40 protein-coding genes are annotated in these 49,004 nt (G+C 37.9%); 25 read left to right on the top strand and 15 right to left on the bottom strand.

Annotation, left to right across the window (positions count from 1 at the left end; genetic code table 11):
• The 5 genes from IEV15_RS13620 to IEV15_RS13605 form a co-directional block, all read left to right on the top strand.
• A partial coding sequence (locus IEV15_RS13620) for a T9SS type A sorting domain-containing protein (RefSeq protein ID WP_188363091.1) occupies positions 1–361 on the top strand: 361 nt, incomplete at its 5' end.
• 278 nt (positions 362–639) lie between these two features.
• Positions 640–768, top strand: a complete 129-nt coding sequence (locus IEV15_RS14680; RefSeq protein ID WP_262891226.1) for a hypothetical protein — start codon at positions 640–642, stop codon at positions 766–768.
• A gap of 823 nt (positions 769–1,591) precedes the next feature.
• Complete coding sequence (locus IEV15_RS13615) at positions 1,592–2,350, top strand: hypothetical protein (RefSeq protein ID WP_188363090.1); 759 nt, start codon at positions 1,592–1,594, stop codon at positions 2,348–2,350.
• A gap of 49 nt (positions 2,351–2,399) precedes the next feature.
• Positions 2,400–2,795, top strand: a complete 396-nt coding sequence (locus tag IEV15_RS13610) for a DUF5675 family protein (protein WP_188363089.1) — start codon at positions 2,400–2,402, stop codon at positions 2,793–2,795.
• A gap of 10 nt (positions 2,796–2,805) precedes the next feature.
• Complete coding sequence (locus IEV15_RS13605; RefSeq protein ID WP_188363088.1) at positions 2,806–3,039, top strand: hypothetical protein; 234 nt, start codon at positions 2,806–2,808, stop codon at positions 3,037–3,039.
• Positions 3,040–3,322: 283 nt separating this feature from the next.
• Here the strand turns inward: IEV15_RS13605 and IEV15_RS13600 are convergent, their stop codons facing one another.
• From IEV15_RS13600 to IEV15_RS13575, 6 genes are all read right to left on the bottom strand, one after another.
• Complete coding sequence (locus IEV15_RS13600) at positions 3,323–4,003, bottom strand: hypothetical protein (protein ID WP_188363087.1); 681 nt, start codon at positions 4,001–4,003, stop codon at positions 3,323–3,325.
• 11 nt (positions 4,004–4,014) lie between these two features.
• Positions 4,015–4,641 (bottom strand): P-loop NTPase family protein, encoded by a 627-nt coding sequence (locus IEV15_RS13595; protein ID WP_188363086.1) that lies wholly within the window; start codon positions 4,639–4,641, stop codon positions 4,015–4,017.
• Between the two features lie 391 nt (positions 4,642–5,032).
• Positions 5,033–5,860 carry a transcriptional regulator gene (locus IEV15_RS13590; protein ID WP_188363085.1) on the bottom strand — a complete coding sequence of 276 codons (828 nt, stop codon included), beginning with the start codon at positions 5,858–5,860 and terminating at the stop codon, positions 5,033–5,035.
• Between the two features lie 170 nt (positions 5,861–6,030).
• Positions 6,031–6,321, bottom strand: coding sequence for a helix-turn-helix domain-containing protein (locus tag IEV15_RS13585; RefSeq protein WP_188363084.1), 291 nt, complete (start codon positions 6,319–6,321; stop codon positions 6,031–6,033).
• Positions 6,322–6,604: 283 nt separating this feature from the next.
• The gene (locus tag IEV15_RS13580; RefSeq protein WP_308418852.1) at positions 6,605–7,441 is read right to left on the bottom strand and encodes an RteC domain-containing protein; all 837 of its coding nucleotides are present in this window, start codon (positions 7,439–7,441) and stop codon (positions 6,605–6,607) included.
• 31 nt (positions 7,442–7,472) lie between these two features.
• Complete coding sequence (locus tag IEV15_RS13575; protein ID WP_188363083.1) at positions 7,473–9,899, bottom strand: aminotransferase class I/II-fold pyridoxal phosphate-dependent enzyme; 2,427 nt, start codon at positions 9,897–9,899, stop codon at positions 7,473–7,475.
• A gap of 305 nt (positions 9,900–10,204) precedes the next feature.
• On the opposite strand from IEV15_RS13575, the gene IEV15_RS13570 reads away from it, so the two are divergent.
• From IEV15_RS13570 to IEV15_RS13555, 4 genes are all read left to right on the top strand, one after another.
• Entirely contained in the window at positions 10,205–10,588 is a 384-nt protein-coding gene (locus tag IEV15_RS13570; RefSeq protein ID WP_188363082.1) for a DUF7793 family protein, read from the top strand.
• Positions 10,589–10,607: 19 nt separating this feature from the next.
• Complete coding sequence (locus tag IEV15_RS13565) at positions 10,608–11,543, top strand: helix-turn-helix domain-containing protein (protein WP_188363081.1); 936 nt, start codon at positions 10,608–10,610, stop codon at positions 11,541–11,543.
• Positions 11,544–11,644: 101 nt separating this feature from the next.
• A complete protein-coding gene (locus IEV15_RS13560) occupies positions 11,645–13,138 on the top strand; it encodes a MauE/DoxX family redox-associated membrane protein (protein WP_188363080.1) in 1,494 nt (497 codons plus the stop codon).
• 85 nt (positions 13,139–13,223) lie between these two features.
• Positions 13,224–13,496, top strand: coding sequence for a DUF6520 family protein (locus IEV15_RS13555; protein ID WP_188363079.1), 273 nt, complete (start codon positions 13,224–13,226; stop codon positions 13,494–13,496).
• Between the two features lie 45 nt (positions 13,497–13,541).
• On the opposite strand, the gene IEV15_RS13550 is transcribed toward IEV15_RS13555, so the two are convergent.
• The 3 genes from IEV15_RS13550 to IEV15_RS13540 are packed head-to-tail and all read right to left on the bottom strand — an operon-like array spanning position 13,542 to position 20,524.
• Positions 13,542–16,121 carry an alpha/beta hydrolase family protein gene (locus IEV15_RS13550; protein ID WP_188363078.1) on the bottom strand — a complete coding sequence of 860 codons (2,580 nt, stop codon included), beginning with the start codon at positions 16,119–16,121 and terminating at the stop codon, positions 13,542–13,544.
• An 11-nt stretch (positions 16,122–16,132) separates the two neighbouring features.
• The gene (locus IEV15_RS13545; protein ID WP_188363077.1) at positions 16,133–17,512 is read right to left on the bottom strand and encodes a RagB/SusD family nutrient uptake outer membrane protein; all 1,380 of its coding nucleotides are present in this window, start codon (positions 17,510–17,512) and stop codon (positions 16,133–16,135) included.
• 12 nt (positions 17,513–17,524) lie between these two features.
• The gene (locus IEV15_RS13540; protein ID WP_188363076.1) at positions 17,525–20,524 is read right to left on the bottom strand and encodes a SusC/RagA family TonB-linked outer membrane protein; all 3,000 of its coding nucleotides are present in this window, start codon (positions 20,522–20,524) and stop codon (positions 17,525–17,527) included.
• A gap of 626 nt (positions 20,525–21,150) precedes the next feature.
• Here IEV15_RS13540 and IEV15_RS13535 point away from each other — a divergent pair.
• Positions 21,151–21,411 (top strand): hypothetical protein, encoded by a 261-nt coding sequence (locus IEV15_RS13535; protein WP_188363075.1) that lies wholly within the window; start codon positions 21,151–21,153, stop codon positions 21,409–21,411.
• A gap of 4 nt (positions 21,412–21,415) precedes the next feature.
• Here IEV15_RS13535 and IEV15_RS13530 read toward each other — a convergent pair whose 3' ends face one another.
• Together IEV15_RS13530 and IEV15_RS13525 are read right to left on the bottom strand one after the other, a co-directional pair.
• Positions 21,416–21,700, bottom strand: a complete 285-nt coding sequence (locus tag IEV15_RS13530; protein WP_188363074.1) for a hypothetical protein — start codon at positions 21,698–21,700, stop codon at positions 21,416–21,418.
• A 5-nt stretch (positions 21,701–21,705) separates the two neighbouring features.
• Positions 21,706–22,584 (bottom strand): hypothetical protein, encoded by an 879-nt coding sequence (locus IEV15_RS13525; protein WP_188363073.1) that lies wholly within the window; start codon positions 22,582–22,584, stop codon positions 21,706–21,708.
• 185 nt (positions 22,585–22,769) lie between these two features.
• On the opposite strand from IEV15_RS13525, the gene IEV15_RS13520 reads away from it, so the two are divergent.
• From IEV15_RS13520 to IEV15_RS13510, 3 genes are all read left to right on the top strand, one after another.
• Complete coding sequence (locus tag IEV15_RS13520) at positions 22,770–23,450, top strand: S24 family peptidase (RefSeq protein ID WP_188363072.1); 681 nt, start codon at positions 22,770–22,772, stop codon at positions 23,448–23,450.
• Positions 23,451–23,622: 172 nt separating this feature from the next.
• Positions 23,623–24,198: a hypothetical protein gene (locus IEV15_RS13515; RefSeq protein ID WP_188363071.1), complete on the top strand. Its 576-nt coding sequence runs from the start codon at positions 23,623–23,625 to the stop codon at positions 24,196–24,198.
• Between the two features lies 1 nt (position 24,199).
• Positions 24,200–25,150, top strand: coding sequence for a nucleotidyl transferase AbiEii/AbiGii toxin family protein (locus IEV15_RS13510; RefSeq protein WP_188363070.1), 951 nt, complete (start codon positions 24,200–24,202; stop codon positions 25,148–25,150).
• Between the two features lie 550 nt (positions 25,151–25,700).
• Here the strand turns inward: IEV15_RS13510 and IEV15_RS13505 are convergent.
• Positions 25,701–26,093: a hypothetical protein gene (locus IEV15_RS13505; RefSeq protein ID WP_188363069.1), complete on the bottom strand. Its 393-nt coding sequence runs from the start codon at positions 26,091–26,093 to the stop codon at positions 25,701–25,703.
• Between the two features lie 124 nt (positions 26,094–26,217).
• On the opposite strand from IEV15_RS13505, the gene IEV15_RS13500 reads away from it, so the two are divergent.
• The 4 genes from IEV15_RS13500 to IEV15_RS13485 all read left to right on the top strand — a co-directional run bounded on the left by IEV15_RS13500 (position 26,218) and on the right by IEV15_RS13485 (position 30,996).
• Entirely contained in the window at positions 26,218–27,141 is a 924-nt protein-coding gene (locus IEV15_RS13500; protein ID WP_188363068.1) for a toxin-antitoxin system YwqK family antitoxin, read from the top strand.
• Positions 27,142–27,312: 171 nt separating this feature from the next.
• The gene (locus IEV15_RS13495) at positions 27,313–27,702 is read left to right on the top strand and encodes a hypothetical protein (RefSeq protein ID WP_188363067.1); all 390 of its coding nucleotides are present in this window, start codon (positions 27,313–27,315) and stop codon (positions 27,700–27,702) included.
• A 10-nt stretch (positions 27,703–27,712) separates the two neighbouring features.
• A complete protein-coding gene (locus IEV15_RS13490; protein ID WP_188363066.1) occupies positions 27,713–30,292 on the top strand; it encodes a DUF4132 domain-containing protein in 2,580 nt (859 codons plus the stop codon).
• The gene (locus tag IEV15_RS13485) at positions 30,292–30,996 is read left to right on the top strand and encodes a HesA/MoeB/ThiF family protein (RefSeq protein WP_188363065.1); all 705 of its coding nucleotides are present in this window, start codon (positions 30,292–30,294) and stop codon (positions 30,994–30,996) included. The genes IEV15_RS13490 and IEV15_RS13485 overlap by 1 nt, the downstream gene beginning before the upstream one ends.
• Positions 30,997–31,065: 69 nt before the next feature.
• Here the strand turns inward: IEV15_RS13485 and IEV15_RS13480 are convergent, their stop codons facing one another.
• Together IEV15_RS13480 and IEV15_RS13475 are read right to left on the bottom strand one after the other, a co-directional pair.
• On the bottom strand, positions 31,066–31,395 hold the full coding sequence (locus IEV15_RS13480) for a helix-turn-helix domain-containing protein (RefSeq protein WP_188363064.1): 330 nt from the start codon (positions 31,393–31,395) through the stop codon (positions 31,066–31,068).
• A 121-nt stretch (positions 31,396–31,516) separates the two neighbouring features.
• Positions 31,517–32,140, bottom strand: coding sequence for an SOS response-associated peptidase (locus IEV15_RS13475; protein WP_188363063.1), 624 nt, complete (start codon positions 32,138–32,140; stop codon positions 31,517–31,519).
• Between the two features lie 32 nt (positions 32,141–32,172).
• On the opposite strand from IEV15_RS13475, the gene IEV15_RS13470 reads away from it, so the two are divergent.
• Complete coding sequence (locus IEV15_RS13470) at positions 32,173–32,922, top strand: hypothetical protein (protein ID WP_188363062.1); 750 nt, start codon at positions 32,173–32,175, stop codon at positions 32,920–32,922.
• 75 nt (positions 32,923–32,997) lie between these two features.
• On the opposite strand, the gene IEV15_RS13465 is transcribed toward IEV15_RS13470, so the two are convergent.
• Entirely contained in the window at positions 32,998–33,771 is a 774-nt protein-coding gene (locus IEV15_RS13465) for an XRE family transcriptional regulator (RefSeq protein ID WP_188363061.1), read from the bottom strand.
• Between the two features lie 98 nt (positions 33,772–33,869).
• On the opposite strand from IEV15_RS13465, the gene dinB reads away from it, so the two are divergent.
• The 7 genes from dinB to IEV15_RS13430 all read left to right on the top strand — a co-directional run.
• Positions 33,870–35,084 carry a DNA polymerase IV gene (gene dinB, locus IEV15_RS13460; RefSeq protein WP_188363060.1) on the top strand — a complete coding sequence of 405 codons (1,215 nt, stop codon included), beginning with the start codon at positions 33,870–33,872 and terminating at the stop codon, positions 35,082–35,084.
• Complete coding sequence (locus IEV15_RS13455) at positions 35,084–38,143, top strand: DNA polymerase III subunit alpha (protein ID WP_188363059.1); 3,060 nt, start codon at positions 35,084–35,086, stop codon at positions 38,141–38,143. The genes dinB and IEV15_RS13455 overlap by 1 nt, the downstream gene beginning before the upstream one ends.
• Positions 38,144–39,517 (top strand): exonuclease domain-containing protein, encoded by a 1,374-nt coding sequence (locus tag IEV15_RS13450; protein ID WP_188363058.1) that lies wholly within the window; start codon positions 38,144–38,146, stop codon positions 39,515–39,517.
• Positions 39,518–39,964: 447 nt separating this feature from the next.
• Positions 39,965–40,585, top strand: coding sequence for an SET domain-containing protein (locus tag IEV15_RS13445; RefSeq protein WP_188363057.1), 621 nt, complete (start codon positions 39,965–39,967; stop codon positions 40,583–40,585).
• A gap of 397 nt (positions 40,586–40,982) precedes the next feature.
• The gene (locus IEV15_RS13440) at positions 40,983–41,657 is read left to right on the top strand and encodes an SRPBCC family protein (RefSeq protein ID WP_188363056.1); all 675 of its coding nucleotides are present in this window, start codon (positions 40,983–40,985) and stop codon (positions 41,655–41,657) included.
• A 556-nt stretch (positions 41,658–42,213) separates the two neighbouring features.
• A complete protein-coding gene (locus IEV15_RS13435; RefSeq protein ID WP_188363055.1) occupies positions 42,214–42,855 on the top strand; it encodes an outer membrane beta-barrel protein in 642 nt (213 codons plus the stop codon).
• Between the two features lie 502 nt (positions 42,856–43,357).
• The coding region (locus IEV15_RS13430) for an MBG domain-containing protein (protein ID WP_188363054.1) at positions 43,358–49,004 on the top strand (5,647 nt) is incomplete at its 3' end.

Genomic DNA, 49,004 nt, shown 5'->3' with positions numbered 1-49,004 from the left:
GTATGGTTACTACTACGGAGGCAAAACATGTGCAATCACAGTTCCTGGAGGAACACCTGAGCCAACGCCTGTTGATTTCACACGTGATGCTGTTTCGGACAGTCCACTTGCTAATGAATTTACGGCAATAGCCTATCCGAATCCGTTCAACGACAGTTTCAATTTGGATATCAAAGGTAATCATACAGCACCGGTTCAAGTAACGGTTTACGATATGATGGGTCGTTTGTTGGAGAACAACACGATTACCGTTGACCAAGCGAATAACATGAACATTGGAGCGAACTACCCAACAGGTGTTTACAACGTGGTTGTGACGCAAGGGGAGGAAGTGAAGATGATTCGCGTTGTGAAACAGTAACTGAGTTGCTGAGTGACTGAGATGCTGAAACGAGTTCAGCATGACAATAATGTACAGAAATATAGAAGAGACCTTCGAGAGATCGGGGGTCTTTTTTTTTGGGGTAACCAATTACCCATTACCCATTACCGATTACCCATATTGCAAGATAGACCTTCGAGAAATCGAGGGTCTTTTCTTTTTGAGGTACTTAGTTGGTCAAGTAGGTAAAAATGGCAACTATTGAATTAAAATCAAATAGTGAAAAAATAAGAAAAAAGTAAGTTTAAATGAGCTGAATGTTTAATGAACCGGTTACTGAACGGGTTGTGAGGGGAAATGCTGTTGTCGTTGTGGATTTTACCTTTCTTGGGGTTAGTTACCCAATGATGAACGGAAGTACGGCTTCTTCTTTTAGTCCCGTGTAACTACAAAACTCTTCGATGGACACCAATTGGTAGTCCGGTTTGTGGAAGTGTCTTTTGACTTCCAATAGCAGCAGTCTTGAGCCTCGGTAACTTTTACCAGTAATTCTTTGAACATCTTTTGGGTATATGCAGACTCTCTTTTGTTCTGTTTTCATATACGTCAACCATTTTTAGGCTGCTTTTGGTTGGTTTGTAAAAGAGACACAACTTGTTGCAACTAGTAATGGAATTGGAGTTAAATATAGTAATATTTTTGAAATAAGCAAAAGACAAATGGTATAGGTAATAGGGAAAAGTAGGAGACATTACAGGTGATTAAAGAGGAGTGTTCAATAGATTGTGTCATTTAATTTTAAAAACTGTAAACTTCCGTATAATTTGTCTACCGGGAAGTTGGTAGAATAAAATAGTAATGAATAGGTCGTTTAGTCAGCTCCGGAGGAGCGTACTGTTTGTAGAACAAATAAAGTGCTACCCGAAGCCCCAACGGGGCGACCTGTTACATGATGTGAAAGGAAGTGGAAAACAAGAAATAAATTTAGAAAACCGGAACCCCAATTTTTTTTACTATCGGACTGTTTCAGTTTTTTTATGTCTTTAGGTAGACTGATTTAGTACAAAAGCGATAGGCAAAAATGGTCAAAAAAGGTCTTTTTAGTCAATTATAGTCAAACAAGGTCAAGGTGATTTTTAGGATAAAAAAGAAAGGTAAATATTTGCCCTGTTATTCATTTGAAGATGCATCAAAAATTGGTTTAACAGGGCTACCGGAATGGGTCCAATAGGCATTCCGATACGTACAATTTTTTAAATCTTAGAAATTATGGCAAAACAAAAAGGCATAATTAAGTTGAAAGGTACACTTGGTGATATTACCTTTTATAAATCCAAAGACGGGTATGTAGCCCGCGAAAAAGGAGGCGTGGACTCCAATCGAATGGCAAACGACCCGGCCTTCCAGCGTACACGTGAAAACAATGCGGAATTTGGCAGGGCCGGAAAAGCCGGTCGTATGTTGCGAAACGCACTTCGTGGTTTGTTAATCAATGCAACCGATAATAGAATGGTCGGACGATTGACACAACGAATGATGAAAGTCATTCAAGCTGATGCGGTAAATGAAAGAGGCCTACGCAATGTCATTGACGGCGAAGCCGAATTGTTAAGTGGTTTTGAGTTTAACATCCGTGGTAAATTAAGCACCAGTTTGTATGCTCCATTTGAAACCGCTATCGATCGTACTGCCGGAACCTTATCGGTTACACTTCCTTCATTTGTTCCTTTGAATATGTTGGTGGCTCCCGGTGGAACTACCCATTTCAGAATCATTTCCGGTGGAGCCGAAGTTGATTTTGAGCAGGAGTCATACGTGATGGAAAGAACGGAAACGGCCATTTTACCTTGGAATGCTGCTGCCACTGCGGTTCTTTCGCTCGAAAATACGGTACCGGCTAACAGCACCAAGCCTTTGTTCTTGGTGTTGGGCTTGGACTTTTTTCAAGAAGTAAATGGCGAAATGTACCCTTTGAAAAATGGTGCTTTTAATCCGTTGTCACTTGTGGCCGTGGATGGAGGCGTGTAATTCAAATTTTAAATTTTGATTTTTAAAATCTGAAGGTAAAAGTTAGAACATGATTTTGACTTTAAAAAGAACTTATTTCCCCAAAGGAGTGAATGGAAAATTGACGTGCGACGGACAGTTGGTTTGTTACACTATAGAATTGCCTTGGAACGACAATGCAAGGCAGGTTTCCTGCATTCCGGAGGGGGAATATTTTATCGAGAAACGGTACAGCTCAAAGTACCGATGGCATATGGAAGTAAAAGGCGTTCCCAATCGGGATTACATATTATTTCATGCGGCCAATCATGCTTTGACAGAGCTTAAAGGGTGTATCGCACCTGTCTTGACACTATCCGGACCCGGTGAGGGCTTGTATTCCCGACGGGCTTTTAATCAGCTAAAAGCCTTGGTGTATGCAGCCATTGAGCGTGGCGAACGGGTAGTAGTAACAATAACCTCTTAATTTTTATAAGATGAATTTAGTAGATCGAGCTAAGGCTCCCACACCCAAATTTTTTAAAGTGCTTCGTAGCTTGGGTTTGGTGATAGCGGGAGTAGGTGGTACACTGGTAGCCGCTCCTATTGTTTTACCGGCAGTGGTAGTAACTGTGGGTGGTTATATGGCGGTAGCCGGCAGTGTATTGTCAGCAGTTAGCCAAATCACCACAGCGGACTGCACAACCGAACCGGAAGATGAACGGGCCTAATTCGGTGACTGTCGGCACGGCAGGAGGTACACTTTTAAGTATGGTACCCATCATCAACTCGACGGATATTGCCAGAACAATTGTTTTGGCTGCTCTTGGAGCAACGGTGAGTTGTTTAGTGTCCCTATTTTTAAGGTATCTCTTTAGGAAGCATAAAAAGTAATTTTTTACCCCAACCGAAAGGTTGGGGTTTTTTGTGGGAACAAAGTATGCAGGTCAATTTGATTATAATTTAAATAGATCTTAAATAAAAAATTTTCCCTAGTTATGTCTCACTGTCATTTTATTCCCATTCAAACGTATCAATAAACAACCCCAAAAGATACAATTGAAGAACACAACTGTCCTCTAAATCAGCGTTGGTTAATTGAGCCAGTTCAACAAAAGCCAGGTCCTTGGCAAAGGACTTCTCTCCAATCAATTGCTCAATTTGTATTGCCATGGCTTCTTCAAGATTGGGATGGTCTTCCAAGATAAGGTAGTTTTTAAGTAGCACTTTGATTCCTAATTGAAAAGGTTGTTCAGGAACAACGAAAGCTTGAAAATACATGTCGCTGATTCGCAAACTCATTCCTTCGAATTCCATTGGTGTATCAGTACCATTATCGTACGCTTCAAGATTCTTGGCAGGCTGTATAAAGGCAGTAATTTTCCACCGCTCCAATTTTGGTGCATGATAAACCAACAATTCCACTTCTTGAAAGAAGTTGGGATTGCCGCTTGCGGTGATAATAAATTCCGATTGATAGGGTCTGGGTATAATTTGATATCCCAAATTTTTATGATACGCACTAAGAGCAGTGGTTACTGTTGCTATTTTTTCAAGTGCAACTTCCTCAGGTAAGTCATAGAGCAAATGGAGGGCTAGATTTACTTTTTCAAATTGGTGCCAAAAGTTTTGAATAGCAGTCATGTTTTTTGAGTTGCTGAGTTGTTGTGTTACTGCGTTTTTAGGAGATTTCATAAGGAGATATTTTATTTTCGTTTGTCGGTTGCGGAATGATCAAAGGCGATTAGATTGCATAATTCGCGGAGGCGGCTTCGAACGCGGTTGCCGTATTGGGTTTCAATCTCGGAGGCGGAGAGGTTGGTGGTGATGTGGGTTTTAATGTTTTTTGCGATATAGAGGTCATAACGGCTCAGCAGGATTTCTGCCATGACGTTGCATTCGTTACCAAAGTATTTGAGGTTGCTTTCCGTACCTAAGTCGTCAAAGCAAATGGCTCTTGGGTTAGATTCGTAGAGCTTCCCTTTGCTGTATTTGTGAATGATTTGGTAACCGTCTTGAATGAATTCGAAACCAATGTCTCGGCAAGGTTTAATGTTGAACTTGTGTTCCGTTGCCGTGAGGTGTTTCATGAGGTGCATCAACGTTGTTTTGCCGCAGCCGATTGGACCGGTAAGTAGTATTCCTTTATTTAAATCCATATTGTGCTGAAAACACGTTGGCTCGTCGTTTAGAAAATAGGCGATGAGCTTGTATAGTATTGGGTAATCGGCTTCTACGATTTTGAAATGATTGCCGTATAGGTTGATGCCTTTGGCTTCGAGCCAATTGATTACTTCGGGGTAGGAGTAGTGGGATTTTATTTCGTTTTGCATTGGAAAGGGTTTCAAGTTTAGCTTCGTTCTGTTCGGCTTCGCCTCGGGTTTGGTTTCAAGTTCAAGCACAAATACGCTTCGCTTTTTTATTGGAACACGGATGACACAGATTAAACAGATTTACACGGATTTGATAGCTTCGCTATAATAGATTTACACGGATTTCATTTGTGCTATTTATAGCGTTTTATATTTAACCGCAAAGACCACAAAGGTTAACGCAATCCCGAAAGTTTTCGGGACGCAAAGGATGAGATACTGAAACAAGTTCAGTATGACAGGGCCTACTGCGTAGGAGGTTTGCTTCGCTAGTTTGGCTAAAGCTTTGGGCCACGGATTTTCACGGATTCGCCACCCCGCCCTTCGGGCACCCCTCCAGAGGAGGGGAATTTTAGAGCGGTTCGTCATAGTTTTTTGAGGTGGTTGCGTTGAGTTGGTTGGGTTTTAGGGTTTGTGGGGTGGTGTTGAAGTTTTGGCTGTTGAGCATCCAGTTTTCGGCAGCAGCTTGCCAGTTGAGCATGGGAGTTTTGCCTCCCACGAGCCAGCCAATGCTCGAAAAGTAGTTGTGAAACTTTTGGGCTTCAAGCTGGGGGTACTGCCGGCTTTGAAAATAAGTGACTATTTCGGTAAGTTCGGGTGGTGGGCATCCTTTCTTTTTTTGCGGCAACTTTTTTTCTTTGGTTGCAGGATCTTCTTCTTGAGCAATGGAATTGATTTTTTCAATTTTTTGTACCGGCCCGTTTTCCTTTGTTTCCTTTGTGCTGTTTTTTGAGTTTGTACTGTTTGTATTGTTTATTGAAGATACCACTGCTTGTTCGCTACCCGTTGTAGCAGTTGTACGGTTCTTGTTTACTACCGGTTCAGCAACCGATTCACGAAGGGGTTCATTTTGTGTTGTGCTTTCTACGTACTCCTCCGGATTTGCTACCGCTGAAAGCGGGTATACTGTGACATGGCTTCCTTTGAACGGGTTAAAAGAGGGTTCATATTTAATGTAACCCGAGTTGTGTAGGTTTTTCAAACATTTGTGATACGTAGCTTTGGAACTGATTTTACTGATTTGCATGATTTCATCCCGGCTGATGCTAATGGGGTTGCGAAATCGGTTGCAATTCCAACACTGGAATAAAGCCATGTAGATGCTGATGTGGGTTGGGTTTAAGGTGCTGTCTTGGATGATTTTATCAAAGAAGGCGGCGAGGTGTTTAATGTAGTTCATTTTGCTAGTGATTGGTGAAGAGAAATTAGTGATTAGTGAAGAGTAATTAGTGATTAGTCTTGCTTGAACTGCGTTCAAGAGTTGACCTGCTTTGCAGGAGATACTTCGACACTTCGACAAGCTCAGTGCAGGCAAGCTCGGTATGACAAACCACCTCCAGAGGAGGGGAATTATTTGAAGAGGGTGGGTAGGGCATTCGTTTTGTTGGTGTTTAGGAGTTTTTCGATGTCGGCATTGTCGTAGTAGAGGGTGCCACCGATTTTAGTGTAGGTTAGGGTTCCGTTGATGCGGAGGTTTTGAAGGGTTCCGGGGGAGATGTTTAATAGTTTAATGACTTCTTTTGATTTCAACCACTTTTTTGAAGTTGCATTATCTTCAGATTTAACAATTTTTTTTAGATCAACCAAAAGTTCAGTTTTGAATTGATGAAGGTCTTCTTTTGTTAGGATTGCTAGTGTCATATGATTTGATTTTTATTAGTATCTATTGTTTTATGATTACAAAATACCCTCTATTTTATTTGATTTTATCCCAATACGTTTCGTAGTACGATGAAATTTAACATCAAAATGTAAATAAGCTCCGTAGATATTGACAGATTTTTTTTGATTTGATACAATTTGGCTTTATCGTAGAAATTGAAAAGAAAGGAATTAGTATTTTCAAGTAATTGGGATAATGAAAAAAGCAGTAAACCTTATTATAATATAGAGTTTACTGCTTTGTGTTTTCGTAGTAACGTGTTTAGTCTATATCGTCTCTAGCCATTTTTTGTTGCAGATTAAGTGTTAACTCTTCCAAGAATTTGGTTTTACTGCTTTTGCGGGCTTTGATCTCGGAATATGTTTTGTAGATATTATCGAGTTTAATATTGAAAAAATCTTCAAATGATGCCGTAATCAAATTGATGTCGGCTGCACCATGATTGATTGCACCATTTGAGAATAATGCATAGATCAATTCGGTTAATGCTGTTTTTGGACCGGTCCAAACAATTACCTTGTGTTTTTTTTCTTCAAAGATTTCTGCATCATCTACTTTTAAGCGTTTTAATGCTTGGCGGATATAATGTATAAAGCGATACATTGCTTTTACTTTAGCCCAAAGCATGTCCTGTGCAGTGGAAAATTCGGGAAACTGGTAATAATCTGTCATTGGCGTAAATGGAAAATTATTACGATGGTTGCGAGTAAAAAACTGATGATCCAAATAACTGTAGCCCTGTTCCATATAATGTACAAAGTCGGCATTTTTATAAAAGAACTTATTTATTTTGCGAAGCTCTTTTTGTAAAAATTGTACTTTATAGGTTGTTCCGGCCTTTGGCATTCTCAATTCACATGACCGAACTTCCGTAAAGAAAATCAGCAAACTCATTGGGATCGGTTTATTGTTTTTAAAAAAGTCAATTTCTTCAGGAACGGTATTAAAATCTCGTTTGTCCACAATTTCTTTTAAATTGGATAAGGTTTGATTACACAATATGATTCCTTTACTAGCCTTATTAAGCATTGAATCGTTTGATTCTAAAATTTCGTTACAATTTGTATTGAATGATTCGATTGTCTTTTTAACCATCATAATAAAATTAGTTGCACAAATGTTTACAATACTACGATATTGACTTGTAGTCGTTTTGAATGGTATTCATTACTTCCATAGTGTAATTATCACGAGCTTGTACATAGGCAACTTTGGGGATTATTTTGGCACCTACTTTTCTTTTTTCAAAAGAAGCTGAAACTCCAAAATCGATTTGAGGAAAGTTTAGTTCATTGGCTCTTTTTATGGTTTGAAATAAAAGCTGTCTATAAAGATTGAATTCTTTTGCCCATTTATAATCCATCCCAATTAGTTCAGGCACATAGGTATGGTTTTGGTTTTTGTAGCAAAACATAACTCCTACTAAAGGACTATTTTCTACTGAATTGAGGTGTAGTAAAATGAATTCCCAATTTGGACATGAATTCATCTTTTCAAAAACCGATTTGGCGTATTGAAATGTATTAATCGCATAATTATTGTCTTTTACATTTTCATACAGTTTATATGCCACGTCCATTTCTTCATCGCTCAAGCTTTCTTTAATTTTTATGTTATAGTATTTTTCAAAAGGTATAATCTCTTTATTAAAATGCTTGCGGGATCTAGAAGATAGTACCTTTGAAAAATCCTCATAATTTTGCCATTTCTCTGCTTTATAGACACAGGATTCCGGCATGTTGATTTTGAAATATCCTTGTTCTTGTATTACTTTATCCCAAGTATTTTTCTCTTCAAAATCTCTTAAAACCAGCATATCTGCTTTTAAATCATTATATTTTTCTTCTAATTTATCCAATAGTAGTTTCATTGCTTTTTCAGCCAATTCTTCTTCTTGATTGATATAACAATGTCTTCCTTCCGTGAAAAGACAGCCCAAGCTAATTACTTTAGAAGTTAGGTGCAATGGGTTTATTTTTCTGATTTCTTCGAGCTGTTTGGAAACGGATTCTGTGGCCAACATATCATCTTTCCATAACCCATATGTGCCAAATGTTATTAGTAGTATTTTACCCTTTTTATCTTTAATTGTATAGTAGAAGAATTCCCAATTATTATATTTGTCTACGCTGTTTTTGAAAGCCTTTTCAAGATATACCAAACCTTCCCAATCGAAAATATTGTTTTTACCCATAAATTTATTCCACTCATTTTTGTCAATATCTTCAATCGTATTTTTTTCTTCAATTGTGACCTCATCATAAGTTTGCTTTTCGATATGAAGTGCATCATCGAGACTTAGACCGAAAGCCTTTCTCACTTTTTCATCACTATTATTTGTTTCTTCTAAAGCTTTTGGGTAGTGGTATTTCATAGCCTCTGCCAATTCGTGAATGTCTTGCTTTTGATTATGACTTGACAAAGTGATTCTGATTCCAGTATTCTTGATTGGCACAGCTGGGTAAATCCCTAGATTGAGAAAAAATCCCTCATTAAATAAACGATGGACAAAATTGTAAGATGAAATAGGAGTTCCCATCCCGAGGAAAAACACTGGAGAATCGTTTTTAGAAATGATTGGTAGATTGCCTTGTGATAATAATTGGTTGAAATATCCAATCTTATCAGCCAGTTCTTTTTGTCGGATTGTAATTTCCGACGATAAGTGAATGCTTGCCGATGCAATAGCCGCAGCGACAGAAGCAGGTTCTAATTGAGCAGAAAAGGTTAACGGACCTCCAAAGTTTTTAATTTTATCGCGAAGTTTTTGGTTTTTGCATAGCAATGTTGCCCCACTAGCTCCAAAGGTTTTGCTTAATGTTCCAACCACCACAATATTTTCAGGAAGTTCTTTGATGCTATCGAAAACGAATCCCGTGCCGTTTTTGCCTATCCAACTCATGCCGTGGACGTCATCAAAATAGAGGTGCAATTGACTGTATTTTTTAGTCAATTCAATTAATTCAGAAATAGGAGCATAATCTCCAAACATAGAATATACCCCATCTGCCATGTACCAAATTTTTTCACATTTTGAAGAAAGTTGTTTTATTTTTTCTTCCAACATGTTTAAATTGTTGTGTCTAATCATTTCTACTGGAATACCTCTTAGTTTTAATAATTGGCATGCATTCTGCACACTCCAATGTACTTGATGGTCCATAATTACGCCATCTTCATCTCTTAATAATGTTGGAATAATAGCTAAATGACCTAATGTGCTATTTTTAGTAATGATTGGTGGAATACCATACATTTCCTCGATTTTGGATTCTAATTCGCTATAAAGTGGGTGAGAGATGTACGATTTTGATAATGGAAACTGAGTTCCATAATCTCTTATAGCTTGAATGGCTGCTTCTTTAATTCTATCATCTTGTTCCAATCCTAGGTATCCGGTTGTTCCGAAATGATACATTTCTTTTCCTTTAATTTGAATTGTTCTACCTGTTAAGAATTTATCTTCTGCGTACAGATGTAAGACACCTACATTTTTTGCACCCGATAATACTTCATCAACAGTGTCGATAAAGTTGTTGTGTTTGATTTTTGCCATTTTGTTGATTTTGGTTAGACCTCACCCTAAATCCCTCACCACCCGCCTTCGGACGGGACAAGAAGGAGAGGGACTTTGAATTTGATTGGCCTACTTGGTTAGTTATTTATTAAAGTTTGGGGTTAAATTTCATTATAAAATTTGATATGATTTGTATTACATATTTCATTACTCCTTTTATGACAAGTATAATTCCCAAATAGACAAGTGATTACTGAATTTTCAACAAATTATCCCAAATTGACAATTTGAAAAATTAAAAATGTTGCTATTTTTGTTAAATTCTAACCAATACTACATAAATCATGATTGCAGCTCATGGCATTTATGAGAATGAGTACGCCCTTTTTTGGGTTGAAGACGGCATTCTCTTTTTTGAATATAAACCCGAGGTGATTCTAACACTGGATGTTGCCCAACGCGTTGTTGCCGACCGCATCCAATTTCAAAATGAAAAATCCTATCCCGTACTTTGTGATATCAGGGGTATTGTTGATACAGATAAATCAGGGAGGGATTATTTGGCACAATCCGGCTCATTATTGACCAAAGCTGTAGGTTTACTTGTTCATCAAAAAGTTTCCCTTACCATTAGTAATTTTTATTTACATATTAGTAAGCCTACTATACCCACTCAGGTGTTTACTAGTAAGGAAGCCGGTATTATTTATTTAAAACAATTTCTATAAACATTTATAGCATCTCGCAATGGAAGATCAACACAAAGAGGAACGTATTGTCGCCATGCATCAAATGTTATTTGAAATGGCAAGAGGTAATTTCAGTAATCGTATTCCTTTGAGTTCGTGTGATGATGAGTTAGAAACCTTGGTTGTTTTAATTAACATGGTGGCCGAGGAAATGAAGGAGTCTATATTTCATGCCGGATATATTAACCCGCACAGTTCGTTTCGATTTATTACCCAGACTAACCTGGTGTTGGATTATTCCTTCTGTATACAAAGTTTTAATCCCGCTGTGCTTACCATTTTAGGATATGAGAGTTTTGACTTAGTAGGTTATTCCATAGCCACTTTTGTAACTCCGGATTCTTATCAAAAATTGAATTTAGTAAAAGAAGCTTTTCAGGACGCACTTTACAACCAAACCATGCTGCCCTTGCAATTTTTGACTAAAGAGCTACTGCTTTTTTCCGTTGATTGTGCCATCACTAAATTATATAATCGTGATGAAGTTATTTTAAGTTTTGTAGTCTCCATTCCGCAAATATCAAATGTAGCTCTAGAGCAAAAAAACAGTGATGACTCAGCAAAACATCCAAATTCGAGAAAATCAGACGCTTTATTAATTCAAAAGGTTTATGATTATATTCTTGCTCATTTGCAAGAACCTTTACCTTCTTTAAAAGAATTGGCCAGGTATTTTGGCACCAATGAATATAAATTAAAAGATGGTTTTAAACACTTCTTTAAAACGAGTATCTATAAATTTTACACTGTTGAACGATTGAAAAGAGCTTTTTTGATGATTCAACAAACTACCTTACCGTTAAAAAATATTGCTACAATGAATGGTTTTACAGATTATCCCAATTTTTCAAAAGCGTTTAAAAGACAATTTGGCGTTTCTCCAAATGAAGTTGTGCGTAATTCTACTATTGATTCCTCTATTACAATTGACTAGTTGCATAATTATCCTTTTTTGATAAGTAAACCTCCCGATATAACAAGTGTTTTAAAATTTTAATTGTGAATTTTACTCTATAGAATTAAAACTATTGAGTGATGCGAATATCAGTTAAAATACGGAGTTTACTTTTAGAGGCTATTTGTTACTTGTATATCTTACTTTTTATATATACTTCAATTAGTAAATTAATTGATTTTGAAAACTTTCAAGTCCAATTAGGACAATCACCTATGCTGGGATCCTATGCAGAATGGATAGCTTGGATAATTCCACTTTCGGAGATTTTGATTGCTGTAGCACTTTCCTTTAGTAAATTCCGTAAAGCTACCCTTTTTGCCTCCTATGCCCTTATGGTGATGTTTACTACCTACATCTACATAATTCTGAACTACAGTGATTTCATTCCCTGTTCTTGCGGTGGTGTACTAGAAAAAATGACTTGGAACGAACACCTGATATTTAATGTGTTTTTTATCTTTTTAGCGATGATAGCCATTTTTATCGAAAGCCAGCCACACACAAATAATCGAAAAATTAGTATATACTTGCTACTTGTAACTGTGGTCAGCAGTATCTCGGTAATTGTACTTTTCCTGGCATCAGAAAACAAAATACACTACAACAATGCCTTTACTAGGCGTATTCCGCATAGCCCTGTAAAAATGTTGCGAGGTATCTCATTAGAGTACAATTCCTATTACATTGCCGGTTATGCCAATGGAAAAATCTACTTAGGCAATAATTCTGCTCCTAAACATATTTTACAAATTGACACAAGTTTAACCCACCAAAAGGCTTTTCGATTGAATCAAGACAATCATCATTTCAATTTCAATACGGCTCAAGTCCGAATAAAAGACAAACACTACTACTTTGCAGACGGTACCATTCCTGTAATTTATAGAGGAAGTATACAGGATTGGAAAGGTCAACCTATATACAACGGCACTACCAAATTTTCAACATATGAAGTAGTCGATACGGCAAAGTTTGTGGTGAGGGCAACTGAACCTAAAACCGGTGAAAACGTAATGGCTTTTATTGATAGCTATAAAGATGCAACAGTAGTTTCAGAGACCGACATTTTGGAAAAAAGACTGGATGGTATTTTTGACACTGACGGTTTATTAAACTATAATACGCATAACAACACGTCCATATACACGTATTACTACCGAAACCAATACGTTATAATGAAACCAACATTGGACAGCTTTGTACGCGGTAAAACGATTGACACCTTACATCAAGTAGATTTACAATTTGCATATACAAGACAAGGCCGCGAAAAGAAGTTTGCTACACAACCGGAAAAAATCAATACCTATGCTGCAACATCTGGCAAGTACCTCTATATAAAATCCAAACGTCTGGGAAAATATGACCGTTCAGAAATGCTCCAACAAGCCTCCTTAATTGATGTTTACCTAGTAGAAGACAACAGCTATCAATTTAGTTTCTATTTCTATCATCACAAAGGAGAAGAAATCAAAAGTTTCAAAATATATGATGACATAATTGTTGGCATGACTAACAAATATTTAGTGGTTGGTCGTTTTAGAAAAGAACGATTCAACCCGTTAAATTAATAAAATATGGATATCGGCCGGTATCACAGGGGAAGATCGAAAACCTGTACAATAGAGTAGATCATCAATTTTAATTTTTTTAATTATGAAAACTATTAATTTAAAATCAATTTTGCCAGTGCTACTAATGGTCGTGGCAATTACTAGTGCTTTTGCTTTTCAAAATGACGGAAAGGCTGAAACAATTTCTGTAATAGGATGGATTGACCATCCTAGTCCATGTACCATCCAATTTTCCTGCGATAACACAGGAACTGATGTGTGTACTGCCATGTATCTTGGCGTAGAATACGAGGTGAAAGGAAAAGTTACTCCTTCTAGCAACACTTGTACAAGAGTTTTAACAAGAGCCAATTAAAATCTGGAAACAATAAGGTGTCAGCTTACTGACACCTTATTTATGCTAATCAATCCAATTGGGTTTATCTGCACCCTTTAAATAATAATTAAACCATTCCAACGTTTTCAAATTAAGATCGATTCTATTTTTCTTATCAACCATAAAATGTTGTTCATTGGGGTAGACTAAAAATGTACTTTTCTTTCTCAATCGCCATAATGCCATTTGCATTTTAGAACTATTTTCCCAATTTATCCTAGAATCGCTTGTTCCTGCCCATAATAGCAATGGAGTTTCAACTGACTTAGCGTGCATAATAGGCGAATTATTAAAAAAATCATCAGAATAGTAGGGTGCTGTTATCCGCAATTGCTGAGTGTCGAAACGCCACATACTTGAAATATCAAAATCATCTGTTCCTAAAAAAGTACTTACCAAGTCATGCCAACCTGCTCCTGCAATAGCAGTTTTAAATCGATGAGTTTGAGTGATGATATAACTCACCTCAAAACCGCCAAATGAATGACCAAATAATCCAATATTATCCTCATCTACACTTGCTGCCATAATTGCTTTATCGACGGCAACCTGAACACATTTTAAAGCTGACTCTCCGGTTTTATTGATAGTATATGTGATATCAGGATATAGCACAAAGTAGCCATTCAAAGTTAAATTGGTTTTGTTAAAACCAGTTGAGTTTGTTAAACTCGGAGCAACATAATTACGCAAATCAGAAGAAAGTTTTTGATAAACTTTCACTATCATTGGATAGCTCTTTTCGGGAAAATAATCAGCAGGATAAAATAAAGCTGCTTTTAAAGCAACACCATCAACCGTATAAGAAATTAAATCCGATTTTCCCCAATAATAGTCTTTTTGATGTTCATTAGAACGTTGTATCACATTTCCTTTTTCTTGGTTTGTCTTCTGTATAACAAGCTGAGGTGATTTGTCAAAATCACTCAACACATACATATAATTGTCTCCCGCATGACGTATTGAGGTAATTTTGTCATCAGTAAACAATACTTTTTTTAGTTCTCGATTTGATTGATACAAGCTGAATCCTTCTTTTAAATTTTCCGTATTAACTTCCTTTAGAACTATTCCGTTTAATGGGTCTAAAGCACTTGTAGTATACTCCATAAAATGATCTCTCAAACTCGAATAAAAACCTTCGTCATAAATAGAAAATTTACTCTTAATATATTTCCCATTCGTTATTTTCTTTTTTGATTTCCCATTAGGACTAATCAACCAAATGTCATGCGAATCAGTCAATAAAACAAACTTATCACCTTGTGTCCAGTAAGGTTTATCGACCGGAAACTTCTCCCCAGGATAATCATGTCCATCCTCTTCAAAACTTGTAGTAATCGAGCACGTCAAACAATTAATTCTATCTTGATCAAAATGATAGATATACCAATTTTTATCTGCATACCAAGTAATATATTTTCCCGCAGGCGACACTTGAATATGATTTTTTTGATGATAGATTTTTTTAGCTAATAGCTTTTTACGTCCCGTATGCAAATTTTTCACGTAGAGGTCAACATAAATGCCATTGTACTCAAAATAAGGCAAATATTCCGATGGATTTATAATCAATGCATGCTCGCCGTTACTCGTCGGTATGCCAATTGGATGGTCGGCATCATTAACTAGCATAAACTCATTGGTTTTGATATGCCAACACATCAAATAATGATTCAATAGATTTTCTTCGTTCTGGGGCGGAAGTACATCAGATGCCCATGACCAAACGACCACATGTTTAGCTGCTAGATTGTCTGTTTTCGGATGTTGAACATCAAAAAACAACTGTTTATCATCTTGTGAAAAAAACAACCGTGACTCTGGTACAATAAACCCGTCATCAGATAAATTTTTCACCTTGCTTGTTCGCAAAAACGTTGGCTTTTTTCTGTTCTGAAAATGCACATAACACAATTCAAAATTGGGGATATCTTCATCGTTTTTCGGCAAGCTTTCAAAAAAAGCCAACCCATTACAATTCCAATTCCACGTCAAATTTGATAAATCTTCCGCTGATTTTACAATTTCATATTTAGCCAAGCGTTCACCTAATTTTATTGTCGTAATCAAATCCATATCAGGTGTTTTCTGAAGGACCGCCACTTCAGTGCCATCAGGAGAAAGCATGTATTCTAGAACATTTGGAACTATTGTCACTTCTTTAGTGGAGAGATGAATTAATTGCAATTCATTTTCTCGGCGACTATTTTCGGCCAATAAATAAGTTCCATCCTTTGAAAACTTGTAATGTGTAAGCCCCTGAAGAAAATCTAATTTCCCAGAAATCAAATCCTGATAATATAAACCCTCGTTATCAAGATAGAAAAACCGATCCTCTAAGGGTGAAAAGCGTGCTTGCCTTCCACCCAAAAAGGTACGTTTTAAATCAGTATCTGTTTTTTGCAAAACCAAAGTGTCGCTTCCAATTGGGTTTTGAATCATGTAGCTCACCCATTCTCCACTAGTAGATAAGTGATAGTCATAAAAATGATACCAACTCTCATAATCATCAACATCCAAATGTTTCTTAGTCTGAGTAAATCCATTCTCAAGATTCGAAAACAGCAGGATTAATAATAGCAATTTTGATAAATTATCCATTTCCTTTATTATTAATATCCTGGGTTCTGTGGAAGTAAATTTGAATTTAACAACAATTCATTTTCGGGCAAAGGAAACAAGACATCAGTGGAATTCCAACCTGGCTTTACGTTACTCAATGTGGTATCCAATAATCCACGTCGCTTTAAATCAAAAAAACGATGACCTAATTCACAAAAAAATTCAAATTTGCGTTCTTTTAAAATCGCAGTAATCAGCTCGTTTTTAGTTTGTGCAGCAGTAGTGCCCAATCCTGCTCGATTTCTTATTTTGTTTATGTCCATTTTACTCAAGTCAAAAAAACCTAATTCAGCATAAGCTTCCGCACGGATTAAATACATTTCTTCCAATCTAAATTGAATCGGATATTCCATAGAAGTACTCGTGTCTACATTCAGTTTATATTTAAAAGGGTGATAATAAGTCTCCATGCCGTTAGTAACACTTTTTACCCAATCAATAGCTCTCAAATCGCCGGTTTCAAACTGAGTGATAAAATCCTGAGCTAATGCCCGGTTAGGTGGCGGAACCAACGTAAAAACAAAGCTTTTAGCCTCCAAGGTATTTTTCCCTTCCGGTGACGACATTAACTGCCAAATCGTACCCGTACTGTTTCGCAGAAATACCGAATTCAAATCTTCAACCCACTGATAAAGTCCAGTGTTTTCAATAACTGCAGTAGCTTTCTGTCTAGCTAATTCCCACTCTCCGTGATAAAGATAAAGTCGAGCTTGCATAGCCACCACTGCACTTCGATTCGGTCGCACGCGATAGTCACCGGTATAGGTATCAACAAGCAAACTCTCCGCACTAATTAAATCCTGCTCTATGAAACTATATATAGTAGAGGATGATTCCTTGCTTATCGTAGTATTCAATCTATAATCGGTTGACTTAACATAGGGCACCTCGCCAAAAAGTTGATTTAAATAAAAGTGCAGATAGGCTCTCACAAACAAAGCTTCACCTATCAAACGGTCGCGGTCTGCCTCAACGATTGTAGTCGAATTGCCAACGCCTTCTATCACCGTGTTTAATACATAAATTAAGTGATAAGTATCTCGCCAAAAATTATGAATCGTGGTAGTACTTTCAAGCAATTGATTCTCATTAAAAACTAATTCTGGCAAATTGGCATTATAACAGGTTAGTTCATCGGCATAATTACCCAGTAAAACAGTAATGCCGCCGGAATCCCCAGTCACAACAACACTATTATGAAGTTTAGTATACACATGTGTCAGAACTGATTCTGCTGTTCTGACGTCATTAAACACTTGTTCACCGGACAACTGAGTATCTGGAACATCGATACTCACAAATTCCTCGCACGAAAAAGCAAAAAAGAGGAGTATTAAATTAGTTATCTTGATTATTTTATTTGTTTTCATAAGGAAGTGGAATTAAAAAGTTAGTTGCGTGCCAAGAGTAAAAACCCGTAACGGTGGAATTTTAGAACCTGAATAATTTTCAGGATCTAATCCTTTATAATTTGTAAAAGTCAAAACATTCTGTCCTTGCATATAAACTTTGCATCCCCAACCATTGCGAGTTTGAAAAGCATAACTCAATGCAATATTCTTCAATCGAATAAACGATGCGTCTGTAAAAGCCGCATCACTTGTTCTATAAAAAGTATAGGCACTTGTTGCTTGACTATTGAATCCTGCACTATAAGGTTGTGTTCCTGTCATAACATCTACTGATTGATTAACAGCTAAACCCGGCATAGATTTATAGGTATTGAAATTCGGTGCAAGCTGTTTAGTAAATTGAAACAAAAAATCAAAATGCCATTTTTTATAGCGAAGGCTGTTTTGTAAACCACCAAAGTAAGATGGAGTCAAATCAATATGCTTTTTCCGATCGTCGCCAGGGCGAATAAAACCATCATTATTGTAATCTTCAAATTCATAAAATCCTGTTTCAGGATTCATTCCGGTGTAATGATACACCAACCTAATATTCAAAGGTTCACCTACTACATATTGATTGGCATATGTCGAACGTTCCAAGTCCGGAAAGGAGATTAACTCATTTTTTGGAAAGGTAACATTAAACGAACTGCTCCAAGAAAAATTTATCGTTTCAATATTTTTTGAATGCCATTCTAATTCAATTCCACTATTTTCCACTTCAGCAGGAAAATTTGATAAAATGGATGTAAATCCGGTGGTGCCTGGTAAAGGAATTCCAACTAATTGATTCGATGAACGGTTTCTAAAATAAGCGGTTGTTATAAAAATTCGGTCATTCCATAAACCCAAATCGATGGCTGTTTCAAATTTTTTATTGATTTCCCAACTGAAATCTGGGTTGAAAAGTCGCGTTGGCTCTAATCCTATGCTGCCTTGATAAGGTATACCGGTGGAGCTAAAAGTATCTAAAAATTGATAATTGCCAATTTGATCACTACCGGTCGATCCATAACTGGCCCGCAATTTTCCAAAACTCACTACTGACAGTCGCTCTCGAATCAAACGCTCTTTTCCAAAAAGCCATGCCGCACCAATTGCACCAAAATTAGCAAACTGCTTGCCTGGTCCAAATCGACTCGAACCATCTCTTCTACCCGTCAAATTAATGATATATTTTTCATGTAGATTATAATTCACCCGTCCAAAAACTGCGTTATAACGATAAATGCTGTTATCGTTATTGTAAATCGCTATGTTAGCAGCTGCAGCCATATTATAAATTAGGCTATTGCTGGTAAAACCCATCGCTTCAATTGCCCTTGAACCAAAATTTCTCTCCTGAAAAGTGCTACCAACCAAAACTGAGAGTGCACTTTTGCCAAAATCTTTCTTCCAATGCATTTGAGGTTCCAAACTCCACGATTGCTGATAGCCTTCATTCTGCAACAATATAGAAACAGAGCTGTCCAAGCCAAAAGCGGGATTGTAAATTGTAGAGGGTGAAATTTTGGTCTCGTTCAACCGTGTAGATGAAAAACCCGCCATGGTTTTCAACTCCAAATTAGGTAGCAACGCATAAGAAATAGTACCGCCTGCATTAAAAAAATTACTCTTCGCTAAATATTCTTCCTTAATTTTACGCAACGGATTTACAAAAGTCGAATTCTCCCAGTTCAAATTACCCTCCGCATCATACAAAGCAGGAGCATTAGGAGCTAAATTAATAGCATCCAAAGTTAAATCAGTGCCTGGCAAGTCATTCTTATCTATCACATATTGTATAGACAAACCCATGTTTAGTTTTTTATTGGACGATTGATGATTTCCCGAAAACTGAAAAGCGGTTTTTCCATATTCAAAATCACCGTGAAACACCGAAGTTTCATTATAATTAGTCACTTTAAGCAATAAATTAGTAAACTCATTTCCAACCGATAAGGAAGCATCAACTTGCCGATGCAACGAAGTATTCCCAATCAGTTCCTTTTGCCAATCTGTATAACGATTTTCATCCCAATTCCCATTAATGTCATGGGCACTTGCAGGATATGTCGTTATCCCATCATTAGCAAAAGCCTGCCGTCGCATGTTCAAGTACTGCTCCGTATTCATCAAATCCAAACGTCTCGAAATCGACCCAACGCCCGAAAATGAATTCAATATCAACGTGGTCTTGCCCGATTTTGCTTTTTTGGTCGTAATTAGCACCACCCCATTGGCTCCTCTAGAACCATAGATGGCCGTTGCATCAGCATCCTTTAATACTTCAATGCTTTCAATATCGGCTGGGTTCAAAATACTTAAACTATTTACACCGGAACCCGGTAAAATCAATCCTGACAAAAAAGAGCTATTCCCCAAACTCTCTGTGCCCAATGGCATACCATCTACAATATACAATGGATTATTTCCATCGGCACGCAAACTATTCCGCCCACGAATCTGTATATCAAAGCCACTACCCGGCACACCACTGGTTTGCGTGATACTCACACCCGCCATACGGCCTTGCATAGTAGCCAACACATTCGTAACCGGCTGCGTTTCTATATCTTTCGCAGTAATCCTCGAGATACTGCCCGTTCGCTCCCTATCCTTCACCGAATAATACCCCGCATTCAACACCACTTCTTTCAGTTGAGTAGTGTCTTCCTCCAATTGTAAATAAATTGCTGTTTGGTTCGCAACAGTAATTTCAACGGTTTTATAACCCATATAAGAAAAGACCAACACATCGTTGGCAGTAGCAACAATAGAAAACTTACCGTTTTCATCAGTGAGCGTTCCTGAAGCTTTGTCTTTAACAAGCACCGTGACACCGGGCACAACGCCCTGGGCATCAGTAACCGTTCCGGTAATGGGTTGTTGGGTTTGTTGTAGTTCTAGTGGAGAACTGGCATAAGAAGTTACACAAAATGAAGTAAAGGCCAGAAGGCATCCATACAATAAACGGGTACTCCTTTGGTTAATTAATTTTTTTTTCATAAAATTGGTTAGTTAAATAAGACATAAGTTTTGTTTGCGTTGGTCCTCTATCTAGTTTGGCGACGGGTTAGGGGACCTTTTTTTGTGTTACTGAGTGGCTGAGCCACTGATTAGCTGAGACTTGTTTTCTTTTTTTATAACATAGGCGACTGGTTTAAAAGTTTAAATGTTTAAAATTGTTTAAGAGCTTAATTTTTAGAATTAGGAAAGTATGCCGCTCGTGCTTGTTGCAGCCAAGGTTGAGCGACATATTTCCAACTAACTGAAAAAAATTAACTAATAAGACCGTGACGCGAAACGTTCCGAATAAAAAGCAGTGCTAAGAATTAAGTGAGAACCAAAGGGAAATAAAAAAGCGTGGAACTCAACTTACTGCGTTAGAGGTACTGGTATACCGTTGCAACAATAAGAGAGCCCACGCCAGTATTGACGTGAGCATCATACTTATCATCTCGTTGCAAAAATTACCAGTTTTCTAACGCGAGATTCAAAGCGAATGCTTCAAATGATTTCTTGAAGAATCGCAAAATTAATTAATTTTTAAACCAAAAATGATTTAAAATGTGTCAAATATATACAAATTATTTAATCAATGTCATATTTGACAATTATTTTTTTATAAATCAATGCAATTTCACGCTGTGAAAGAGCATAATAAAAAATATTTACTTGCATTCGGGCAAAATTTAGAACGTTTACTTCAAGAACTAGACACTGATGTAATGACGGTAGCTTCTCTGGGTAATATTGAGCCTAAACAGGTGTATCGAGTATTACGAGGCGAACATGCAGCATCTTTAGGAACAATTTTGGCAATTTCAAGAGGGCTTGCTGTTCCTCCCAAAAAACTTTTTGATTTTGACTTTACTGTTGACCAAGAGCCCTAAAAAATCAACTAGAATTATTTTCTTTCTTCTCCAAAAGGATTTCATCTAAAATAGCAGCTTCCTGAAAGGGAATCATCTGTATAGCAATCTCTAATAAGGCTTTTATATTTGAACGGGAATCAACGATGAATCTCGAAGTATTCTCTTCAGAATCTAAAGCTAACACGGCTACTTTTAGTAAATCAGAAAGCGTGAAAAATAGATCTTTATAATCGGAAACTTGTATCTTGACTTCATGCTGCAACGATTTCTCCTTTCTTTTTTTTAATAAATAGGTTGTCTTCTCCATAATTTTTATTGGTTTATTTTTATTTGACTTTCTACATCATTTTTTAATTTTTGAGCCACTAATTTGTTGCTTTCATTCAGAAAATTTTCCAAAGTGTTTTCGAGAAAATATAGTCCTTCATTTGTCAAGACCAGTGGCTTTTCTTTTCTTATGTAGGATACATTTTGAGTTAACATCCCTATTAGGTTCTTCTTGTTTTCCGGAATGCAAATAAATAAATCGGAAACTAAGTCAGTAAAATGAGCACAGATACTGAATAAGTAGGGCAAATGATAATAGTTAGGGTAGTAATTCAAAAATACTGCAATTAAACCCAAACAAAGTTGTTCTGCTGCCTGATGGAGATTAAAAATTATGACACTACCACTTGCACTTGATTTTGTTATAGGCTTTACAGCAGCAATAAAAGACCTAGCTGTTTCAACTCTTGTTTTCCAAACCTCAGTCAAATTGTTTATCGGTATTTTGGGGTTGGAAAAAGGTAACGGTTTAAAGTAATAATTGGATTGTTCGAATACTAAATTTTCAGGTTTCATGATGCTGTAAAAAAAATATTGTTGCTCGTCTCTTAACTGTTGCAAATGAATTTCTCGATGTAAAAAAAGTGTGGCGGTACTAACTACGTTCGATGTTGTGGCTATTTCATCTTGCAAGCCGGCGATGCCACTTGGGTAGCTTTTTATGGTGAACACTAATAAATCATAATGAATTGCTAACGTTACTTCCTTGTCTTCCTTGAAAATAGCACTATTTTGTTGCTTAGTAAACTGTCGTTTTCCGAAACAATAAATACGACTTACATCCAGATAATTTGTAATTCTAGTAATAATTGGAAGTAAAGCTTCCGGTATTTGAAGACTTTCTTTTGGTATGGCGTGTAGCATAATTGTATGGTTTAAAGGTTAGTAGCAATTGAATCTTTTGTATCCGTTATTTCTCGACTTTATGAATTACAAATTGATGGAACATTTTTTAATAATTTTTTACTAGTTTTGTTTACGAGATAAAATTCGTAATTAATTACGACATAAACAAACTTTTTCGAATTTATTTTCGATATTTTTTTACCATGGGAAATATTAATAGCAAAATAGACCAAATTGCTGAGCAATTTTTTGGAGGTAATAATTCTGCCTTCGCTAAAGCAATGCATACCAGTGAAGCCAATATCCGAAATTATAGAAACAATACTATTCCAAGACTTGACTTTATAATTACCGTTAAGGAAAAACTCGGTATTAGTTTCGAAGCCCTTCTAGAAAGTACTACCGGAAATGAGTTAATGCAAGTAAATGAATCAGCTCCGACCAACGAGTATGCAAAACAAGAAATTATTCCCGTGTTTGATATAGAAAAATCAGGTGGTCTAAAAAAACTATTGACGTCTACTAAAAAAAGCCGTCATAAAATTGGCTACCTCTCTTTCCCAAATGCCCCTACCTGCGATGGTGCTGTAATAGCTACCGGAGAAGGTATGTACCCGCTTATCAAAAGTGGTGATTTTTTAGCTTATAAAAAGGTGGAGGCAAATAGTAATCAGATTTTTTATGGTGAAATGTATCTTATTAGTCTCACTATTGATCATGAAGAATATGTTACTTTTAAATACCTTCAAAAATCCGAAACTGACCCGGATAATGTGCTATTAGTTTCTTATAATCAAAATTTCCAAACTAAAGAAATTCCCTTTGCAAGTATAACGGCAGTGGCTCTTATCAAAGCAACGGTTACCAGTGCTTCTATGATGTAACCTTTTCCATCCGTAGTCGGTGTCAGGTTAAGATACAGGAGTGGCAAGCAGGGGGCTTAAAGTAGGGTTGAAGTACAGGCTATCTATAGTGTCCGGTGTGAATACTATATAAATTTGCATGAATTTTCAATGAAACTCTATGCGTTTCATTTATATTTTGTAGTTTTGTTTTATGAACAAGCTACAAGAATTAAAAAAACATTTACGAAGAGGTAAGGTTTACCGCCGGGCAGATTTGTCGAAGTGGTCTAAATCTGTAGACCGTCACCTTGATGAACTGGTGAGTGAAGGGACATTGCAAAAGCTTTCGCAGGGTCTTTACTTTTATCCGGAGGTTACTGCCTTTGGCGAAGCACCGCCAGAGGAAGAAGTTTTGGTGCGTTCGTTTTTGAAGGACTCTCGTTTTTTGCTTACTTCGTTTAATGCTTATAATGCTCTTGGTGTTGGCACCACACAACTGTATAACCAAAAAATGGTTTACAATCATAAACGTCATGGTGATTTTGTTTTGGGTGGGAAAACCTTTTCTTTTAGAGTGAAACCCCATTTTCCGAATAAAGTTACTAAGGAGTTTTTGTTGGTTGACTTATTGAATAACTTGGAGCAACTTGCCGAAGACCCCAAAGAAGTGGTTTCTAACGTTCGCTTTAGAGCCAAGACAATGGATCAAAAAAAGTTGAAAAAAGTGTTACTGGATTATGGGAGTAGTAAAACCAAACGTATTTTGGAACCTATTTTGAGTAGTTGATATGGCTGATTATTTGCATAACCATCCGGATTTCGCTGCTCTTTTGCGTATTGTGGGTAATGAATTGCGTATTGAGCCTATTCTAGTTGAAAAAGACTATTGGATTATGCATGTTTTGTATGGCTTGAAGCAACTGAACTTTGATTTTGAGCTCAAAGGCGGTACATCACTATCTAAAGGGTATCACATTATCGACCGCTTTTCGGAAGATATTGATATACATATTAAACCTCCCGCTGTATTTGAAATAAATGAAAACCCGAAGAACAACAAGCCAAGAAATATTGGGGCAAGAAAAGAGTTCTATGATTGGCTTGCCGACAGTATAAAAATAAATGGTATTGTTTCGGCAACCCGAGATACTGATTTTGATGATACGAAATCGTATCGTAGTGGCGGTGTCCGATTGCATTATCAATCGCATACTGAAGCTAAAGACGGAATAAAAAACGGAATACTTTTGGAAGCCGGTTTTGATCAGGTGACACCCAACACTGTTATAAATATTTCATCGTGGGCTTATGAAAAAGCCATTCAGCAAAGTGTCGCAATCCATGATAATAGAGCACTCGCTGTTGCTTGCTATCATCCCGGTTATACTTTTGTGGAAAAATTGCAGACGGTAGCTACCAAATTTAGACAGGAACAAGAAACTAAGGAAGAGCGTCAAAATTTGATGCGTCAGTATTATGACATTTATAGTTTGTTGAAAAATCAAGAGGTTCAAGCATTTATTGGTACGGAAGCGTACTTTGCTCACAAAAGGGAACGATTTCCAACGGTGGATTATGACCGGGCTATTGCCGAAAATGAAGCTTTTTTATTGGGTAATGCGGCAATCAGAACTCGGTTTATTGAACGTTATAAATCAACTGCTCCATTGTATTATAAAGGACAACCTGATTTTGAAGAAATGTTACTTGAAATAGGGAAGTGGGTTGGGAGGCTTTGATTTCCTCCCCCCAGCCCCCTCCGAAGGAGGGGGAGACTTTGTGGATGCGGAGGGCGTGGTATTCTAGTGTAGCAATGAAATCCTTTTTAATTACTATATTTTGTTTGCTATCTACTACACAATGCGTAGTGTTATGCGAAAAAAATATTTACGTTTTGAAAGTTAAACGATACTAACGAGAATAGATCATGTACTTTCGCTAGATTTACTTTTATAAGTTACCCTATAATAGATTGTTCACTTTTATTTACTGTTCGCGGAAACGTGAACAAGCACAATTTGTGAACATTGTGGAATGGGTTGGATTTGGGGAATTTTTTGAAAATTGAGGTTAGGATGTTTGCAAACGAATTTGCTAGGCTTGTTACTGGGAGGTTTTGTGAATAGGCGAAGTGGATGGGGTAAATTTATGTTATTATATTGGAAGGTTCCTGGATTTACATTATGTTGATGGTGCAATTTGCCAATTTGATTTGTGTTAGGAAGCGATTTGTTTTTTGAGGAGTTTGGGTCGTATTAGGGGCGAAAAATTGGCTTACTCGAATTCTACTTAAAAAACATCCTGATATAACAACTCAATCGTAACTTCTTTTTTGGTAGCTCCTTCTTCCACAATAATAGTACTCCAAAAGGGTTTGTAGTTTTCAACTAAATAGGCGAATGCTTTTTTTATTTCTTCGTGAGAACTATCGAAATTAACCCCTAAATTTTTCTCGTAGCCAATAATGCGATAAAAAATACCAGTAGTCAATAATTCGTCTTGTGCATCGGCTGTGTTATCGGGAGCATAGCCGAAATGTACTACTTCGGTAGATGGATCGTTTAATTTATTTAAAACATCTTGCCTAACTTGCAAAAATAAGAGTTCATCCAAACTGCCGTAAGGTACTTCTAAAGTACTTGCTGAAATTGTCAATGCAAATTCATTAAAATGGAGTTCCATAGATTGCGAAGATTAAAATGTAAGTTAAAATAGTACCAGCGTTGGTGAAAACCAAATTTATGAATTTTAGGATACCACCACAAAATTTTCCCTATTTTTACCTTCAACTCCTATAAAATATAAAATGAAAAAAACATTACTTTTCGTTCTCCTCTTGCATTGCATCATAACCTGGTCTCAAAATGACTTACGTTTACCCTTTGAACCCAGACCGGAAGAGTTACTGCCCGAAGTAAAAAAAATGAAAGAAATTAAGTCTATCGAAATAAGTCATTTCACGACCGACCTATCGGATGATTTCGTGGCATTCACCAACAATAAAACGATACTCCTTTTTAATAGATACCCTCAAATTGTGGTCTTCACCGTCGATCCTATGACAAAAGATACAACGCAAAACAAAATTGTGTACACCTATCATACCGATACTGATACCCTTGCCACGTACAAAGAATTTCGATTAGGACAAACGAAACACTTGTATTATGATAAAAAAGGACGAATTGAGAAAAAAAATGAATTTTTTAATGGTAAAATGGAGGGTCAATTTTTTTGGTTTTATGAAGGGGAACTACTCAGTAAAGACGAACGCATAATCAGGGGTAAAAAATACACGCATGAATTCAAGTATGACGATTCCAAACGGTTGATTGAAAAAGTAAGTTATAGTAATGGTGTTTTTCAGGGAAATGTGAAATGGTTTTATGATGCAAACGGCAACATGGTAAAAGAGGAAAGCCTGCAAAAGGATGTACTCACTACAAAAAATAGCACCTATAACTTAGCCAATCAGCTACTTACCCAAACGACAACTGTAAATGAAAAAGTGATTCAATCATTAGATTACAATAGTGTATATGCTTCGTCTGAAAAAGAAAAAGAAAAAAATGATAAACGTGAAAAGTTCATGAAACGGAAAACGTTTTACACTTTTGATACCAAAGGAAATTGGGTACTTAAAAAATTTCTGAATGATGAAAAGTATTATGATTTTGATCAAATAGATGGAAAATATCATGTAAAAAAACGAGTTATTGTTTATAAATAATAAATGTACACAGACACAGTAACTAACAATAGGAGTACAAGTATAAAGCAGTAACCCTAACCACCTCGTCTCCCCCTCGGTTGGAGAGTCCCGATTGCTATCGAGAGGGGGTGAGGTTTGTAAATCCCAATACTTTTACTAAATTTAAAAAAAATTAAATCAAACAATACGATGAACATCCTTATTTCCGATGAGCTATTAAACGGAACCGTTACCAATCAGTTTGAAATGCTGGTAGAATCAGACCAATTGACCGTGGCTGAATTAATCACAAAAAGAGTGACGTTAGAAATTGAAAATTACAATAAACGCCTTCCTGATTATTTCAATGGTTTGGTTCAACCCAAGGAGGCAGAACGAACCTTAAACGGTTATAAACTAAAAGCCAAGCAATTGATAGATGTGGAAAAGCAGGTCTACATTGCCTTAAGTGCGTTCCAAAAAAACGGATTCTTTGTACTGGTGGATAATGAACAATTAGAAGAGCTAGACCAAGTGGTTACACTGAAAAATACCTCTAAAATAGCATTCGTAAAACTAACTCCTTTGGTAGGAGGTTAATTCCTTGTATATGGGCATAATAAATAAATTGAAGACTGCAATCGGTTTAAGCCGTTTAGATAACAGTTTAGATAACACTGAATTTAAAGCGGTTTTTAACACTACGGTAGAAGAATACGCAAAACATTCCAAATTTTTTTACACTGTTGCTTTCGCAGAGGTCCCTGCATATAACAATGTTGTTAAAAAATGGGATGATGAAAAAAAAGGAGAGTTTGTCCTTTTTTTAACCAACGTAATTAAAAACAATTATTTGGGTTACAACCGTGGAGTAAAGAAAGAATCAGACGAGTTCCAAATGGCTTCGCAGATGATTCATAATTTATTTAGGAGTAAGTTGAAGTTATCAGAAACAATTGTCGTAACGATATATGATTCATTTAAAAAAAATGTTCCAGAAAAAGAATACAACAAAATGTACTGGTGGCCTTTGGCGGGTTTCTATAAGCAAATAGAAAATAACTTTAAACCGGTCGAAGCACCGGTGGCCATCTTGGAAATTTTAAATGACATCTTACGATTTAAAAAAGACACGAATAGTTATTATTACAAAGACCAAATCAAGTTAGAAGAAAAGATAAAAGCATTTCTTTTTGCAAATCAAGGCAACGAAGGCTCGATTAAACCCACCTACTTTGTTGGTGAAGACGGATTTCAATCAGCCGCAAATGCCTTACTTGACCAACAAAAAGAAGAAGATAGAAAACTGTGGTATAAATTAGTAACATTAGCTCAGAAAGCAACGGGTAGTAAACCCACGCAAAAATACTTAAACGAGGCAAAAGCCATCATTGACCAGTTGGGAGCAGACAAGTTTAAAAAAGTAACACAAGAATGGTTCAACCAAGTGATCAACCTTAAAGAAACCGTTACAACGCATACGCAGGTATACAACAAATCGGAATACACCTATAATATCACTGAATTCTTAACTAGTCTTAATTCCGAAGCCATCAAAGGGTTTGTTTGGATGTCATCATGGTTTTATGACAATACTACTGTGCAAACCATTAGCAAATTAGCAGAACGTTGTTTCAAAAAAATACCCGAGAAAGGGCCGGCAGCAGCAGGCATCGGTAATGCATGTTTATATACATTGTATGCTTCAAAAGGATTAGATGGCATAGCCCAATTGTCGCGATTACGATTAAAAATCAAGCAAAATAATACGCTCACATTAATTGAAAAGTACATTGACGAAGCAGCTGTAAAATTAGGCATCTCCTCCATTGAAATAGAAGACTTAGCAGTAGACGATTTCAAATTAAAAAGTCACCAACTAACCTATGTATTTGAAGAGTATACTGCAGTTCTGGCAATAACCGGTACTGGGAAATCATCCCTAAAATGGTTCAAACCGGATGGCTCAGAACAAAAAACAGTACCACAACTTGTGAAAGATAAGTTTAGTGCTAAACTCACAAAAATAAAAGCAACCCAAAAACAAATTGACCAAACGACGGCAGCACAAAAAGAACGTTTCGACCGCATGTTACGTAGCAACAGAACCATGAGCATCGAGTACGTCAAAGAAAAATACATGCAACACGGCTTGCTGTCCTTTGCCATCAACAAAGTGATTTTTAAGTTTTCAAATGCCCAAGAAGAGGTCTTAGCCATTTTTCTGAATAACCAATGGGTAACGGTAGCAAAAGAAGTAATTGACATCGACAAGTACAAAGCAGCTACATTGTGGCACCCGGCAACAAGTTCAACCAATGAGGTGAAAGAATGGCGACAATTTTTAATGACCAATCAAATTCAACAACCTTTCAAACAAGCCTATAGAGAAATATATTTACTCACCGATGCTGAAGTAAACACCAGAACGTATAGCAACCGCATGGCATCCCATATTTTAAAACAACACCAATATGTTACTTTAGCAAAAGGACGTAACTGGAGAGCCCGATTAATCGGTGCATGGGACGGTGGCGACCAAGATACCGCACAACTACTAATGCCGGAATACAACCTTACTGTAGAATATTGGGTAAATGCACTCAACGCAGACGATGAATTCAACGCAACAGGTATTTGGAATTACGTAACCACCGATCAAATTCGATTTGTCAACACCCAAACCAACGACCTGATAGCATTGGTAGATGTTCCTCCGGTGGCATTTTCAGAGGCCATGCGAGACATTGACTTATTTGTAGGTGTCGCAAGTGTGGGTAACGACCCAACATGGAGCGATTCCGGTGGGCTACCCACTTATAGAGATTACTGGCAATCTTACTCATTTGGCGATTTATCAGAAATTGCAAAAAACAGAAAAGAAATCCTGCAAGGACTCATTCCACGCCTAAAAATTGCATCAGTAGCCAGCATTGAGGATAAATTTGTGGTTGTAAAAGGAAAAATCAGAACCTACAAAATTCACATTGGTAGTACAAATATTTTAATGGAGCCAAACGATCAATATTTATGTATTGTGCCTGATAGAAGTAAAAAAGACAACAGCGAAAACCTGTTTTTACCGTTTGAAGGTGATAACGGACTATCGGTCATTATTTCAAAAGCATTGCTACTGGCAAACGATGATAAAATTACAGACCGCACCATAACATCACAAATCAACCGATAATGAAACGGTATCAACAGCAAATGGTACTCCCTGAAATAGGAGAAGCTGGTCAAGAAAAGTTGAAAAACGCCAAAATTCTGATTGTAGGTGCCGGGGGTTTAGGAACCGTCGTGGCAACCTATTTAGCAGTAATGGGAATTGGAAAACTAAGCATCGTAGATTTTGATGAAATAGCAGAAACAAATCTACACCGACAATTTCACTACACACCAAACGACATCGGACAAAAAAAAGTAACTGTACTAGCACAAAAATTAAGAGCACAAAACAACAACATCAAAGTTAACGCAAGTACAGAAAAGATAACAAAAGATAATATAGCCATACTAATGGAAAACTTTTCGATAGTATGCGATTGCACAGACAATATAAGTGCCCGAGTACTACTCGACAAACATTGTGATGCAGAAAAAATCCCTTTAGTACATGGTGCTGTTTCCGATTGGCAAGGTTATGTTACTCTTTTTCATTACAAAAATAAATTCCGGTACAGTGATCTAATTGAAGTTGAAGCGTTACTAAGAGCTCAAACTTGCCAAGATAATGGAATTAGTAGTCCTATTTGCGGAATTATAGGGAGTATAATGGCAAACGAAACCATAAAAATAATCCTGAATACCAACTCGACCCTTGAAGGAAAATTGCTTTATATTGATGGCTTAAAAAATGTTTTTAAAACCTTCAATTTAAAAAAGTCAATGTGAGTCAAAATACTTAATTTCAAGTATTATATTTCATCAAATCACCAATTTATCAAGTCACCCCAATCGCTCCTAGCTGACAGAAGTCTCCTTGTTGCCACGCTGCTCTTCAACGGTCTCGCAACCTCGAAGCAAAAAAAATTCCTTTTTTACCGCCATCCAAAAACAGAAAACAAACAACAGAAAACAGCCATCTAACTCCTTATTCTTCGCCAAATCTACATTCAACCTATAACCCAACTTCTCCACCATCAAAACCAACTGTTTAAAAGAAGGCACATGCTTTCCTTTATTCCATTCATTAATTCTTCCAACTGGTTTACCGGTTAGTTTAGCAAATTCAGTTTGATTAAAATCTGTAATTGCTAAAAGCTTCAAGTATAGTTCAAATTGAATTTCCATAATAGTATATTAAATCCTACAACAATAACCCGAAGTCAAGTATAGTTATCTCTACAAACCCCACCCAACATTTAACTAACAACCGATAACGGACAACTGACAACCGACAACAGCCAACACCCTAGACCCTAAACGCAATCATCTCCACACTATACGGAAAAGCAAAATCCTGTACGTTAGTCCTACCATCCAACCAAGCCATTTCATCACGTTGCTTAAGCATAATCGGCATACGTTTTTTATGATTATGAATATACTCCATTTGCTTATTGGCTGCAGTAGTTACAATCGAGAAAGAATTATAATTTGTTCCGGTAGCTGAATTAAGCCAAGTTTCATAAATACCGGCAAAAGCAAATAGTTCCGATTCACTGGAAGATACGCGATACTTGTCTTTCGATTTGCCCTTTTCATCATTCCAATGCCATTCAAAAAATGCGGAAGCAATCACCAAACAGCGATTCGATGTACTATTTCTAAAACTAGGCTTTTCCTCAATCGTTTCAATTCGGGCATTCAATGTATTTTTCCTAAAGTCGATATCTTTTGACCACGAGGGTACAAGTCCCCAATGATAATTAGTAGCAATAATTTCAGGAGAAGTATTTAAAATAACCGGAACATTTAAATACTCAAACCCAACAATAAAATCAGATTGTAAAAACAAAGCAGGTTGGTCCACTTTTGCGTTAAAACGTTTTTCAACTTTTAGTAGCGGTTCGCTTTGTTCAGAGTAATAACACATATCTTTGTACTTTAAATCAAAAGTACAGAATTATGATCAAACCGGTAATACTAAGCTTAAAATTTAAAGCTCCGTTTGAATCCGTTTATGAGACGGAGGATCCAACCTATTATGATGATGGCTATTATTCAGACTACTTAAGAAAACACTTAAAGGATGCTGAAGTAGTAGCTATGATTGATTACGAAGGTGTACCTGTTAATCCAAGCGAGCCTGAACCAAATACAAGTTTAGACACAGAAAATTACTATGTTGATTTGCTTGTTTACAACTATAAAAATCTAACAAAAGAGGAATTATTTGGAGAACAATTACATTATATGTATGAAACTAGTTCGAATATGGATGTACAGTGTGAATACATTTGTCGTGTTGCCAACTGTCATTTTATAATGTTGGGATTAGATTCCTTTTACGATCAACAGTTTCATGATGACTTGTTACGATTTATACCGGTATTTTCTTTTGAAACGGCAATTGAGCCTAATTTAATACATGAAAATTTAGAAGTAATGCGATCCAAGATCATCAAATTAATGGAATCAGGAAAAGCAAAATATGTCTACCTCTACGAAGTTGATAAAGATGAGCCCTTTAATGAAATGTGGGATACGAGAGAATTTGTAACTTACATCGCTTTCAATTTTAAAGAAAGACATCATTTGAATCTTTTATCACAAATTGAAGTTTATGAAAAATGTCTGGAAAAGATTAAGAATGATGATGTTGAGCTCTTCGGTACCTACTTAAATGGTGACACTATTCATATTGGTTTTATTTAATGATACCTCATAAAGTCATTTCAAAGTAAAAATTATATAAAATTCAAAAAACATAAAATTCATTGCCTACTTTCATCACCCCATTCTCTCCTTAATCTCCATTACATCCCCCTGCAATTTCCTAATAATCCCTTCCAAACTATCCGCAGAAAAATGTTCTGGTTTAAAGTTTTCTCTTTCGAGACTTCCTGCATATTCCCATATTTCGGCAATTTCAGAAAATTTGACTTCGTAGGGTTTATAGAACGTATTATCGGAATTTAATGTAAACGTGTTTTTTCCGTTTTTATTTAATCGCTTGTAGACCATTTCATTGTTGGTCGTAATGACGATATAGGTTTTGCCGTCTACCACATCGCCCAATTTTTCCACATATTTCGCGATGATGTACGACTTACTGTTGTGCGGCGGCATGGAATCACCATCCACGGGAAAGGTGCGGTACTTTTCGTTTTTATTGAGCCAAGGAAGGGAAATGTGATCGAGTTGTGACATAAACGTAAAATCGGCATAACCGCCTGCGGCATAACCGGCTTTGGCTTTGTGGGTAATAATTTCAACCAAATTTTGTCCTTCGTTGTTGACAGTAATGGGCAACACAATGCGGTTGTCTTCCAATTGCAGTAAGTTATCAATGGGTGTTTTTCGTAAATCGACCGTTAACAATAAATCGATACTGATGTGGTAATATCTCGAAATAATGAGTAAGGTTTCTGCGGGTGGTGTATTTTTTCCGTATTCATATTTCTTATAGCGATCAAGCGGTAATTTCATACCGTCGGCAGCTTCTTGTTGGGACAAGTTTCGTTTACTTCTCAACCATTTTAAATTGTCTGCGATATACAACATATGTTAAAGGGATTTTAAGTCACTACAAAAATACTAAATAAAGGGATTAAACGTCCTAATTTTGTAAACTAATTTCAATTCCAAAAATTTAGAACACTATGTCACGAGCGATTGTACATATGGACTTAGACACTTTTTTTGTCTCTTGCGTCCGATTAGAGAACCCACAATTGAATGGAATTCCTCTAATTGTAGGCGGTGGCGAAAGGGGTGTGGTGGCATCTTGTTCGTATGAAGCAAGGTATTTTGGGGTGCGTTCTGCTATGCCTATTCGAATGGCGATGCAATTGTGTCCGCAAGCCAAAATTGTCAAAGGGGATATGGAATTGTTTTCCAAAAAATCGCATGAGGTTACCCAAATTATTGAAGAGCATTCCCCATTGGTTGAAAAAGCAAGCATTGATGAATTTTACCTAGACATTACAGGAATGGATAAATTCTACGGTTGCTATAAATGGACCAATGAATTAACCCAAACCATCACTAAAGAAACCGGATTACCCATCAGTTTTGCTTTATCGGTCAACAAAACCGTCTCTAAAATTGCTACAGGAGAAGGCAAACCCAAAGGCAATTTGGAAATTTCGGAAAGCATGGTCAAGCCGTTTTTGAATCCGTTATCCATCCGTAAAATTCCGATGTTGGGAGAAGTGACATTTAATTTGCTTTCGAGATTGGGGATTAGAAACATAGAAAAATTAGCGGAAACGCCTGCGGAAGTGTTGCAAAGTATGATTGGCAAAAACGGATTGGAAATCTGGAAGAAAGCCAATGGCATTGACAATGCACCGGTGGAACCTTACCGAGAAAGAAAATCACTTTCGACGGAGCATACTTATTTGCAAGATACGATTGACATTAAAAAAGTGGAATCGTTGATTTTGGGTATGGTGGAAAAATTGGCGTATCAGGCTCGTAAGGAACAATGGTTGGTTTCGACATTAGTGATTAAAATACGTTATGCCAATTTTGATACGGAGAATTTGCAACGAAAGATAGCCTATACTTCGTGCGATCATATTTTAAGTAAAATAGCTCTTGAATTGTTCAACAAACTTTACAACCGACGTATGCGAATTCGGTTGGTTGGGGTATCGTTTGCCGGTTTGGTTCGTGGTACTTATCAAATCAATATGTTTGAAGACACCGAGGAAATGATTGCCTTGTATCAGGCGATGGATAAAATTAAAAACCGTTTTGGCTATGATGCTGTAACACGTTGTGGCGGAAGAAACATCACCTCCAAAGCAGGAAATATCGTTAGCAATCCCAGAAGTCAATCAGTAGTACCTAACTCCATAAACCCTGAATAATGTATCTCAATTGCCATTCCTTTCATTCGCTACGTTACGGCACGATTCCGCTACAGGATTTAGTGGAACAGGCAGTATTGTTTGGTGTGACGGCTATGGCATTGACCGATATTAATACCGTTACGGGTATTTACGATTTTTATAAAGCGTGCAAAGCTGTGAATATTAAACCCTTGGTTGGTATTGACTTTCGCAACGAAGGTCAGCAACTTTACATTGGTTTAGCCAAGAATAGAAAAGGTATAGCCGAAATGAACCGTTTATTGACTAAACACAATTTTGAAAATACACCGCTTCCTAACAAAGCACCTAATTTTGAAAATACGATTATCCTATATCCGTTTGATAACATCCCGGAATCGTTGAATGACAATGAATTTATTGGCATAGCACCGGAGCAACTACCCAAGTTGTATAATTATGTTTGGAAACGCAAGATGGATAAAATGGTGATTTTGCAAACGGTGACGTATCGGACCAAAAAAGAATTTAATCTGCATAAAATACTTCGAGCCATTGACCTGAATGTCTTGGGTTCAAAACTGACGGCAACTGATTACTGTAATGTTTCACAGGTGATGCTTCCTTTAGAAAAACTCATTGAAAAGTATAGTGATTATCCGCAAATTATAGAAAACACAAAATCTATCCTTGAAGCTTGTCATTTTGACTATGATTTTAATACACCAAAAAATAAGAAACATTACACGACCAATCAAAAAGACGATAGTGCCTTATTGACTAAACTAGCCTATGAAGGGATGATTCGGCGGTATGGGTCAAATAATCCCGAAGCCAAAGCCAGAGTAGAAAAGGAATTGAAAGTCATCAATGAATTGGAATTTAGCGGTTATTTTCTCATCACTTGGGATATTGTGCGATACAGTATCAGTAAAGGGTTTTTGCACATCGGGCGTGGGAGTGGTGCCAACAGCATCATTGCTTATTGTTTGGATATTACCAACATTTGTCCGTTGGAACTCGACTTATACTTTGAGCGTTTTTTGAATGTGAATCGAAAATCACCTCCTGATTTTGATATTGACTGGTCGTGGCGGGAAAGGGATACTATCTTAGACTACATTTTTACAAAATATGGTGCAGATCATGTGGCTTTTTGTGGGACGAATGTAGAATTTAAGTACCGTTCCATTTTCCGTGAAGTAGGGAAGGTATTTGGTTTACCGAAAGAAGAGTTGGATGAATTAGCCAAAAACCCCATGAAAGCCCATCATAAAAATGAAGTGGTAAAAATGGTGCAAGATTACGGTATGTTACTTGAAAAATATCCCAACCAACGCAGTATGCATTCCTGTGGTATTCTTATTTCAGAAGAACCGATAACCAATTTTACAGCATTGGAAATGCCTCCCAAAGGCTATCCCATCGTGCAGTTTGATATGCATGTAGCCGAAGACATCGGGTTTGATAAATTTGATATTTTAAGTCAGCGTGGCATTGGACATATTGACGATACGGTGAAACTGATTAAGCAAAATCAAGGCATTGAAGTAGATATCCGTGACACTTCGTTATCCAAAGATGAGAAAATCTGTAATCAACTATTGAGTGAAGGCAAAACCATTGGCTGTTTTTACATTGAAAGTCCGGCCATGCGAGGTTTACTAAGACGATTAAAATGTGATACTTATAAAGTACTGGTGGCTGCTTCCTCCATTATCCGACCGGGAGTTGCCCAATCGGGGATGATGAAAGAGTATATTTTTAGGCACAATTATCCTGATCGTTTTGACTACTTTCATGAGGTGTTTAAAGAACAATTAGGTGAAACCTATGGCATTATGGTGTATCAAGAAGATGTAATCAAAATTGCCTTGCATTATGGTGGACTTCCCGCAGCTGATGGTGATATCCTTCGTCGTGCGATGAGTGGAAAAGGACGTTCTAAAGCCGCTTTACAAAAAGTAAAAGACAACTTCTTTGCTTCCTGTAAAAAACAAGGGCATCCCGAACAGTTGAGTCAGGAGATTTATCGCCAAATAGAATCGTTTGCAGGTTATTCCTTTTGCAAAGCCCATTCGGCGTCGTATGCGGTGGAAAGTTATCAGAGTTTGTATTTGAAAACTTATTATCCTATTGAGTTTATGACCGCTGTTATTAATAATTTTGGAGGTTTTTACAGAACGGAAGTGTATGTGCATGAAGCACGAATGTCCGGTGCCAAAATCCATAACCCTTGTATTAATACAAGTGCCTATCAAACCACGGTGTATGGAAAAAATGTGTATTTAGGTTTTCAGCATTTAAAAAGCTTGGATGTAAAAACAGCCGAACTCTTGGTAACTGAACGACAAGAAAACGGGAAGTATGCCTCCTTAGAAGATTTTATCAATCGGGTTCCCATTGGTATTGAAGGCATTCAAATCTTGATTTTTATTGGAGCCTTTCGATTTACGGGAAAACCGAAAAATGAACTGCTCATTCTGGCACGATTGATTCTCATCAACTTTAAACCGGAGCACCGTCACCTGACGTTATTACAAGAACCGGTGAAAGAATATAAATTACCGGTTACAGAACGTTCTCCTTTTGAAGATGCGTTTGATGAAATTGAACTGTTGGATTTTCCGGTTTCGGTCACGCCTTTTAATTTATTACAGACTAACTATCGTGGGGACGTAATGGCAAGGGATTTGACCAAGCACCACAAGAAAACCGTTCGGATGTTGGCGTATTTAATTTCCCGAAAACAAGTTCCAACCAAACGAGGCGATATGTATTTTGGCACTTGGATCGATGCGGAAGGCGAATTTTTTGATACGGCACATTTTGCTGATTGCCTTCAAAAGTATCCTTTTAAAGGAGGAGGATGTTATTTGTTGCTCGGTCAAGTGGAGGTGGATTATCATTTTCCTACTATTACCATTTCAAAAATGGAAAAAAGGCCATTTATTCCTGATCCCCGTTATTCCGCTACGGATGAAAAACGTTTCCAAACACAGCAACAAATTCGCGAAGATGTGAGTATGACGCACCGAGCACCGTATCCACAGGAACATGAGATTAATTTGCCACGGCAAAAGATGACGCAAAACTAAATGAAAAGACAAGAATTTGCCATAGTTGATATCGAAACCACCGGTGGTTATGCCGGTGGCAGTCGCATTACAGAAATTGCCATTCGAATTCACGATGGTGTCAGTGTCATTGAAAGTTGGGAATCATTGGTAAATCCGCAACAACATATTCCGCCTGCTATTTTTGCTTTGACCGGTATAGATAATGACATGGTCAAAGAGGCACCTATTTTTGATGCCATTTCAGAAACGATTTTAGAACTACTCACGGATCGAATTTTTGTGGCTCATAACGTCAACTTCGACTATTCGTTTGTTCGCCATCAACTGGAAGAAGCCGGGTTTAAGTGGACGGCTAAGAAATTGTGTACGGTACGAGCGGCACGAAAAATAAAACCCGGGTTGCCTTCGTATAGCTTGGGTAAACTTTGTTATTCGCTCGACATTCCGTTACTTAATGCACACCGTGCCGGAGGTGATGCTGATGCTACGGCGATATTATTTTCACAATTAGTAGCCTGGGATAGTGAAGGTGAAATTTCAAAAATGATAAAGAAGACGGCGGTAGACCAGCGATTACCACCCAATTTACCACCAACCGACTTTGAAGAATTACCTGAAAATCCGGGGATTTATTATTTCTATAACTCTGAGGGGAAAGTGATTTATGTGGGTAAGGCGGTCAATATTAAAAAACGGGTGGCTTCGCATTTTAGTGGGCACACTATTTCGCCGCAAAGACAACATTTTATGCGGGATATTTATAGTATTTCGTTTGAAGTTTGTGCTACAGAGTTAATGGCGTTGGTTTTGGAATGTACTGAAATAAAGAAATTATGGCCTATGTACAACAAGGCCCTTAAGCGTTTTGAACCTAAGTTTGGATTGTATAGCTACGAAGCCCGCAACGGTTACTGTTATTTAGCCGTTGGCAAATTACCTAAATTTCATTCCTGTATTGAATCCTTCAACAGTCTATATGATGGCATCAACATACTTCGGAAATTGGCAACTCAGTTTGAAATCGATCAGCGTTTTTGTAATTACGGTGCGATTAATGATGGCGAGGTGCATTCCAAATTCAGCACTACTGATTTACCGGATTTAGAAACGCACAATGCCCAAATTGAAAATGCTTTGGAATTTTTAGTCAGTAACCGACCCACTTTTGCTATTATTGACAAAGGTCGCACGAACGAAGAGCGAAGCTGTATTTGGGTGGAAAAAGGGCACTTTTACGGCATGGGATATATCAGTGCTGAGGTGGGAGTAACCGAATTAGCTGACGTAAAAGGGTATGTGACGCAGTATAAAAGCAATAGTTATATCACGCAGTTGCTTTATGGGTATGCGAAGAAATATCCGGGGAAGATTTTCGGCAGGATGATAAACTAGCAGTGTGGCTGACTGCTGGGTAGGAGATTCCTTCCGCCCGGGCCGGATAAAATTTCGTCTTCGACATCCCTTGGATGACAAAAATTGGGAGGTGACAAAAATAGGGGGTGACAAGCACGTTGGTACATCTACTATTTTCTATACTCCGTACTCCATACTCCATACTCCATACTCCAAACTCTAAACTCCCTACTCCAAACTCCCTACTCCAAACTCCAAACTCTTTCTACACCCGTAAATCATACAACGATACCCACGTAAAATGCAATGCATCTCAAAAGCACGGGGCTATATTTGTACTAATCGATTCATTGGGAGCGTTTTGCTGTTTTTATTGGGTTTGCGTACCCTATTTAGTCACTTAAAAAAAACTTTTATGTTGGAACATATACTAGATAATAAAGGAAGAGCGGTTAGTAAGCGAGAAGTAGGGTCATCCTTTGATTTATGATCCATCCGCACACCGAAGTACGCTTTATCAGCAAAGAAAAAGGCTATGGTTTGGTCGCCACGCAACTTATCCCAAAAGGCACCATAACTTGGGTACAGGATGAATTGGATCAGGTAGTTACTGCTGATCAAATGACAAAGATGAGCCCTGCTATCATATGCTTTTTGGAAACGTACTCGTTCACCAATAAAAAAGGAGAGAAAGTATTGTGTTGGGATAACGGCAAATTTGTCAATCATAGTTTTACACCGAGTTGTTTTAGCACGCCTTATGATTTTGAAATTGCAATCCGAACCATTTATCCCGGTGAAGAGCTCACCGACGATTATGGTTATCTGAACGTCGCACAGCCGTTGGAGGTTATGGATGAAAATGCCATCAGAAAATCGGTTTACCCCGATGATCTTCTCACGTTTTATAAAGAATGGGACGCTTTGATTAAAGAAAATGTGCCTGCAGTTTTAGAAGTGGCACAACCCTTACAACAATTCATTCCTACGGAGGTATGGAATGAGTTTGTATCCGCCGTACATCGGCCCGAGCAATTAAGGTCGCTGTTGGAATGTTATTACAAGCCGATCATTCCAAACACCAGTGAACCTTCTTCGCATAGCTAGGTATCACTTTAATTGAGCGAAACGTCTTACTGCTATGAAAAAAACTATGTTTCTATGTGGTTAAAGCAAGAACAACAAAAAATTTAACCACATAGGTACATAGGAAAAAGGACATAGAACCAATGCTTGGATTCGCATAGCTAGGTGTTACTTTAATTGTGCGGAAAGCTATGGAAAACTATGTTTCTATGTGGTTAAAGCAAGAACAACAAAAAATTTAACCACATAGGTACATAGGAAAAAGGACATAGAACCAATGCTTGGTTTCGCATAGCTAGGTGTCTCTTTAATTGAGCGAAGCGTCTTACTAGCTATGAAAATCTATGGCTCTATGTGGTTAAAAAAACCACCAAATTGAATTACAAATAAAATAAATTAATAAAAAAAAATCGAAATTATGAATGTACAAGAATCAATTGCAAGACACTTACCTGCTTCTGTAGGTAAAACGAACGTATCGCAAGCAGAGCGTATCGCGATGGTCACCTTGGGTGCCTATCTCCTGTATAAAGGAACGCAAAAAGAAAAATGCTGGGGTAAAATCACCATAGGAACAGCTATTCTTTTGCGAGGTGTTTCAGGCTATTGTCCCGTTTATGATGCGGTGGACCATCTTAAAAATGAAAAAGGCACTGATGTGACCATTCATTTACAGACGGTGGTCAACAAACCGGTTGCCGACGTGTATGCTTTTTGGCGTAATCTTGAAAATTTACCCCGATTTATGAAGCATTTGGAATCGGTTAAAACGATAAATCCAACCCTTTCGGAATGGACGGCAAAAGGTCCGGCGGGTATTGGTACGCTCACTTGGAAAGCCGCCATTGCAAAAGAGGAAAAGGAAAAAATGCTGAGCTGGCAGTCGCTTCCGGATTCGGGTGTCACTAATTCGGGAAAGGTGCTGTTTAAAGCGAACGGGCAAAGTACGGAATTGGATATTACGATTTCTTATGAGGCTCCGATGGGTGCTGTAGGAGCGGTTGCTGCTAAATTTTTGACGCCTTATTTTGAGAAGTTGATTCGAGAGGATGTGACAAATTTTAAGGATTTTATGGAGGTGCTGCAGAAGTGATTCAGATCCACATAACAGAGCCGTAGGCTCGACCGATTTTGTAGGGCCGGATTTTAATCCGGTTACTTGGGTTTTAAAAATTTATGGAGGTTTTGCAGAAATAGTCAAATGTTCACGCAGGAACTGAGGGTAATTAATAAATTTTTTCTGGACGCGAAGTCGCAAAGAATTGGCGGCTCTGTGTCTTTTGCTAGATAGTTTTCTTATAATCACAGTCACACGTGGCGTGCTATGCTTGAGTGACTTTGATTATAAGATCATTCTCTTTTGGAACGACAAACTGTACTAGATGAGCAGTGTGTAATAAACTGATTCCTAACATTAGGTATTTTTTTATTCATTCCTAATAGGTTGGCACAATTTTTTTGCTTCCCGGTAGTTTAAAAAAGAAGCGAAATATATTTTTAAGATAAAGATTGTGATACTGTTCAGCTACTAGTAGTGGCAATCGGCTAAGTTTTCTCATCAACAATTAGGTGTTTTTTGTGATAAATTTCACAAAAAAATAACAAGAGTGTTGCACTTTTTATTTTAAAGATTGTAAATTTGCCCCGCCATGAGATCTATAATATACCTACTATTGTGTTACTTGTGTAGCCAGGCTATGCTCGCACAACCCAGATACACGCCTTACAACCAGTTCTCTTTAGAAGGGGGTTATGGTGTTAGTATCCCTACTCGAATTGTTTCTGAAGTGTCCGATAAAAGTTTTGTATCGGTGACGCACATTGCTTTGGGAGCCCGTTATATGTTCAATCAGGACTGGGGGGTTAAAGGCCAATTGGCTTTTGACCGTTTTTCCGAATCGGCCGATTTAGGGACTAGTTTTTTCCGAATGGATGCCCAAGCGTACTATAACTTGGGACGCCAATTGGGATTGCCTTATGCCACTAATGAACTTATGGGTTTGTATGCTCATGGAGGATTGGGTGTTAGTTTTGCCCGTTCGTTATTTAATGACTCCAGAGAACATAACGGTAATATACTTATTGGTTTGACCCCTATGTTCAAATTGTCTGACAAATTAGCTTTACCGATTACACTGTCTTATACGCATACCATAAAACAACACTTTTCTTTTGATGGTATTCCATTTGACCCACCTACAGTTGCCTACCGCAATGGAGGTCATTACACGTTTTCTGTGGGATTGATTATTTATTTAGGTGAGGAACGAATGCACGCGGATTGGTATTAGTTAAAGAATTTGGTGACGGAGTTGGAATTTGTCGAATTTTTATAAGTGATGGTTTAATCTCTTTGCTGTATGTTCAACTATGCCTTCCGGGAGGCTTATCCAAATTTCATTGTGGTTATCATGGTTTGCTAATCGATTTTAATTCTTCTCTTAAAATCATCAACTACTGACAAATTGTAAGATTATGTAAAAAAAAGACATATTTTTTTATTCACATTTTAAGGGGTTAATGAAATTCTCAAAGATTTTAATTTAAGTAGTGCACATCTACAAGCTAGGAAATTATATTTTTAACACAATAAAAATACATTTTGCTTAGTATCCATATATTTTCAATAATTTTTATTGTAAGTATTATCGTTAATGCAGTTCGATTTTTATCGACAAACGACGCTTTTACTCGACTAGTGACTTGTTCATATAATGTTAACAATTACGTAAAGTTTTGTCCTATTTTCTAGCGTTTTTATCGATATTTTTGCTTTCAATTTAATATTTAATTATGGAAAATAAAATACTTTTCAGAATGCAAAATTTCAAAAAGATTTTTAGGCTATTACCTATTTTCTTGCTAATACCTATTGCATCAAATGCTCAAATTTTTGAGAGTTTTGAAACAGGATTACCAACTTCATATAATTCTGTACTTACAAGTTACACACTTGTCTCAGGCTCATGGCAAATTAAAGATGTTATTTCAGGGACGACTGGTGTGCAAAGTGGAACAAGATCAGCTCAATTAAGAAGTGCAACAGCTTCTCAAATAATTACACCAACTTTAACAGGTGGAGTAGGAACTATTTCATTTTATGTGACTTCTTCAACTATATCAGGAGCATATCAAGTTAATATTTCAACTGATAATGGACTTTCTTGGTCACCCGCCCCTGGGTCACCATTTACTATAAGTACGACAAAAACTTTGCGAACGATTTTAGTTAATAATCCCCTCGTAAATAAAATTCAAATTTACCGTACAGCTGCAACAATCTATATTGATGATTTTAATGCAACTATTTCTGCTCCTCAGTCAACTATTAATGGAGGTGTTACTTCATCGGAAGAATTTGCAACCATCTATGGAACAGCATCCAATTCGCAATCTTTTGTTGTGTCCGGTTCTAATTTAACAAACAGTTTAGTAGCAACAGCCCCATCAGGCTTTGAAGTTTCACGAAATGATGTTGTGTCTTATGGTACAACTGCCAGCTATACCGCTTCAGAAGCTAATGCAGGAGGCATTTCTTTTTTGGTGCGATTAAGTGCAATTGCATCAGCAGGTACTTATAATACCCAATCAGTCATTTTATCCAGTACAGGAGCTACTTCTGTAAATATAACCACTTCTGCCTCCGGAAATGAAGTGTCAAAAGCACCACTAAACATAACAGCAGGAAATCAATCAGTTTCGTACGGAACATCAGCTGTTACGGTTCTTGCAGAGGGTAATTTTTCACCCACCGGTTTTGTCAATGGCGATACCGCCGCGGTTTTAGGAGGTAGTGTTTCTTATACAACAACTTATGTAGCTACTTCCGGAGCAGGAACGGCCGGATTGACTATTACACCTGTAACTTCTAGTTTAACAGCAGCTAATTATAGCTTTACGCCGGTTGCCGGTTCAGTTACTGTTACACCAGCTCTACTCACCGTAACCGCTGATGATAAAACAACCGTTGAAGATACGACGCTACCCCCTTACACGGTAAGTTATACCGGTTTTGTAAATGAGGAAGATGAAAATGATTTAACTGTTGTGCCAACGGCTGACAGTCCAACGGCCGATATCGCAACTGCAGGGAGTTATCCTATTGTAGCAAGTGGTGGTGAGGCAACCAATTATACTTTTGATTATGTAAACGGAACATTGACGATTACTTCAGCATCCGCTCCTTTATGTCCGCTATCCACCGGCATAAGTCCTACTGAGCCGCAAGCATATTGTCAAGGTGCTCCATCGAGTGTTATCACTGCTTCTATTTTAGATGCAGGGGCTCAGGGAACACCAAGTTACCAATACCAGTGGTATTATAATACTACGGATTCCAATACCGTTGCCGGAGCTACTTTAGTTGCAGGGGCAACGTCATCCACTTATGCTCCGGCAACGGATGCTACTGCTGTAGGAACGCGTTATTATTTTGTAGTGGGGTATGCAGCAGATAATGGGTGCGGTCAAACCAATACTACCCAATCGTTAGCGTCTACTACGGTAGCAATAACTATCTTTACGACACCAACCGCTACTATCACACCGGCAGGGCCTACCACTTTTTGTGCAGGTGGATCGGTGCTTTTACAAGCGAGTCCGGCTCAAACGTACAATTGGTCTAACGGAGCCACAACAGCTTCGATTATAGTGACTACTCCGGGAGACTATTCTGTGGTTACTACCATCGAAGGTTGTGACAGTGCGGTATCCGCTCCTGTGACGGTAGTCGTTAATCCTACACCGTCAACACCAACGATTACCCCTTCGGGTAGTACTGACCTTTGTTTTGGGGAGATGGTTACTTTAACGGCGAGTGCGGGTAGTACCTATTTATGGTCTACAGGGGCAACTACACAGAGTATTGATGTTAATTCAACCAGTGCTTATACGGTAGTTGTTACGGATGCCAACGGTTGTACGAGTCCTTCATCAGACCCAACCAATGTTATGGTGGCTTCAGCTTTAGTGCCTGGTAGTGTAGCAGGTATAGTTACGCCATTACCAGATGCACAAGTGGTTATTAGTCAAGTGTATGGTGGTGGTGGTAATAGTGGTGCTCCATTTAACCGCGATTTTATTGAATTGTTTAATCAATCAACAACAGCTATATCATTAGATGGTTGGTCTGTCCAGCATACTAGTGCTTCAGGAACTGCTTGGAATGTAACTAATTTAACAGGCTTGATACCAGCTGGAGGTTATTATTTAGTTTACCAAGCTGGTGGATCTAATGGATCACCATTACCAAGTTCTGATGCAGTAGGTACAATTCCAATGGGTGCAGCATCCGGTAAAGTTGCATTAGTAAATAACACAACGCCACTTTCAGGCTCAATAAGCTCAGGAAATGGGAATGGTATAATTGATTTTGTCGGGTACGGAGCTGCAAATGGTTATGAAGGAGCCGGCCCAACGTCTGCACCAAGTAACACTACAGCCGTTATTCGTTTGAATGCGGGTTGTACGGATACTAATTCGAATTCTGTTGATTTTGTAACTGGAACACCTACACCTCGTAACAGTGCCACACCGGCAAATAGCTGTGGCATAACAGCCGCAACAGAAACTATTTGTTCCGGAACTACGCCAAGTGCTTTACAAGTTACTGCGGCTACAGGAAGTACCGGTTCGTATGCGTATTCTTGGTACCAATTTGATGGTACTACAACTGCACCAACCGGTTCGACTATTCCGGCAGAATGGACTTTAGTGGGTACGGGAACTAATTTTACTCCTGAGGCTTTAACCGCATCGGCTACTTTTGCAAGTTATGTGACTCCCAACGGTTGTGCAGGAGCTTGGGCTAGCGGACAACGTCAAGTTTTCGTTAACGATTTACCAACGGCTATAATTGAACCTACTGGTACAATTGTACTACCGGCAGGAACACCACAAGAATTAACTGCCACAGGAGGAACTGATTTTGTATGGTCGACTACAGCGACTACAGCGACGATAACGGCTACTACCTCAGGTTCATATACGGTAATAACCACCGATGCCAATGGTTGTGAAAGTCCCGCTTCGGAACCCACAGTAATTGCTTATGCACCGGCCGTAATATCTGATGCTATGGCCACTGATATTACGTTGACTTCGGCTACTTTGAGTGGTACGGTTACTGCTTCAGGTGATACAGCCGTTTCCCAACGCGGTATCGTGTATGCGGAAACCGGTGTACAGCCAACTCCGGTTTTGGGAGCTGATTTTGTAACTACTTTAGTGGCTCCAACTGCTGAGGTGGGTCCGTTTTCACTTGCTACAGCAACCGACTTAACTATCAATACTACCTATTCGTACCGAGCTTTTGCTACAAACGAACAAGGAACAACATACGGTGAAGTAGTTACCTTTACCACGTTATCTAATTTACCGAATGCGACTTTGGTAGGTGATGCACCTTCTTTTGAAGAAGTATGTACTACAGGGTCTTCAAATAGTGCTATCACTTCGTTTGTTTTTGATGGTAACTATTTAGAATCATCCAACTTGAATGTAGCTTCTGCAGCAGCTGAATTGACATTTTCGTTGTCATCAGACGGCGTGTATAGCAACCCCTTGGTAGTGCCTAATGCAGGTGCTACATTAACCAATCAAGAAGTATGGGTGCGTTTTACACCAACGCAAACAGGGGCATTTAGTGCTACTGTAGCGATTAGTGGTGCAGGAATTACACCGGAATATGAATTTGAGATTACCGGTTTTGGTGTTAATACGCCGGTTCTGGTAACAACTACCGAAGCAACCGCTATTACGTCAGATGGTGCGACTTTATCGGGTAGTACAACAGCAGGTTGTAGTGCCGTGATTACCTCCGGTGTTTCCTATAGCCTTTCTTCTGATATGACTAACAGTACGGAAGTGCCTTTTGGAACTGCTGTTACTGGATTGACTGCTAATACGCTGTATTACTACCAAGCTTTCGCTCAAGATGCTACCGGTTTAGTATATGGTGCTCAATTGAGTTTCACTACTAATAATTTAGCAGCACCAAACGCCTTGCCGGCTTCAGGCGAAACAGTTAGTTCGTTTGTTGCGAATTGGGAACCGGTAGTTGGTGCAACATCCTACCGTTTGGATGTAAGTACCAACGAAAATTTTGCGATGTCCGTTCCCGGTAGTACAACAACTGAGACTTTTGACAATGTGGGAGGAGGTACGGCTTCGACGTATACTACTCGTAGTTGGACAGGAGTAGGAGAGATAACATGGACAGCCTACAAATCCAGAACAGATGAAGTAGTATTTTCAGGAAATCCGGCAATTACTTTGCGAAATGAAGCAGATGCTTACTTAATATCGAATCCTATTTCGGGAGGGCTTAATGCAATTTCTTTTGATGTGAAACAAGCATTTACAGGTTCAGGTGGTGAGCTATCTGTCACTGTATTACACGGTCCCGGATTTGTAAACTCAACTCCTGTAGGCACACAGCCTTATAACACGAATGTCTCTACTTTCAGTGCCGGCAATTTGAATATTTCAGGGGACTATATAATTCGAATAGACAATAATGCCAGTGCAAGACCTGCAATAGATAATCTTAGTTTTACAAGTAGTTCAATTTTAACACCTTCATTACTTGTAGATTATAATGATTTGAATGTTGATGATGTAACAACTTATCCTGTAACCGGATTGTTAGAAGCAACAACCTATTACTATCGTGTTCGAGCGGTTGCTCCAACAAGTGTTTCCGTAAATTCCAACCCTATTACGGTTATCACTTTATCAGCTCCTGCCACGTTCGGCAGCATTGCTCAAGCAGCATCTGTTTGTGATGGTCAAACGGCTACTTTCAACGTAACGGGTTTATTGGCTCAAGAGACTACAGCTTTGACTTATCAATTGAATGGTGGTGAAGCCACAACGATAGCATTATCAGCGTCTCCGGGCGGTACAGCTTCTTTTGCATTACCTCTTGCATTTTCTTTGAATGGCACTAGCATAACAGTGTTATCGGTTGCCAGAATGGACGATGATTTTACTATCATAGCGGGTACTACAGTAAACTTAACTGAAAATAATACTGCTACTTTAATGGTGACTGCTCAATCGACTTGGTATGTAGATGTTGATAACGACAATTACTACACTGGCGAAGCTGTTGTAAGTTGTGACTCACCGGGTGCTACCTATAAAAAGGCAGAAGATTTATTAGGTGGCGGCGACTGCAACGACAACGACGCTTCCATTTACCCCGGAGCTCCTGTGATTTGTTATGATAATATCTCACAAGATTGTAATACGGATATTTATGATGGTTGTGCGATTGTTTTATCGCGTTTGCGTAATGATAATTGTGGTGCCACTTTAACCAGTATCAATCAAACTTTACGTGGCGATTTCCGTTTATCACCATTACCTGCGGGTACCAATATCACGGGTTATACTTTCTTTGTTAAGAATTTATCTACGGGTGCTGAACGTGAGGTAG

This window comes from Flavobacterium orientale (assembly GCF_014638005.1).
Taxonomy (GTDB): Bacteria; Bacteroidota; Bacteroidia; order Flavobacteriales; family Flavobacteriaceae; genus Flavobacterium; species Flavobacterium orientale.
The sequence above is the reverse complement of the archived record's forward strand: the minus strand, read 5'-3'. Positions and strand labels throughout refer to the sequence as shown.

What these genes read in the sequence shown, in the direction of transcription:
- IEV15_RS14680 (WP_262891226.1), top strand. Translation starts at nt 640, where the DNA reads ATGTTTAATGAACCGGTTACTGAACGGGTTGTGAGGGGAAATGCTGTT.
- IEV15_RS13615 (WP_188363090.1), top strand. Translation starts at nt 1,592, where the DNA reads ATGGCAAAACAAAAAGGCATAATTAAGTTGAAAGGTACACTTGGTGAT.
- IEV15_RS13610 (WP_188363089.1), top strand. Translation starts at nt 2,400, where the DNA reads ATGATTTTGACTTTAAAAAGAACTTATTTCCCCAAAGGAGTGAATGGA.
- IEV15_RS13605 (WP_188363088.1), top strand. Translation starts at nt 2,806, where the DNA reads ATGAATTTAGTAGATCGAGCTAAGGCTCCCACACCCAAATTTTTTAAA.
- IEV15_RS13600 (WP_188363087.1), bottom strand. Translation starts at nt 4,003, where the DNA reads ATGAAATCTCCTAAAAACGCAGTAACACAACAACTCAGCAACTCAAAA.
- IEV15_RS13595 (WP_188363086.1), bottom strand. Translation starts at nt 4,641, where the DNA reads ATGCAAAACGAAATAAAATCCCACTACTCCTACCCCGAAGTAATCAAT.
- IEV15_RS13590 (WP_188363085.1), bottom strand. Translation starts at nt 5,860, where the DNA reads ATGAACTACATTAAACACCTCGCCGCCTTCTTTGATAAAATCATCCAA.
- IEV15_RS13585 (WP_188363084.1), bottom strand. Translation starts at nt 6,321, where the DNA reads ATGACACTAGCAATCCTAACAAAAGAAGACCTTCATCAATTCAAAACT.
- IEV15_RS13580 (WP_308418852.1), bottom strand. Translation starts at nt 7,441, where the DNA reads ATGATGGTTAAAAAGACAATCGAATCATTCAATACAAATTGTAACGAA.
- IEV15_RS13575 (WP_188363083.1), bottom strand. Translation starts at nt 9,899, where the DNA reads ATGGCAAAAATCAAACACAACAACTTTATCGACACTGTTGATGAAGTA.
- IEV15_RS13570 (WP_188363082.1), top strand. Translation starts at nt 10,205, where the DNA reads ATGATTGCAGCTCATGGCATTTATGAGAATGAGTACGCCCTTTTTTGG.
- IEV15_RS13565 (WP_188363081.1), top strand. Translation starts at nt 10,608, where the DNA reads ATGGAAGATCAACACAAAGAGGAACGTATTGTCGCCATGCATCAAATG.
- IEV15_RS13560 (WP_188363080.1), top strand. Translation starts at nt 11,645, where the DNA reads ATGCGAATATCAGTTAAAATACGGAGTTTACTTTTAGAGGCTATTTGT.
- IEV15_RS13555 (WP_188363079.1), top strand. Translation starts at nt 13,224, where the DNA reads ATGAAAACTATTAATTTAAAATCAATTTTGCCAGTGCTACTAATGGTC.
- IEV15_RS13550 (WP_188363078.1), bottom strand. Translation starts at nt 16,121, where the DNA reads ATGGATAATTTATCAAAATTGCTATTATTAATCCTGCTGTTTTCGAAT.
- IEV15_RS13545 (WP_188363077.1), bottom strand. Translation starts at nt 17,512, where the DNA reads ATGAAAACAAATAAAATAATCAAGATAACTAATTTAATACTCCTCTTT.
- IEV15_RS13540 (WP_188363076.1), bottom strand. Translation starts at nt 20,524, where the DNA reads ATGAAAAAAAAATTAATTAACCAAAGGAGTACCCGTTTATTGTATGGA.
- IEV15_RS13535 (WP_188363075.1), top strand. Translation starts at nt 21,151, where the DNA reads ATGCAATTTCACGCTGTGAAAGAGCATAATAAAAAATATTTACTTGCA.
- IEV15_RS13530 (WP_188363074.1), bottom strand. Translation starts at nt 21,700, where the DNA reads ATGGAGAAGACAACCTATTTATTAAAAAAAAGAAAGGAGAAATCGTTG.
- IEV15_RS13525 (WP_188363073.1), bottom strand. Translation starts at nt 22,584, where the DNA reads ATGCTACACGCCATACCAAAAGAAAGTCTTCAAATACCGGAAGCTTTA.
- IEV15_RS13520 (WP_188363072.1), top strand. Translation starts at nt 22,770, where the DNA reads ATGGGAAATATTAATAGCAAAATAGACCAAATTGCTGAGCAATTTTTT.
- IEV15_RS13515 (WP_188363071.1), top strand. Translation starts at nt 23,623, where the DNA reads ATGAACAAGCTACAAGAATTAAAAAAACATTTACGAAGAGGTAAGGTT.
- IEV15_RS13510 (WP_188363070.1), top strand. Translation starts at nt 24,200, where the DNA reads ATGGCTGATTATTTGCATAACCATCCGGATTTCGCTGCTCTTTTGCGT.
- IEV15_RS13505 (WP_188363069.1), bottom strand. Translation starts at nt 26,093, where the DNA reads ATGGAACTCCATTTTAATGAATTTGCATTGACAATTTCAGCAAGTACT.
- IEV15_RS13500 (WP_188363068.1), top strand. Translation starts at nt 26,218, where the DNA reads ATGAAAAAAACATTACTTTTCGTTCTCCTCTTGCATTGCATCATAACC.
- IEV15_RS13495 (WP_188363067.1), top strand. Translation starts at nt 27,313, where the DNA reads ATGAACATCCTTATTTCCGATGAGCTATTAAACGGAACCGTTACCAAT.
- IEV15_RS13490 (WP_188363066.1), top strand. Translation starts at nt 27,713, where the DNA reads ATGGGCATAATAAATAAATTGAAGACTGCAATCGGTTTAAGCCGTTTA.
- IEV15_RS13485 (WP_188363065.1), top strand. Translation starts at nt 30,292, where the DNA reads ATGAAACGGTATCAACAGCAAATGGTACTCCCTGAAATAGGAGAAGCT.
- IEV15_RS13480 (WP_188363064.1), bottom strand. Translation starts at nt 31,395, where the DNA reads ATGGAAATTCAATTTGAACTATACTTGAAGCTTTTAGCAATTACAGAT.
- IEV15_RS13475 (WP_188363063.1), bottom strand. Translation starts at nt 32,140, where the DNA reads ATGTGTTATTACTCTGAACAAAGCGAACCGCTACTAAAAGTTGAAAAA.
- IEV15_RS13470 (WP_188363062.1), top strand. Translation starts at nt 32,173, where the DNA reads ATGATCAAACCGGTAATACTAAGCTTAAAATTTAAAGCTCCGTTTGAA.
- IEV15_RS13465 (WP_188363061.1), bottom strand. Translation starts at nt 33,771, where the DNA reads ATGTTGTATATCGCAGACAATTTAAAATGGTTGAGAAGTAAACGAAAC.
- dinB (WP_188363060.1), top strand. Translation starts at nt 33,870, where the DNA reads ATGTCACGAGCGATTGTACATATGGACTTAGACACTTTTTTTGTCTCT.
- IEV15_RS13455 (WP_188363059.1), top strand. Translation starts at nt 35,084, where the DNA reads ATGTATCTCAATTGCCATTCCTTTCATTCGCTACGTTACGGCACGATT.
- IEV15_RS13450 (WP_188363058.1), top strand. Translation starts at nt 38,144, where the DNA reads ATGAAAAGACAAGAATTTGCCATAGTTGATATCGAAACCACCGGTGGT.
- IEV15_RS13445 (WP_188363057.1), top strand. Translation starts at nt 39,965, where the DNA reads ATGATCCATCCGCACACCGAAGTACGCTTTATCAGCAAAGAAAAAGGC.
- IEV15_RS13440 (WP_188363056.1), top strand. Translation starts at nt 40,983, where the DNA reads ATGAATGTACAAGAATCAATTGCAAGACACTTACCTGCTTCTGTAGGT.
- IEV15_RS13435 (WP_188363055.1), top strand. Translation starts at nt 42,214, where the DNA reads ATGAGATCTATAATATACCTACTATTGTGTTACTTGTGTAGCCAGGCT.